The organism is Streptomyces yokosukanensis, assembly GCF_001514035.1.
GTDB classification, from domain to species: Bacteria; Actinomycetota; Actinomycetes; order Streptomycetales; family Streptomycetaceae; genus Streptomyces; species Streptomyces yokosukanensis.
This window is the reverse complement of record NZ_KQ948210.1, coordinates 518208-572687: the sequence shown is the minus strand read 5'-3', so window position 1 is coordinate 572687 and position 54480 is coordinate 518208. Positions and strand designations below refer to the sequence as shown.

Here is a 54480-nt window from a genome sequence, read left to right as displayed (position 1 = left end):
GATGTCGTGGGTGCGCGCGCTGAACTCCTGATCGTAGAAGTCCGCATCGTCGTAAACGGCCAGGTCCTCCAGTGGCTTCATCGCGCCACCGCCGGCGTCGGGCCGAAAGTGTCAGCAAGGCTGGTCAGGATGGAGCCGGACCAACTGCTCTCCCCGAACACGCTGACCGGCATGGCGAGCACGCCGCACTCACGCCGGAGCGTCTCCGCTGGGATTTCAACCGGGAAGAAATAGTTGCCGGGACACGTCCGGCTCGCCGTGGGAATCGCCCCGAGCACGTCGTCCGGCAACCGTTCGAACAGCCGCTCAGCCCGTGCGGCCAGTTCATCGACGACCTGCCGGGGCACCTCGCTGTGCTTGGTCAGCAGGCGGTCGGCGAGCCTCAGTTGAGCCGGTGTCGGCGGATCCGCCCGGAACGCTTCGGTCAATTCGGTTTGCATCGGACCCAGCAGGACCACGCCGAATGTGCGTGGCCACAGCCATCCCTTGGTGACCGAATGCAGTAGGACCGCGCAACCGGTGTCCAGCAATCGCTGTGTGCCGGCAGCGAACGGGGCTCCCAGGTCGTAGACGCTGTCGATCAGCAGGCGGCGGCGTGGTGATTCCCGCAACCACGAAATCACGGCGGCGCACTCGGTATCGGACAGGTGTCGGCCGAGCGGCTTGCTGGGGTTGGCGAGCAGCAGGTATTCGGGTCGGTGGTCCGCCGGTGATCTCGGCAGGACCGGCGCCGGTAGCGTCGGGTAGGACCCGGGCTCCAGGCCCGCAGCGCGGGCCAGCTCGAAGTAGACCGGGTACACGTCGCTGGGCAGCCACAACCGCGCTTGCACGGTGCGCAGCCAGTCGAACACCATACCGAGCCCGTGCCGGACCCCTCGACAGACCATGGCGTGGCCGGACCACTCCTCCGGCAGCTCGAAGCGCCGCAGCCAGGCACGGGCGAGATCGCACCGGTGCACCGTACTCATGTCGGTCGGCGGTTCCGGTCGCATCGGAGCAAGCGCCCGGTACACGTTGGTCTCGGCGGCGTCCAGAAGCGACGGGAAAGCACTGAGTTGCCGCTGGCGGAATTCCTGGAACTCCTCGAACCTCATGTCGCCGCACCTTCCGGCACGATCTCGCTGGCCCGGTCTTCCAGGGAGGCGTAGCAGCGCCCGTCGGCCATGACGTTCCAGCTGCGTGCGATCCCGTTGGTGCGTTCCCAGAGCAGGCTGGGCTCGGTGTAGGCGGCGATCCGCATCGGCCGTCCGTCCCAGTTGCCGTGGTAGACCGGCGCGCCCCAGGGCAGGCGGCTCGCCAGTACGAAGCCATGCTGCTCGGCGAACCGGGTGACGATGGACAGCGAAACCTGGTGCTCTCGGCTCCAGACGTTGGCGGCGCGGTCGAAGTAGAGCGACTCGGTGCTGGTGGATACATAGAGTTCTTTGAAGCAGACTTCCTCGACGCCGAGAGCCGCGGCCCACGAAAGGTAGTCGGCGACCTCGGCCGCATCGGCGACGCCGCCGTGTTGGAGCACGCAGATGAGCCTCATCCGCAGCCCCGGCCAGCGGTCACGTTCCACGCGCCAGGTGTCGATCACGGAGTTCACCGGCGTGCGCAGCATCATCAGCCGCTCGCTGACGGCGTCGTCCTGATGGTGCCGGGAGACCGCCAGCACGCTCAGGCCTGCGGTGCTCAGGGCTGCGAGGCGGCCGGCCCGGTCGGCGTGCCGGCCTTTCGCCAGGGTGTGCGCGTTGGTGATCAGGACGACCTTCGGGAAGACCGCCGAGCAGGCGGACACCAGTCGCAGCTGCTGCTCGAACGGTATGAGGGTGGGCTCCCCGCCGCCGGTGATCACTGCACGTTCGGCACCCGCCGCACGGGCGCGCTCCAGCCAGTGGGCGACCGCGTCCCACGGGACCCGTGCCGGCGCCTGGTCGCTGGAGATCGAAGCCGAGGAGAAGCAGAACGAACACCGGGCTTGGCAGGCGGAGGCGACTGGCAGAAGCGACACCGAGCGCGGTCGCGTGTCGGCGTAGCGGCCCTGTGCCGACCCATGCAGGTGCAGGGAGGCCGCCATCGCATCCTCGACGGTCGTCGGGCGCAAAGTGAACTCGTCGCCTACTTGGTCGAGCTCATGGACTGCTGACAGCCGGATGCGAGCCTCGTGCAGTTCCATGCCGAGGCCGGTCGACACGTTGGGCACCAGCTTGTCGGGGTCCACCATGGTTTCCAGCACCAACAGCCGGTCACCGGGAATGGCCAGACGGTCCAGCAAGCGTCGCGCCTTGCCGATGCCGATTCCCAACTCCGCTCGGGTCAGCAGGTGGAACCGGTCGGGATAGGTACTCTCCGGAATCCCCGCCTTACCGTAAGCGTTCGCGTACTTGTCGAAGCCCTTCGCGAAGTTCGACAGCACGATGACGTGGAAGCACTGGTCGCCATGGTTCATCCCGTCATCATGCATGAACGGGCCCAGACGACATGGGCCGAACTGCAGGCGGAGCGCGGTGCCACCGCACGCCTTCTGCCGCTCATCGCCGTCCGGCAAGGCAGCGCAGTCCCGGCGTCGCGCTGATATCGGAGTGCGAAGTGGCTCGGGAGAGTGTCACAGTCACTGTCGTGACCTTGATGGATGTACTCGTCGGCTTCTCCCGCACTGGCCGGATCGGGCCCCTGAACTGCGGAATGACCCTGGCTGAGGCTGAAATCCTTCTCGGCCCGGGGCGCCCGCACCCCGCCCACATCATGAAGGGACCCGATATCGACGGCTACCCGTACTCCTGGGACGGGCTGGGGCTCGTGGTCACTCAGCGAGCCGTCAGCGGGATCTGGATCAACCTCCGGCCCGGTTCGACCGCCGAACTTCCGCCGCTCGTCCTGCCCGATTCCGAGTCATTCGACGCCACCGTCCTCCGCGAGGAGCTGATCGCCGCCCTGGACGACGCAGGCTGCCGACATGCGGTCAACAGCACCCTCACCTTCGGCCGGCAGGCAAGCCTCATCACCCGACCCGCCGACGTCTGCGCGGTCTTCAGCCTGCCGGGACGGGACAACCACGTGCCGCACCGCGATCGGCACTACCTCAATGTGATGCACAAGCACACGGCTTGACACTGCTGATTCCACAGAATGACCCGGTTCACGTGACCCTCGACCATACCGCTGGAGTAGGGCAGGGTCAGCCTGGCGGTCACGGCGTCGAAGTCCTTGTAGAGGTCGCGGGTGAAGCAGTGCGGGGGCGGCAGGTCGCTGCTCTCGACCGCCTTGATCCAGCGCGGCAGGAGGAGGCCTTCAGAGGTTCATCCCTGCAGCCCGGCACCTCCGCATGGTGCTCCTTCGGCCTGCCCACCCAGCCCGCCTCCGACGTCTGCGAGTACGACGAAAGCGATCTCGCCTGACGGCCACCCCACTTCGCATCGTTCCCGGCACCAGCCGACCGCATGTGATCGCCTTGCGCTCACGCCCCTCCGGCCGACGACAGCACCTGTTCGCACCATAGGGTCGGAACATGTCGACCGAAGACCTCCCGGCCCCCACGGCCAAGCACTGGCAGGACTGCACGCACGTGTACGACTTCCTGGACCAGATCCGTCTCCGGCCCGGCATGTGGCTGTCCGGCGGCTCAGTCCACGATCTGCAGACGATGCTGATCGGCTACCAGGTAGCCCTTGGTGTGCACTCCATCGACGACCCCTGCGACTTCTGGCACGGCGGAGCCTTCAGCCAGTGGCTCGGGACACGCCTCGGCGGCAGCAGCCCGCTCGGCTGGGCAGCCGACATCGAACGCAACACCCCCGACGGCTCGACTCCCGTCGAGGAGTTCTTCCGCCTCCTGGACGCCTACCGGAGCGACGCGGCGCAGCATCCGGCGCCAACCGCTACGACCACCCGGCTTCCCGGCATCGAGTACATGATCAACACCTTCGTCACCCTCTTCTGGCGCAAGTGTCTCCTCACACAGGCGGCGAAACGTCTCGAAGACCGCGGCTTCCGTGTGATCCGCCTGGAAGCCGGCCAATGGAACACGGAGCGGGACATGCACCGCGCCATTGCCACGGCTCTGGACTTTCCTGACTACTACGGTCGCAACCTTGACGCGCTCAACGACTGCCTCGGGGACGTAGCCTGCTACGGCGGCTACGACGATGCTCCCGAAGGCGCCGGACTGGTCCTTGTCTTCACTGACTACGACCGGTTCGCGACAACCTGCCCCAGGTCGGCGCAAGTCGTCCTGGACATCATCGCCGACCAGGCCCGCCAAGCAGCCGTACTTCGCCGCCGTCTGATCTGCCTGGTCCAGAGCAACGACCCGCAGATCCGGTTCGAACCCGTCGGAGCCATGCCCGTCCTCTGGAACAACGACGAAGCGCTCGACGCCCGCCGCTGTTGAACAGGTGATCCTTGTCAGTGCACCCGGTCAGGGCGCCCGCCATGAAAGTGGGACAGCTGACCGAAGCGCTCTCCGGTTCCGTTGAGGGTCTCCTTCCGTCCGGTCGGGTGGTCACAACGGATGAAGGCGACGGAGGCGTACAGCCCCTGTGGCTCAGCGACGGGCCGGCCACGGCCCAGCTCTGGACGCGGATGCATGCCGAACACGCGCGCTCCGACCTGTGGCCTCTGCTGCTCGACTCGCTGGATGCGAACGACGATGAATTCCGCCCGCGGGCATCCGGGGAGGTCTTCCCCGAGCAGATGTCCTCCCCGGCACGCCACGACCCAGCCGGGAGACGGCTACGAACCCTGACCATTCGGCCGCCGAGTGCGCGCAGGCGTTCCTCGCCGACCGCCCAGAGGCACGTCTGGGGCTGGTCGCCGCAGCGTCCGGTGCCGAGGCGTTGGCGATTGCGGGATGGGCGGGACCTTGCAACGACGACAACGACACCGCGAAGTTCTCCGCGGTCGTCCGTGACTGGGAGCGCCGGTTCGGCGCCCGTGTCGTCGCGGCCGGCTTTTCCACGCTGCACCTCAGCGTCGCCGCGCCACCGGCCAACGAGCATGAGGCTCTCCTGGTTGCGGCCGAGCACTTTGCCTTCTGCCCGGACAACACCACGAGCCTGGTGGTCGGCGATGAGTCCGACAGCTACCTGGGCGAGGTGCTCACGGACCGCCCGCACCCTCTGAGCGCGTTCCAGGTCAACATCGGGTCGGCGTCGCTGCGCGGCTCTGCGCTCATGTTCGCTGCTCCCGCGGCCTCCAGTTCTGATGAGCACGCCTGGGTCCGCGACCAGGCGACCGAGTTGCCAGGCAGCCGCGACGAGCACGATGTCCACGAGGCGGCCGCTGCGCTGTGCGGGCTCCCGAACGACATCGCCGGCATCGTCGACCCCGGACTGCTCGCCACCCACGACCATTTCGGCGTCCGCCAGGCCGGTGCCGTCCTGTGCATGAGGTTCCCCGCCCGCCATCACAGGACCGCCCTGCACCTCGCCCGCGACCCCGACCTCCGCGCGCGGCGGGCCCTGGCCGAAGCCGCCGCGAACGCGGCCGTGGAAGGCCCGGAAACCGACGCGATTCGCCAGATCCTGCGCGGCGACCCGTGCCACAGCATCCGGTCCCGCGCGGGAGCACGACGGACGACTCCTCATCGGGCCGGCGCCCCGGGCCGGACACCGGCCCGATCCGGCAGCGGGGCGGAACCCGATGAGGTTGAGGTTCCGCCCCCGCAGACCGTGATGGACCCCGCTCTTCAGTCTGGCGACCCCGTTCGTCACACTGACGCCGTGCCTCGAATAGCCACCGCCGCTTCGTCCCGGCAGGTCCGCCGCCTCACCACGATGGCGCTTTTCGGTCCGCCGGTGATCGTCGGGCTGTCGTTGCTGGCCGCCAATCCGGACTGGAGCGGGCTCGGACTGGTGCTTGGGACCTTCGCGCTGATCGCGACTCTCTCGCTGATGATCACCGCAGCGCCGAACGGGTGGTTGATCGTAGGCGGGGTGATCGTGGGGATCGCCGCGCTGTCCGGGCCGGGGCCGGTGCTGCAGGCGGAGGTGATGGCGCACCAAGGGCAGCGGGTGGAGGTGCGGGTCACCTCGGTGAAGACGTACCAGGGCAAGCACGGGCCGGAGTACACCTGCCTTCTGGGGCGGGTGGACGGCAAGCCGCTCAACCACGCCGAGCTGGGCAACGACTCCTGCGACGGGCCGATGGAAGTCGGGCAGACCGAGGACGTGCTCGTCGACCCGCACGGCTGGACGGCGCCGGAGCCGGCCGAGACGGACTACAGCGGGATCGACATCGCCGCGTGGGCCCTGCCGGTGGTACTCGTGCTCTTCGAGCTGTTGGTCTGGCTGTCCCGGCGGGTCGGGCAGCGCCGGTTCGAGGGCCGCTGATGGCGCCCGGGTCCCGGAAGAACGTGGCCTGGCCCCCGCACGTGGTGCGGCGGCTCGCCCGCACAGTCGCGCTCGTCCCGCTGCTGATGGTGGGCATCGGCGTGCTCGGCACCAGCCCGGACTGGTTTCCGGCGGCGCTGATCCTCGGTGTGCTGACCGTGGCTCTCGCGATCGCGGTGCTGATGGCGACCGAGACCAAGGGGTGGGTGTTCTTCGCCGGGCTGATCATCGGACTGGCCGTCGTGCTCGGCTCCGGGCTGGTCTTCCAGGCCGCGCTGATGCAGAGCCGGGGGCAGCGTACCGAGGTGCGGATCACCTCGGTGTACACCACCAAGGGCAAGACCGGCCGGATCTACCACTGCAGGCTGAAAAGGACCGACGGCAGGCCGATGGACCACGCCGACATCGTCGGCATGGGCTGCAACGGCACGGAGGACGCGGGCACCACCGAGCACCTGCTGGTGGACCCGAGCGGCTGGCTGGACCCGCAGCCCGCCGATGCCGACTTCAGCTCCCTCCCCGTCGGCGTCGTGGGAGTCGGCGTCGCGATCGGGTTGTGGGAGCTGACTGTCTGGCAGACTCGCCGGATCGGCCTGCGCGAGGCCGCGGCGAACCCGACGGCGCCTAGCCGGCCGAGCGGCGCCAAGCCGAGCCCAGACAACCGGAGCAAGAAGAAGCGCAAGCGGCGCTAGTGTCCTGCGCCTGAAATGGCACGCTTGCCGTTCATCCAGTCCGTCGGGGCTTGGTGCCGACCTTGTGGTGGGTCGGTGGCCGGTAGGGCCGGCCGGTGGCCAGGGCCAGTCCGCCCCCGTGGTGGTCGGCTCTGTGGTGGTTCTTCGAGCCGGGTGGGCGTCCGGGGCCGGGGCTGGGAGGTTTCGGCACGTTCGGTGCAGGCCGCGATGAACGTCGCGGCCGGCCGATTTCGATGAGGCCCCGGTTGGTACAGTCCGCGCGATCCAAGCGGGTGATCTTGCTGGTTCGTCTCGGCGTCATGTGGTCACCGCACGCCGCAGGTCAACCGGATGCGGGCCGCAGGTTGTTCATGAGCTGGCCGAGGGCGAACTCGAAGCGGTCGTGTCCGGTGCCGGAGATCAGCTCGGCGGCATGGCGTCGAGTCTGCGGGAATTTCTCGGCAGGCAGTGCGGTGAAGCGGTCCAGCAACTCCTCGTGGCTGAGTACCCATTCGTGATCCTGGTGCCGGCGCCGTTGCTGGACCAGCGACTGCTCCAGTGCGTAGGCGCTGACGTAGAGGGACAGCGCGTCGCGGGCCCATCCGGCCGTCCTCGGTTCGATGCCCCCCGCGAGCAGGATCGCCAGGATTCCTTCGCCGACCCGCAGCGTTTCCAGGTTGGTCGGCACCGTGGCCAGCGCGGCGCGCGAGACTCCAGGGTATTTCAGGTACAGGTCGCGGATCTGTGTGTACACCCCGAGCAACTGCTCGCGCCAGGCAGTCGGGTCCGCTTCGGGGAGCACGACCTCGGCGTAGAGCCTGCCGATCAGCAGATCGTCGATGTCGTCCTTGTTGACGATGTGCGCGTACAGCGACGACGGACCGGTGCCGACCACGGCGGCGACCCGGCGGATGGTCAGCGCGTCATACCCCTCGGTGGCGACGACTTCCAGGGCGGCGTCGGTGATCCGTTCGACGGTGATCGGCTTCTTGCGTGGTGCCGACGCGGCGACCTCCGCTGCGGGTTGGGCGTGGCGAGCTGCGCGGCGTTGGCGGGGATCAGCGGACATGCCCACCACTATAACTTGACGCGATCTAAGTTCGACAAGTAGAACTTAGATCGGCATAACGAACTAAGTTCGTACCGATGTCTCGGAGGTGTGTGATGCGAGTTTCCGTTGTCGGAGCCGGCCTGGGAGGTCTGGCTCTCGCGCAGGGTCTGCGTGGTGCCGGGATCGAGGCCGACGTGTTCGAGCGCGACCCGGGGGTCGTCGCACGGTTCCAGGGCTACCGGCTCGTGCTGAACCTGAGCGGTTTCCAGGCGGTGCGCGACTGCCTGCCGACGCGCTGGCACCCGCTGCTGGACGAGATCGTCATGGACGCATCCGCCGAGCAGCTGATCCTGGACCCGCAGCTGAAAGAGATCGGCAAGCTCGGCGCGGGCCGGACCGGCATCGTGGTCGACCGGCAGGTGCTGCGACACCTGTTGCTGACCGGCCTCACCGTGCATACCGATGCCGCGCTGACCGGCTACGACGTGCTGGCCGACGGCAAGGTCCAAGCCCAGTTCGCCCGCCGCGACCCGGCCACCGCCGACCTGCTCGTCGGCGCGGACGGCGTCACCTCCGCGGTCCGCGGGGTGTTGTCGCCGCAGACCATCCCGACCGACACCGGCGTCCGGTTCGTCATCGGCCGCACCCCGCTGACCGACGAGTTCGCCGGCCTGTCCAAGGCCTACGGCTCGAAGATCACGGGCGGCGGCGTCAGTTTGCTGCTCGGCGCGATGCGCTTCCGTACCCCGCCGAAGCAGGCCGCCGAGCAACTCGCCCCCGACGTCACGCTGCCCGACATCGGCGACTACGTGCGCTGGGCCATGATCCTGCCGCCGAACGGCTCACCGGGGGACCTGACCGCGCAGGACGCCGTGCTGTCCAGGATGGAAGGTTGGCACCCGGAGCTGCGCGCGCTCATCGAGCAGGCCGACCCGGACAACAGCACGCTGCTGTCCATCCGGGTGGTCAAGCCCGGTGAGCGCTGGGCGTCCGGCCCGGTCACGCTGCTCGGCGACGCGATCCACGCCACCTCCCCGACCGGCGGCAACGGCGCGAACACCGCGCTGCGCGACGCCGACCTGCTGCGCCGCTGCCTGATCGAGGCCAACGAAGGCCGCCAGGATCTGCTCAGCGCGGTCGGCGACTACGAGCGGCAGATGTTCGAGTACGGCGCCGAGGCCGTGCGCAGCAGTCTCGAGAAGCTGCCCGCCTTCGCCCCCGAAGCGAAACTGTCCTGAGTCCGAAATTCACCTTGTGCGATCGACCGGACTCGTCGCTGGTGGCGGCATCGGACCGTAGCCAGTGGGAGACGTCCACGGCGAGGACCAGCCGGCCGTCGGCTGCCCGCGGCAGAGACACCCCGGCCAGGGAGCGCCGTAGTCGGCCGATTTCGATGAGGCCCCGGTCCAGAGCGCTGTACAGGGCGCCGTGCCCGCGCCGGTGCTCGGGCGTCAACGCCGACCCGACCAGCGTCTTCACCGGCCCCTCCGAGCACGGGAGCGCGTCCGTGAGCTCCGCGTCGGATCGGATTGTCGGTCAGCAGGCCGAGCCATCGCTCGACCTGGTTGATCCAGGAGGAGCCGGTCGGGGCTCCAGGTCAGGGCCCCACCCGTCGCCAGTCCGTCACAGAGCCGGGGTCTGTGTGGTCCGCAGGGGTGACCCAGAAGGCCTTGCCCAGCTCGGCGCTGAATTGGGCGCCTGTCCGGCCGTCGCCCGAGGAGCGGCCGGTCAGTCGGCGGCCTATCCAGGGCAGAAGGTACTGCCGGGCGAAGCGGGCGTCCGCGACCCGCCGGGTCAGCCAGTCCGGCGGGGCGGTGGCGGGCATCGGCAGCCGCCAGTCGCCGTCCTCCGGCTCGTACCCGAGCCGCTGCCACACCGCCTCGGCGACCCGGCGGTGCCCCTCCGCCGTCAGATGCAGCCGGTCCACGTCCCACATCCGGGGATCGCCGAGGGAGGGGGCGCCGTACAGGTCGACGACGAGGGCGCCGTGCCGGGCGGCCAGCTCGTCGACGCAGGCGAACAGCTCCTCCATGCGCGGCCGGAACCGCTCCAGCACCGGACCCTGGCGGCCAGGACTGCGCATCAGCACCAGCTGCCCGCAGGACGGCGCCAGCCGCTCCACGGCCTCGGTCAGCAGCCCCTTCACCCGGCCCATGTCGCACTTGGGCCGCAGGGTGTCGTTGAGGCCGCCGACCAGCGTGATCACGTCGGCGTCCATGGCCGCGGCCGCAGCCACCTGTTCGTCGACGATCTGGCCGATGAGCTTCCCGCGCACGGCCAGGTTGGCGTAGCGGAAGTCCGGGGTGCGGGCGGCCATCCGCGTGGCGAGCAGATCGGCCCAGCCCCGGTAGGAGCCGTCGGGCAGCAGGTCCGACATGCCCTCGGTGAAGGAGTCGCCGACCGCGACCAGGCTGCTGTACGGGGGAGGTGTGGGATTCGTCTGCATGGCGTCAGCGATGGTATCCCGGCTCCATACCCGCCGGTCGGTCGCCCCGTGAACACCTGGCGTCACCCGGGCGCAGGCTGTCCGAACAGCTCCCGCAGCACGTCCTCCATGGTCACCAGGCCGGACAGCCGGCCGTCGTCACCGAGCACCGCCGCGAGATGCGTACGGCTGCCCCGCATCGCGGTGAGCACGTCGTCCAGCGGGGTCCCCTCCCGTACCCGCGCGATGGACCGCATGTCCCGGAGCCGGAACGGCATGTCCCGCGGCGAGGCGTCCAGCGCGTCCTTGACGTGCAGATACCCCACGATCCGACGGCCCACGTCGACCACCGGGAACCGAGAGAAGCCCGACTCGGCCGACAGCCGCTCCAGCTGCTCGGGGGTGACGCCCACATGCGCGTACACCACCCGCTCCAGCGGCACCACGACATCGCGCACCGGTCGGCTGCCCAGCTCCAGGGCGTCGTGCAGCCGCTCCTGCGCCCGGCCGTCGATCAGCCCCGCCTCGCCGGCGTCCTTGACGATCTCGGCCAGCTCGGCGTCCGTGAAGGTCGCCGCGACCTCGTCCTTCACCTCCACCCTGAGCAGCTTCAGCAGCCCGTTCGCGAAGGCGTTGATCGTGAAGATCACCGGGCGCAGTGCCCGGGACAGCGCGACCAGCGGCGGGCCGAGCACCAGCGCGCTGCGCACCGGTTCCGCGAGCGCGATGTTCTTCGGGACCATCTCGCCCAGCAGCATGTGCAGATAGGTGGCGAGGGCCAGCGCGATCACGAAGGACACGGCGTGCCCGGCGCTCTTCGGCACGCCGATCGCGTGGAACACGGGCTCCAGCAGATGCGCGATCGCGGGCTCGGCGACCACGCCCAGGACCAGCGTGCACAGAGTGATGCCGAGCTGGGCGGCGGCCAGCAGCGCGGAGACGTGCTCCAGGCCCCACAGCACGGCTTTCGCCCGCCGGTCGCCCTCCTGGGCCAGCGGCTCGATCTGCGAGCGGCGCACGGAGATCAGCGCGAACTCGGCGCCGACGAAGAAGGCGTTGACGACCAGCGTCGCCAGACCGATCAGCAGCTGTACGGCGGTCATCGCGCCCCCTCCGTCCTCTCGTGGGCCTGTTCGTCGTCCAGCGGCGCGTGCAGCAGCACCCGCGCCGCCCGCCGCCCCGCGGCGTCCACCACGTCCAGCCGCCAGCCGGCGACCTCGACCGTGTCGCCGGTGCGCGGTATCCGGCCCAGCAGGGTCGCGACCAGCCCGGCCAAGGTCTCGTACGGCCCCTCGGGCACCCGTAGACCCACGCGCGCGAGCTGGTCGGTGCGGGCGGCGCCGTCGGCCGAGTACAGGGCCCGGCCGTCCTCGTCCGTGCCGGCGGGAGCCAGGTCGGGCGTCTCGTGCGGGTCGTGCTCGTCGCGCACCTCGCCGACGACCTCCTCGACGATGTCCTCCAGGGTCGCCACGCCGGCCGTGCCGCCGTACTCGTCGATGACGACGGCCATGGTGCGTCTGCCGCCGAGCCGGTCCAGCAGCCGGTCGACGGTGAGGGACTCGGGCACCAGCAGCGGCTCGCGCATCACCTGGGAGACGCGGCGGTGGCGGCGCTGCTCGGCCGGCACCGCCAGGACGTCCTTGATGTGGGCGACACCGACGACCGAGTCCAGGCTGCCCCGGTAGACCGGGAACCGGGACAGACCGGTGGCCCGCGTCGCGTTCGCCACGTCCTCGCAGCTCGCCTGGGTGTCGAGGGCGACGACCTGGACGCGCGGGGTCATGACGTTCTCCGCCGTGAGGTCGGCCAGGTTCAGCGTGCGCACGAACAGCTCGGCGGTGTCCGCCTCGAGCGCGCCCTGCTTGGCGGAGTGCCGGGCGAGGGCGGCCAGCTCCTGCGGACCGCGCGCGGAGGCCAGCTCCTCGGCGGGTTCGATGCCCAACCGGCGCACGACCCGGTTGGCCGTGTTGTTCAGATGCGTGATGAAGGGCCGGAAGACCCCGCTGAACCAGCGCTGCGGGTTGCCGACCCGCTTGGCCACGGCCAGCGGCGAGGAGATCGCCCAGTTCTTCGGCACCAGCTCGCCGACGACCATCAGGAACACCGTCGACAGGGCCGTACCGAGCACCAGGGCGACCGAGGCGGCCGTGCCGCTCGACAGGCCCATCGCCCGGAACGGACCGGCGAGCAGCTTGGCGATCGACGGCTCGGCGAGCATGCCGACCACCAGGTTGGTCACGGTGATGCCGAGCTGGGCGCCGGAGAGCTGGAAGGTCAGGTTCCGTACGGCCTTCAGGGCACCCGGGGCACCGCGCTCACCGCGCTCGACGGCTCGCTCCAGCTCACCGCGCTCCACCGTGGTCAGCGAGAACTCCGCCGCCACGAAGGCGCCGCAGGCGAGCGACAGCAGGATCGCCACCAGGAGGAGGAGCACTTCGGTCATCGGGTCACCCCCGTCCCATGATCGGACGGGGCGGGGCGGGACGCGCGGTGGCGCGGACTGGGAGGCTCGCCCATGGGCGGACGCTCACAACCTTTCATCGGGGGCCGAGTACTCCCTCAAGAGTAAAGGACGAGCAAAGGGAACTCGCCGCCTCGCTCCGTGAGCGGCTTCACCCAGCGCCGCCAGTGCTCCTCCGGGCCGTACCCGGCCGCGCTCCAGGTGTGGTGCGCCCTCTCGTTGCGGACCAGTACCATCGCGTCCGCGCGCCGCCCCCCGAGCCGTACGAAGCGCTCCTCGGCGGCGGCCAGCAGGGCCGATCCGATGCCCTGCCGACGCCGCTGCGGGTGCACCGCGAGCCGGTACAGATGGCAGCGCCACCCGTCGAAGCCCGCGATCACCGTGCCGACCAGCTCGCCGTCCCTCCCCACGGCGAGGATCAGCGCCCCGGGATCGCGGGCGATCAGCCGGTCGACGCCGTCCGGGTCGTCGCTGATGCTGGTGCCCTCGGCGGCCGTCCTCCAGAAGGCAAGCACCGCGTCGAGGTCGGTGCGGGCAGCGGGGCGTATGTGCGGATCAGTCATGTGATCACCGCAGCACGCGGCGCGTGCCCCGTGCCGGGAATTCCGTCATGCGGACTCCTCGCGCAGCCGCTCCATCACCGGCGCGAACGCCTCCATGGACGGTTCCACGACGGTCAGATACGAGAAGCCGAACCGCTCGCGCAGCGCCCGCACCCGCGCGACCACGTCCTCCAGCCGGCCGACCAGCACGATGGGCAGCTCCAGCGCCGTCTCCGTCGTCAGCTGCGGCTGCCGTTCCAGCAGCGGCTTCAGCACGGGCTCCGGGTCGTCGGTGATCGTCACCAGCTGGATCAGCAGATTCAGCTCGGCCGCTTCGGCCCGGCCCGCCGCCAGACCTCGGTAGCGCGCCACCCGCTCGTCCAGCTCGTTCGCGGTGAGCGGCTCCAGAGCCCCCGGGGCCGACCCCGGCCGGGCTCCGGGGAAGGCCGCGATGTCCGCGTGCTCGGCGGCCAGCCGGAGCATCCGGTCGCCGTTGGCACCGATCAGCAGCGGCACCCGGGGCTGGAGCGGCCGGGGCTCGTGCTCCTGCGACCCCAGCAGCCGGTCCAGTTCGCGCACCGTGCGGCTCAGATGGTCCACCCGCTCGCGCGGCGAGCCGTACGGCAGCCCTGCCGTCTCGTGCTCGGCCGGCACGTATCCGGTGCCCAGCCCGAGTTCGAGGCGTCCGCCGGTGAGCGCGTCCGTGGTCGCGACCTCGCGTGCGAGCAGCGTCGGGTTCCAGAAACCCGCGTTGAGCACGAACGTGCCGAGCCGCGGTCGCTCGGTGGCCTCGGCCGCCGCGACGAGTGCCGGGAACGGCGCGACCATCCCGAGGTGGTCCGGGACGAGGATCACGTCGTAGCCCAGTTCCTCGGCGCGCCGGCACTTCGCGCGCCACTCGGCGGCGGGCGCGGCGTCGAGCAGATTGACCCCGAAGCGGAACGGACGCGTCATGAATACTCCTCCACGGATGAGGACTTGATCCCGGACCTTCGATTCCATCATGGAGCCGGGCACGCGTCGCACGGGCCGCGTCACTCGTGGGCGATCGCCGCCAGCACGTTCATCCGCGAGGCCCGCAGCGCCGGCAGCAGGGCCGCGACGACACCGACCACCACCGAGCCGAGCACGACGGCGACCATCGTGGTCCAGGGGATCGCCAGCGCCGTCAGCCCGCGCAGGGCCAGCACCTGCTGCATGCACACGCCCCACACCAGCCCCAGCGCCAGCCCGAGGACCGCGCCGAACACCGCGATCACCACCGACTCCAGCCGGATCATCCGGCGCAACTGCCGCCGCCCCAGCCCGATCGCGCGCAGCAGCCCGATCTCGCGGGTGCGTTCCACCACCGACAGCGCGAGGGTGTTGACCACGCCGAGCACGGCGATGACGATCGCCAGCCCGAGCAGCGCGTACACCAGATACAGCAGGACGGCGATCTGGTCGTGGACCAGCTGCTTGTAGTCGCCCTGGTTGCGCACCTGGACCTGGGGGAACGGCCCGAGCGCCCGCTCCAGGCGAGGGCGCAGGTCCTGCGTCCTGGTGCCGGGGGACGCGTTGACGTAGAGCACCGAGTCCTGGGCGTCCGGCACGTACTTCGCCAGGGTCGCGAGCCCGAGGAAGAGACCACCCTGCGCGCCGAACCCCTGTGTGGTGTCCTGATCGGTGAGTGCCGCGACGGTCAGTTCGGTGCGCCGCCTGCCCGGGAACTCGACCGGCAGGACGCTGCCGACGCGCACGCCGTGGTTCCTGGCGAAGCCGGCGTCCATGGCCAGGCGGCCGTCCGCCAGCGCGGCGCCCGAACCGCCCTGCGCGTAGCTGATGTGCACGACGTCGTCGAGCCCCCGGCCGTACCCGGTGGCCGTCGTGCGGACCTGGCTCCCGTTCGGCAGCCGTACGGCGATCTGGGTGAGCCGCTGCGGTACGACGCGCCCCACACCGTGCGTGGCCAGCACCGCGTCGCGCACCTTCGCGGTGAACGGGACGAAGTTGGTGTTCTGGACGATGAAGTCGGCGCCGAGGTTCTTGTCGATCTGCTGGTCGAACGACGCGGACATCGAGGCGCTCGCCACCGACATCCCGCCCACCAGGGCCAGGCCCACCATCAGCGCGGCGGCCGTGGCGCCGGTACGACGCGGATTGCGCAGGGCGTTGCGCTGGCTCATCCGGCCGACCGGACCGAACACCGTGGGGAGGGCCGCGCCCAGCACCCGGATCACCGGCCGCACCAGCAGCGGGCCGGCGACGACCGTCGCGATCAGCGTCAGGGCCACGCCGAGCCCGAGCAGCGAGGCCGCCTGCGCGGTCCTCGTGGCCGCCGCGCATCCGGCCAGCGCGGCGGCGCCGACCGCCCCGACCACCCCGCCGACGACCGCACGCACCTTCAACGGCCTGCTCCCGCCGGTGACTTCGGCCACCCCGTCGCTCGCGAGCGCCGCCATCGGCGACACGGCCGCCGCACGCCGTGCGGGAAGATAGGCGGCCACGAAGGTGACGCCGAGACCGACGACGTAGGCCGCGACCGGTGTGCGCCAGCCGATGACCATCTCCGTGGCCTTCAGGTTCATCCCGAACGCGGTCATCAGCCGGATCAGCGCCAGCGCCAGCCCGATCCCGGCCGCGAGGCCGAGCGTCGAACCGACCAGCCCGAGCAGCAGCGCCTCCGTGAGCACCGAGCGCCGCACCTGCCGCCGGTCCGCGCCGAGCGCCCGCAGCAGGCCCAGTTCCCGGGTGCGCTGGGCGATCAGCATGGAGAAGGTGTTGACGATGAGGAACACGCCGACGAGGAGCGCGACACCGGCGAAGCCCAGCATCACGTACTTGATCACGTCCAGGAAGGCGCCGAGGCTGGCCGCCGCCGACGTGGCCTGCTCGTTCGCGGTCTTCAGGTCGTAGGCACCGGTGCCGATCGCCGCGCCGATCCGGCGCTTCAGCTCCGCGTCGGAGACCCCCTTCACCGCGTCCGCCGTGACGCTGGTCGCCTTCGCGGCCGACCCGAGCAGCTCACGGCCCGCGACCGCCGGGTCCAGGAAGAGCAGGGCCGCGCCGGGGTTGGTGGTGGTGAACGTGGCGATGCCGACGACCCGCACCCGGAAGGTGCCCGGCTGCGCCTGCACGGTCAGCGGGTCGCCGACGCGTACGTGCTTCTTGCCGGCCGTGTCGGCGTCGAGCAGCGCCTCGCCCGCACCGCGCGGCGCATGCCCCGAGGTGAGCTTCACCGGGCTGCGGTCGGTGACGTGCCAGGCCAAGGTGATGGTCGGGGCACCGGTGGTCGGGCCGACGGACTTGTCGCGGCGGTCGACCACGACGGCGTTCTGCACCGACACCTCGGCGCGGGCCGCCGCGACGCCGTCGACCTTCGCCACCCGGTCGCGCAGCGCGGCGGGCACGGTCTGCACCGAACCGCTCACCCGGGCCGCCCTCAGATCCTGCTGCTTCGGCTGGACCGTCACATCCGCGGCCGTGGAGGCGAACAGCCGGTCGAAGGTGTGCGTGACCGTGTCGGAGAAGATCAGGCTGCCCGCGACGAAGGCCACGGAAAGGATCACGGCCAGTGCGGACAGCGCGAGCCGCCCCCTGTGCGCGAGGAAGCTCCTCAGGGTCGCCTTCAGCACGGTGTCAGTCCTCCACGGCGGTGTCGTCGACGCCGAGCCGGCCCCGCGCCACGTCGCGTCCGGGGGTCTGGCGGGCACTCCGGGTGAAGAGGTGCATGCGCTCCAGCACGTTCTCGGCCGTCGGCCGCTCCATCGCGTCCACGATCCGCCCGTCGGCCAGGAAGACCACGAGGTCGGAATGGGCGGCGGCGCCGGGGTCGTGGGTGACCATGACGACCGTCTGCCCGAGATCGTCCACGGCGCCGCGCAGGATGGCCAGCACCTCGAGCCCGGCCCGCGAGTCGAGGTTGCCGGTCGGCTCGTCGGCGAAGATCAGCTCCGGCCGGGAGGCCAGTGCCCGCGCGCACGCGACCCGCTGCTGCTGACCGCCGGAGAGCTGGGCGGGCCGGTGCTTGAGCCGGTCGCGCAGCCCGAGCGTGTCGATGACCTGCTCCAGCCACCGCTCGTCGGGCCTGCGGCCCGCGATGTCCATGGGCAGCGTGATGTTCTCGGCAGCCGTCAGCGTCGGGATGAGGTTGAACGACTGGAACATGAACCCGACCCGGTCGCGTCTGAGCCGGGTCAGTTCCCGTTCCCTCAGCCCGGTGATCTCGGTGTCGCCCAGCCACACCTGGCCGGCCGACACCGTGTCGAGCCCGGCCAGACAGTGCATCAGCGTGGACTTCCCGGACCCCGAGGGCCCCATCACGGCGGTGAAACGGCCGCGCGCGACGTCCACGTCCACCGAGTCCAGGGCCATGACGGCCGTCTCACCGGAGCCGTAGGCCTTGGTGAGCCCGCGGGCGCGGGCCGCGACGGCGCCGTACGGAGCGTGTTGCGCAGCAGTGGTGGACAAGACCGCCTCCCGGTCGCCTGAACCGCCCGTCCCGGGCGAGCGTAGGGGACACCCCGGCCCGGCGCAGCCATTCCGCGCCCTTGCCTTGCTAGCAGACCGGCGCTAGCGTCGAAGCATGGCGAAGACCCAGCTGAACGTACGCGTGGACGAAGGCACCGCCCGCGCGGCCCGTGAACGCGCCCTGGCTCGCGGCATCAGCGTCAACCGCTATATAGAAGAGCTGGTCAGACAGGACACCGGGGAGGCCGGCCGGACGTTCGTCGACGCCGCCGCCGACTTCATGAAGCAGTACGAGTCCGTGTTCGCCGAGGAGTTCACCGAGCCCCGCGGCACCCGCACCGGGGACGGCCGCTGATCCCTTGAACGAGCTCAGCATCGACCTCGCCTGGCTCCTGATGCTCGCCGAACAGAAGACACCCGGAGATCCCCAGGTCACCGACTGGGGTGCCCTGGTCGCCGCCGTCGCCCGGCACCGCGCCGAGATCTTCGGCGTGCCCGTCTACGACGACCCGTACGCCCGTGCCGCCGCCCTGCTCCAACTGCTGATCCACCTGCCGGCGCTGGAGCGGTCCAACGCGCTGTTCGCCTCGGCGGTCGCCTACGCCTACCTGGTCGCCAGCGGCGTGAAGGTGATCACCACAGCCGAGCAGGTGCGCGACCTCGCCCGGCTGGTGAAGCAGGGCGAGACCGACGTGGACGACATCGCGCGCGAGTTGCGCCGCTGGAGCCTGTGATCAGCGTGCGGCCGGCTCGTCCGGCCGCCAGGCGACCCCGAGCACGCAGTACGAGGTCGGAAGCCTGGGCCCCCTCTCCGGCAGCAGCACCGGCCGCTGGGGGCCGAGCGTGAACCCGGCCGCGCGCAGCGCGGCCACCGGCTGCCGGGCCAGATGACAGCCGCCGGCCAGCGCCGGCCAGAGCGTCCGGTCCAGCGTGTGCTGGGTCAGTGTCATCAAGCGGCCGCCGCCTCGGCCGTGCTCGAAGAACCGCAGCTGGCCGCCGGGCCTGAGCACGCGCCGCACCTCGCCCAGCGCCCGAGGCACGTCCCGCACACTGCACAGCACCAGGGACAGCACCGCCGCGTCGAACGCCTCGCTCTTGACCGGCAGCGCCTCCGCCGCGCCCGGCACGACGTCGACCGGCACCTGGGCGCGCCGCGCCGACTCCAGCGCCAACTGCCGCAGCAGCGGCTCCGGTTCGATCGCCACGACCTCCGCGACGGTCCCCGGATAGTGCGAGAAGTTCAGTCCGTTGCCCGCGCCGATCTCGATCACCCGCCCCGACAGCCCGGCGAGCAGCCGGTCACGCAGCCCGGCCACACCCAGCCGGGTCTCGGCCTGCCGGCTGTACCGCGCGTAGCACCGGGCGAAGAGGGGGTGGTGGACGGGGTCCCGCGCCACCTTCCGGGAACCGGAGGACAGCAGCCGCATGGCGAACCTCCCGGTACGTACGACCTGGAAACAGTCTCCCCCGCACGAGGCGCCCCCACCCTCCACCCGACTCGGTCGGCCGAAAGGCGGACGATCCGGGCAGCCGGAGCCCGCGGCTTCGGATCCGGTCCTGGCTTCAGAACGAGCCTGCTCCCCGAGCCCCTTCTACGCCGGAGTCTCCCGGAGCCGGAAGGTCTCCGCGTCCCAGGTTCCGTGCAGGGCGGGGGCCAGCCAGGCGGGGGATGCCGTACGGAAGGCGGGGGGCGGCAGGACGGCCGCCCCGGAGGGGATCGCGCCGAGGAGGGGGGCTCCCGTGACCTCGGGGAAGTCGGTGACGTTGCAGCGGGAGGCGAGGTCCGGGGCGTCGGGCCAGCTGCCGATCACCACACCGGCCAACTCCAGCTCCCGGCGCCGCAGTTCACGTGCCGTCAGCTCCGCGATGTTCAGCGTGCCGAGCCCGGCCGAGGCCACGACCAGCACCGGCGCGCCCAGCAGCTGCGCCGCGTCGGCGAGGGTGCCGCCGGCCGCGTCGAAGCGTACGAGCAGCCCGCCCGCCCCCTCGACCAGCACCAGATCGTGCTCGGCGGCCAGCTTCGCCGCCCGGTCGGCCACCTCGTGCGGACGGACCGGGGCCATGCCGGCCCGCCGGGCCGCCGTACCGGGCGCCAACGGCTCCGGATAGCGGGCGAGTTCGGCGGTCGTGACCGCACCCGCGAGCCGTACGACCTCGTCGGCGTCCCCGCGCTCGTGCGGTCCGACCCCCGTCTGGGCGGCCTTCAGCACGGCCACCGAGCGCCCCGCCGCGAGCGCGGCGGCGGCGACGGCGGCCGTGGTGACGGTCTTGCCGACCTCCGTGCCCGTCCCCGTGATCATCAGTACCGGCATGTCATCCCTCCCGCGCCGCGGCGCACACCGCGCGCGCGATCCGTGCCACGTCCTCGTCCGAGGTGATGTACGGCGGCATCGTGTAGACCAGATCGCGGAACGGGCGCAGCCAGACACCCTCCCGTACGGCCGCCGCGGTGGCCGCGGCCATGTCCACCTCGTGGTCGAGCTGGACGACGCCGATCGCCCCGAGGACGCGGACGTCCCGCACACCGGGCAGCTCACGGGCCGGCGCCAGCCCTTCCCCCAGGCCCGCCTCGATCCGCTTGACCTCCGCCCGCCAGTCCTGCCCGAGGAGCAGGTCCAGGGAGGCGCCTGCCACGGCGGCCGCCAGCGGGTTGCCCATGAACGTGGGCCCGTGCGCGAGCACCGGCACCTCGCCCCGGGAGATGCCGTCGGCGATCCGCGCGGTGCACAGCGTGGCCGCCAGCGTCAGATAGCCGCCGGTCAGTGCCTTGCCCACACACATCACATCCGGGCTGACGCCCGCGTGCTCCGCCGCGAACAGCGCGCCGGTGCGGCCGAAGCCGGTGGCGATCTCGTCGAACACCAGCAGCACGTCGTGCGCGTCGCACGCCTCGCGCAGCACCCGCAGATACGCGGGGGAGTGGAAGCGCATCCCGCCCGCGCCCTGCACGACCGGCTCCACGATCACGGCAGCCAGCTCGTGCGCGTGGCGCCCGATCAGCTCACGCAGATGCTCCGCGTACGACTCCTCGTACTCCGGGGGCGGCGCGTCGGCGAACACCTGTTGCGGCAGCACGCCGGACCACAGCCCGTGCATCCCGCCGTCCGGGTCGCACACCGACATCGGATTCCAGGTGTCGCCGTGGTAGCCGCCCCGCCAGGTGAGCAGGCGCCGCTTCTCGCTGCGGCCGAGCGAGCGCCAGTACTGCAGGCACATCTTCACCGCGACCTCGACCGACACCGAACCGGAGTCGGCGAGGAAGACGTGCTCCAGGCCTTCGGGTGACATGTCGACAAGACGCTTCGCGAGCCGTACGGCGGGCTCGTGCGTGAGCCCGCCGAACATCACATGGCTCATCCGCCCGAGCTGCTCGTGCGCCGCCTCGTTGAGGACCGGGTGGTTGTAGCCGTGGATCGCCGACCACCACGAGGACATGCCGTCCACCAACTCGCCCGAGCCGTCGGCCAGTTTCAGCCGGACCCCGCTCGCCGACTCCACGACGAGCGGTCGGGCGCGTCCGGGCATCGGGCCGTAGGGGTGCCACACGTGCCGACGGTCCAGTTCCAGCAGTTCGGGCACGCTCGGGCCGGGCAGGTCAGGCATTGGGCGCGAGGTCCGTTCCGGCGCCACGGCGGCGGACGGCGACGAGGTCGGTGCGCGCCTCCTGCGCGGGCGAGGCGGCCGGAGCGGCCTGCGCGGCCGACGTGCCGCACGTGTCCGCCGTGCCGCACACCTGCGCGCCCTCGTGCGCACCGCAACCCTCGTGCGAGCCACAGCCCTCGTGCGTACCGCAGACGGACCCGCGGCCGCCCGCGGCCCGGACCCGGTGCTCCGGCAGCGTCACCTCGCCGGCGCCCTCCACCTCGAACCCGGCGTCGGCGACCATCTCCAGGTCGGCCTTGCCCGCCTGGCCCTCACTGGTCAGGTAGTCGCCGAGGAAGATCGAGTTGGCGAGGTGCAGTGCGAGCGGCTGCATCGTGCGCAGATGGACCTCACGGCCGCCCGCGATGCGGACCTCCGCGTCCGGGCAGACGAACCGGACCATCGCGAGGATCCGCAGGCAGCGCTGCGGGGTGAGGTTCCACTCCTTGGCCAGCGGGGTGCCCTCGAACGGAATGAGGAAGTTCACCGGCACCGAGTCCGGGTCCAGCTCGCGCAGCGAGAAGACCACGTCGACCAGGTCCTCGTCGCTCTCGCCCATGCCCGCGATCAGGCCCGAGCAGGCGGACAGGCCGGCCGCGTGCGCCTTGTTCACCGTGTCCACCCGATCGGCGTACGTGTGGGTGGTGGTGATGTCCCCGTACGTGGACTCCGAGGTGTTGAGGTTGTGGTTGTAGGCGTCGGCGCCCGCCTCGCGCAGCCGCTCGGCCTGGCCGTCGGAGAGCAGGCCGAGACAGGCGCACACCTCGACGTGCTCGTTCTGCTCCTTGATCGTCTTGATGGTCTCGGAGACCCGCTCCACGTCCCGGTCCGTCGGACCGCGTCCGCTGGCCACCAGACAGACCCGCTTGGCGCCGCCCGCGAGACCGGCGGCGGCCGCGTCGGAGGCCTCGTCGGGCTTGAGCCAGGTGTACTTCAGGATGCCGGCCTTCGAGCCGAGCCGCTGGGAACAGTACGAGCAGTCCTCCGGGCACAGGCCCGACTTGAGGTTGACCAGATAGTTGAGTTTCACCCGTCGCCCGAACCAGTGACGGCGCACCTTTCCGGCCGCGGCCACCACATCGAGCACGTCGTCGTCGGAGGTGGCCAGCACCGCGAGCGCTTCCTCGCGGGTCGGCAGCTCACACCGAAGCCCCTTGTCCACCAGCGTCTTCAGGAGGTCCATGAGCCCTGATCCTGTCCTACGGGACCGTCCGGGGCCAAGGAGAGTTTGCACAACGGAGACGGTTCACCGTGTGGGTATTGCCACACCCTGGGTGGCTGATCCTGCCGCTAGGGTCTGTCCGCTACCTACAAAAGCCCCGGAGGACCCATGGCGTTCGGCTGGATCGACGAGCAGGCCGAGGCGCGCCGCCGCGCCGGACTCGTCCGCACTCTGCGCCCCCGCCCCGCCGGCTCGGCCCTGCTGGACATGGCGAGCAACGACTACCTGGGCCTCGCCCACCACCCCGAGGTCACCGAGGGGGCCGCCCGGGCCGCCCGGCTCTGGGGCGCCGGCGCCACCGGATCCCGGCTGGTCACCGGCACCACCGAGCTGCACACCGAGCTGGAGCGCGAACTGGCCGACTTCTGCGGTTTCGAGGCCGCGCTGGTCTTCTCCTCCGGGTACGCGGCCAATCTGGCCGCGGTCACCGCGCTCGCTCCGCACGGCTCACTGATCGTCTCCGACGCCGGCAACCACGCCTCCCTCATCGACGGCTGCCGGCTCGCCCGGGGCGACAAGCAGGTCGTCGGGCACGCCGACCCGCAGGCGGTCCGCAAGGCCCTGGCCACCCACCAGGGTCCGGCGATCGTCGTCTCCGACACCGTGTTCTCGGTCGACGGCGACCGGGCACCGCTGGCCGCGCTGGCCGAGGCGTGCCGGGAGCACGGCGCGGGGCTGGTCGTCGACGACGCGCACGGGCTCGGGGTGCTGGGCGACGGCGGCCGGGGCACGCCGCAGGCGGCCGGGCTCGCCGGTGCCGCGGACGTGGTGGTCACGGCGACCCTGTCCAAGTCGCTGGGCAGTCAGGGCGGAGTGGTGCTCGGCCCGACGCGGGTGATCGACCATCTGGTCAACGCGGCCCGGACCTTCATCTTCGACACGGGCCTGGCCCCGGCGGCGGCCGGCGCCGCGCTCGCGGCACTGCGGCTGCTCGCGCGCGAACCGGAGCGCGCGGCGCGCGCCCGTGCGGTGGCCACGGAGCTGCACGCACGGCTGACCGCCGCGGGTCTGGAGGCGGTGCGTCCGGACGCCGCGGTGGTCTCCGTACGGGCTCCGTCCCCGGAACAGGCGGTGCGCTGGGCGGCCGACTGCCGTACCGCGGGGCTGGCCGTGGGCTGCTTCCGTCCTCCTTCCGTGCCCGACGGCATCTCACGGCTGCGACTGACCGCCCGGGCGGACCTGTCCGGGGCGGAGATCGAACGCGCTGTACGGGTGATCGGCGAAACGCGACCATGAGTCGGCGTGACACGGCCGTGCTCCGCGCACACGTGATGCTGACTGATCGGTTCTGATCGGCGGGCGTTCCGACGGGAGCGCCTTCCGGTCGGCGCGCGGTTCAGAGTGCGGTGAGGAACCGCCCCCAGCTCGGGGCGGAGAAGAGCACCGCGGGTCCGGCGGGGTTCTTGGAGTCGCGCACGGCGAGCAGTCCGACCCAGGGGCCGGAGAGCGGCCGGGCCGTCTCCACGCAGTTGTTGGCTCCCGTGCTGAAGCTGCTGCGCAGCCAGTGCACGTCTGGCAGATCGGTACTGGCAGGGACGTTCCGAGGCAGTGCTGACATGGTGCCTCCTTACGCGCCGTCACCTATCCCGGCGATGTATTCCAGCGAGTCCTCGGGTGAAAGGGCGTGCATCCGAAGGGTGTCGAAGGCCTCCGAGTAGGCCATGAGGTCTTCTTTCCGCTCCAGATAGAGGCTACTCGTCAACTGGTCGAGAACAACCACGTCCAGATCAGAAGTGCTCGGAAATGAGAAGATAACGAAAGGTCCAGTGAGGCCGATATGCGCCCCGGCGCCGAACGGCAGTACCTGGAGCCGGACTTGGGGAAGCCGGGCCGCCTCCGTCAGCCGCTCCAGCTGGCGGGCCATCACCTCCGCGCCGCCCACCTCGCGCCGCAGCACCGCCTCGTCCAGCACTGCGCTCAGCCTCAGCGGCCGTCGGGTGCGGAGCACGTCCTGCCGGGCCAGCCGCACCTCGACCAGGGTGTCCAGGCTGTCGTCGTCCAGGTCCTTGACGGCCGCCCGGGTCACCGCGCGCGCGTACTCGGGTGTCTGCAGCAGGCCGGGCACGACGGTGGTCTCCAGGGTGCGCATCGCGCTCGCCTGCGACTCCAGGCTGATGAAATCCCGGTAGGTGGGCGGCAGTACCCCGCGGTAGGCGTGCCACCAGCGATTGCGTTCGCCCATGTCCTCGGAGCCCGCGAGCATCAGCAGCAACTCGCGCAGCTGTGCGTCCCGCACCCCGTAGACGTCCAGCAGTAACCGTACGTCACCCGGTTTCACGCCGCTGGCGCCCGTCTCGATACGGCTCACCTTCGACTGGTGCCAGCCCACCAGCCGGGCCGCCTCACCGCTCGTGAGCCCAGCACCGGTACGCAGCGTGCGCAGTTCGGCGCCCAGTTTGCGGCGTCGCACTGCCGGCCCGTTCTGCATGGGCTCCTCCTTACTCCTTCCGGGCCGCCCAAATACGGTCTCGCGTCGTAGAGTTCACCGCTTCGGGCGACAGATATATGCATATCTTGGTGGATCGCTCCCCGTGACCGGCCCGGTGATGGCAGGCTGACGAGCGAGCAAGCACCAGTCCGGGACCGTACTCGAACCATCCGCTCCGTGTCGGACTGCGGGCCCCTGGGAAAGGGACGACGTCGCCATGGCAGACCATCTGGAAGCATCCGTCACTCTGCCGAGCGATCCCGCCTCGGTCTCCGCCGCCCGCTCGTATGTCGTGGGCACGCTCGCGGAGTGGGGCCTCCCGTCGGACACCGACGCGGCCGACACCGTGCGGCTCATCGTCTCCGAACTCGCCACGAACGCCGTACAGCACACCTTCGGGCAGTCACCCACCTTCACGGTCGACATCGCGCTGGACCGTGACGAACATCTGCGCATCGGCGTCACGGACAGTCATCCGCGCTTTCCGAAGAGACTGCCCGCCGCCGTCCAGCAGGACAATGGCCGCGGCATGGTCATCATTCGCTGGCTGACCGCCGAGTGCGGCGGCAAACTCCGCGTCCGCCCCACCCGCGAGGGCGGCAAGACGGTCTCCATCGAACTCCCTTGGGCGGTCCCGGCCCAGCCGGTCCCTGTGGCGGGCCCCCAGCAGCCGTAGCCCAGCAGCGCCCGGAAGGCGTCCGCGGCCGGGCTCGTCCCGTCCCGCGCCACCTGCGCGGCAGGCCACCCCGGAGCCGCCCGTGGGCTCCAGGCGGGCACCGAGGCGGCGCCGACGGCGCTCGGAGCGGCCCCGCTGCCGGAGCCGCTCCTGATCTGACGACGGGTCAGTTGACCCGGCCGTACCAGACGCTCCTGGTCCAGATCTTCTGGAGCCTCACCACGTCCCCGGTCCTCGGCGCGTGCCAGATCTTGCCGTGGCCGGCGTAGATGCCGACGTGGTAGACGCTGGAACCCGAGTGGAAGAACACCAGGTCACCGGCCTGACGGCTGCCGGCGGAGATGTGGTGCGTCTTGTTGTACTGCTGGGCTGCGGTGCGCGGCAGGCTCTTGCCCGCCTTCTTGAACGAGTAGAGCGTCAGCCCCGAGCAGTCGAACCTGCGCGGCCCGGTGGCCCCGTACTGGTACGGGGACCCCTTCTTGGAGGCCGCGACCTGCAGTGCTTTTGTCGCGAGCGCCGCGGCCGAGGCATCGCCCGAGAGGCCTGGGACCGCGATCGAGCCGCCGACGGCGGCGAGGGTGAGGGCCGAGGCCGTACCGGCCCTGGCCATGAGCGACGGGACACGATTGAGCGCAGTCATGCGCAACCCTTCGTCAGCCGCCTGTGAAGGATGACCTGTCGGATTCGGGCTGGCGAAGTTGCCCGGCCGCGTTGCCGCGGCTTCACCCCAAGGATCGCTCGAAGCCTCCGACCGTCTGCGACATACAGACGAACGTCCGCTGCGGCGACCCGTCTTGCTCGGGTCCTCCACTCCTGCCGATCCACTTCTGTCGACCGGTCATCCAGGCGGCGGCAGGACTCGGCGTCCGCCCGGACCGCCCCGCCGCGGTGGCGGGGGCCTCTCGTCAGACAGGGATCTTCACCCACAGCTGTCTGAAAATCCCAACGGAATCGGGGATTTGTGGTGTTACTCACCACTCACCCGTTCGGGTGGACAGCGGTCTGTTCGAGGCATCGTCATATCCCGGTCGTAGCCCCCGACCTGGGGCGGAGCGTTTCGTTCCGCGCCGGAGATCCACACGGTGCGCAAGTCGGGAGGTCGGGAAAACGGCCTGGATGTACGTCCTTCGGCGGTACGCCGTTCGGGGCGTTTCGCGCCCGGGTCGAACGGATCGTGTCGACATTCGGGGCCGTCGGGCTGGTCGGGTGTCCGGATCAGTCGACCCCGTAGGGCGGGAGCGTGACGCGCGCGGTCCGACGCTCACCGTCCAGGACCCGCAAGGCCCGTGCCAGCGTGTCTCCGTGCAGCTCCGTCTCGCCCCGCTGGTGCATCAACGCGAGGGCGTCACGCAGTTCTGCCGCCTTGCGCACCAGAGCCTGCGCCGCGCGCAGCCCACGATAGGTGTCCCCGCCGTGCGCGGGATTGACCCGGCCCAGCAGATCGCTCGCCTCCAGGTAACGGTCGATCAGATCGCCCTCGGCGCACGTCAGTGCGGGCAGCGGCGGCAGGTCCGGCAGCATCCGCGGCTCACCTCGCGCCCGATGCGCCGGGCGTGCTCCGCCGGCTGGGCACGACACCGTCCACCAGGCCGTAGGCCACCGCCGCGGGGGCGTCCAGGATCAAGTCCCGTTCCAGGTCACGGTGTACCTGCGCCGCGGTGCGCCCGGTGTGCCGCATGAGCATCTCCTCGGTCAGTGCCCGGACCCGTGCCAACTCCTCGGCCTGGATGAGCAGGTCGCTGGGCTGGCCCCGCACCGGCTCGGGAAGCCGGGGCTGAGTGATCGTGATGCGTGCGCCGGGCAGGGTGAACCGCTTGCCCGGTGCGCCGGCCGCGACCAGCAGCGCGGCGTGGGACGCGGCCTGGCCCAGGCAGTAGGTCGCCACGTCGCAACTGACGTAGCGCATCGTGTCGTAGACGGCCGTCAGCGCGCTGAACGAGCCGCCCGGGGAGTTCACGTACAGCGTGATGTCCCGCTCCGGGGCCGCGTGTTCGAGGTACATGAACTGTGCCATCACGTCGTTCGCGGCCGCTTCGTCGAGCGCGGTCCCGAGGAAGACGATCCGGTCCTCGAAGAGCTTGCCGTAGGGGTCGAGGGTGCGCACGCCGCCGCCGGTGCGCTCGGTGAACTCGGGCAGGACATGACGGGCGAAAGCTCGGGACATGGGCACACCCCTTCTCGTCGCACGGCCTCCGGTGGGCTCGGCGTCTGTAAAAAATGTACAGGACGTACGTGCCGTTAAGATGGGGACATGGCCTACGAGATTCCGGTGACCCAAGCCAGGGCTGAGCTCGCCGACCTGATCAACCGGGTGGTGTACGGCGGAGAGCGCGTCGTCGTGACACGGCATGGAAAACCACTGGTCGCGCTGGTCTCGGCGGCTGATCTGGAGCGGTTGGACGCGCTGGCCGAGCCGACCGGGGAGCAGATCGTCAGCTCGGTCTCGGGTGTTCGCGAGGCCGGTTCCGCCCCGCGCGAACAGCAGCGGTTCGGGATCGCCGCCGAGCATCACGGTCCCGGCGCGCCCTGACCCGGTCGGGTATCGCCCTTCCCATAACGCGGTCATCGCCGGATCAAGGGCTGGTTTAACGTCGTTGAAACTCCGGCGAACTAGTCTGCCGACCCACGCCATCAGGGGTTTTTCCACCCGGATTGAGGACAATCCAGGGATTTGTCTGTGTGTTACACCTATCCCCGTCGTGATGGCAGCGGCAATCCGGACCCCGCACGGTCCGGAGCAAGGACTGTGAGGTGGGACGTGCAACTGACCCCGCACGAGCAAGAGAGGCTGCTCATCCACGTGGCGGCCGACGTCGCCGAGAAGCGGCGGGCCCGTGGACTGAGGCTCAACCACCCGGAAGCGGTCGCCCTCATCACGTCGCACATCCTCGAAGGAGCCCGTGACGGCCGTACGGTCGCCGAGCTGATGTCCTCCGGTCGCAAGATTCTCAGCCGGGAGGACGTCATGGACGGGGTCTCGGAGATGATCCACGACGTCCAGGTGGAGGCCACCTTCCCGGACGGCACCAAGCTCGTCACCGTCCACGAACCGATCATCTGAGGGGGCCGCGATGATTCCCGGAGAGATCCTGTTCGCCGACGACCCCGTCAGCTTCAACGACGGCCGCGAGGTCATCCGTCTGACCGTCCTGAACGCCGCCGACCGGCCGGTCCAGATCGGCTCCCACTACCACTTCGCCGAAGCCAACCCCGGCCTGGAGTTCGACCGCGCCGCCGCCCGCGGCAAGCGGCTGAACGTCGCCGCCGGCACCGCCGTCCGCTTCGAGCCCGGCATCCCCGTCGACGTCGCACTGGTGCCCCTCGCCGGCGCCCGGATCGTGCCCGGGCTGCGTGGCGAGACCGGAGGTGCCCTCGATGCCTGAGATCTCCCGCGGCGCCTACGCCGACCTGTTCGGGCCCACCACCGGCGACCGCATCCGGCTCGCCGACACGGATCTGCTCATCGAGATCGAGGAGGACCGCTCCGGCGGTCCCGGCGCCTCCGGCGACGAGGCGGTCTTCGGCGGCGGCAAGGTCATCCGCGAGTCCATGGGCCAGTCCCGTGCCACCCGGGCCGACGGCACCCCCGACACCGTGATCACCGGTGCCGTCGTCGTCGACCACTGGGGTGTCGTCAAGGCCGACATCGGCATCCGTGACGGCCGGATCACCGCCCTCGGCAAGGCCGGCAACCCCGACACCATGGACGGTGTCCACCCCGACCTGGTCATCGGCCCCGAGACCGAGATCATCGCGGGCAACGGGCGGATCCTCACCGCCGGCGCCATCGACGCGCATGTCCACTTCATCTGCCCGCAAATCGCCGACGAGGCGCTGGCCTCCGGCATCACCACCCTGGTCGGCGGCGGCACCGGCCCCGCCGAGGGCTCCAAGGCGACCACCGTCACGCCCGGCCCCTGGCATCTGGCCCGGATGTTCGAGGCGATGGAGGCCTACCCGGTCAACGTCGGCTTCCTCGGCAAGGGCAACACCGTCTCCCACGAGGCGATGCTGTCCCAGATCCGGGGCGGCGCCGCCGGCCTGAAGCTGCACGAGGACTGGGGCTCCACCCCGGCCGTCATCGACGCCGCGCTCACCGTCGCCGACCGCACCGGCATCCAGGTCGCCATCCACACGGACACCCTGAACGAGGCCGGCTTCGTCGGGGACACCCTCGCCGCGATCGCGGGCCGGGGCATCCACTCGTACCACACCGAAGGCGCCGGCGGCGGGCACGCGCCGGACATCATGACCGTGGTCGCGCAGCCCAACGTGCTGCCCAGTTCCACCAACCCGACCCGGCCGTTCACCGTCAACACCGCCGAGGAACACCTCGACATGCTGATGGTGTGCCACCACCTCAACCCGACGGTCCCGGAGGACCTGGCGTTCGCCGAGTCCCGGATCCGGCCCTCCACCATCGGTGCGGAGGACATCCTCCACGACCTCGGCGCGATCTCGATCATCTCCTCCGACTCCCAGGCCATGGGCCGGGTCGGCGAGGTGATCCTGCGCACCTGGCAGACGGCGCACGTCATGAAGCGCAGGCGCGGGGCGCTGCCCGGTGACGGACGCGCGGACAACCGTCGCGTACGTCGCTATGTCGCCAAGTACACCATCAACCCGGCGCTCGCCCAGGGCCTCTTCGCCGAGATCGGCTCCGTCGAGACCGGCAAGCTCGCGGACCTGGTGCTGTGGGAGCCCGCGTTCTTCGGCGTCAAGCCGCTCCTCGTGCTCAAGGGCGGGCAGATCGCATACGCGCAGATGGGCGACGCCAACGCCTCCATCCCCACCCCGCAGCCGATCCTGCCCCGCCCGATGTACGGCGCGATCGGCCGCGCCCCGGCCGCCAACTCGGTCAACTTCGTGGCCGGGGCGGCGATCGAGGACGGGCTGCCGGAGCGGCTGCGGCTCGGCAAGCGGTTCGTGGCGATCGAGTCCACGCGTGCCGTCACCAAGGCCGACATGCGCGAGAACGACGCCCGGCCCGATGTCCGCATCGACCCCGACAGCTTCGCCGTGCACATCGACGGCGAGCTGGTCGAGGCGGCACCGGCCGTCGAACTGCCCATGGCCCAGCGCTACTTCCTCTTCTGACGGAGTCGCGATGTCACGGGCAGCACTACTCGTCCTGGCCGACGGCCGCTTCCCCGCCGGAGGGCACGCGCACTCCGGTGGGGCGGAGGCCGCCGTCAAGGCGGGGCGCATCACCTCCGCGGCGAGCCTGGAGGACTTCTGCCGGGGCCGGCTGCACACCGCGGGGCTGGTCGCGGGCGCCCTGGCGGCCGCCGCCGTACTCGGCGTGGATCCGGGCGAGCTGGACGCGGCGGCGGACGCCCGCACGCCGTCCCCCGCGCTCAGGGCCGCGGCGCGCCGGCTCGGGCGGCAGTTGCTGCGGGCCGCGCGGGCGAGCTGGCCCTCACCCGAACTGGACGCGCTGGCCCGGCAGTTCCCCAAGGGCGCCCATCAGCCGGTCGTGCTCGGCACGGCCGCGCGGGCGGCCGGACTCGCCCCGCAGGACGCGGCCTACTGCGCGCTCTACGAGAGCGTGAGCGGCCCGGCCACGGCCACGGTCAGGCTGCTGAGCCTGGACCCGTTCGACGCGACGGGGGTGATGGCCCGGCTCGCGCCGGAGCTGGACCGCGTCGCCGATCTGGCGGTGGAGGCGGCGAGGAGAGCCGTGACGCAGGGTCCGGACGCACTGCCCGCCGCCTCGGCACCGCTGCTGGAGGTGGCGGCGCAGTGGCACGCCGACTGGCCCGTCCGCCTCTTCGCCTCCTGACGTTCCCACCCCGCCCGTCCCACCCCGCCCGTCCCCCTCGCGGGCCGAGCGGTGGCCGCCCCACCGCCCCACCGCACGGTCCACGGACCGGCACCACCAGGCCCACGAAACAACGGAGCCGCACATGCACCTCGACCACGTCCACACCGGCCCGGCCGCCGTGAGCGCGGACGCGCACCGCCCCGACGGAGCCCGCCGCGCCCTGCGCATCGGCCTCGGCGGACCCGTCGGGTCCGGGAAGACCGCGACCGTCGCCGCGCTCTGCCGGGCCCTGCGCGACGAGCTGTCCCTCGCCGTCGTCACCAACGACATCTACACCCGTGAGGACGCCGAGTTCCTGCTCCGGGAGGCCGTGCTGCCACCCGAGCGGATCACCGCCGTGGAGACGGGCGCCTGTCCGCACACCGCGATCCGCGACGACATCTCCGCCAACCTCGAAGCCGTGGAGGACCTGGAGGACGCGGTCGGCCCGCTGGATCTGATCCTCGTCGAGTCCGGCGGCGACAACCTCACCGCGACCTTCTCCAAGGGCCTCGTGGACGCGCAGATCTTCGTGATCGACGTGGCCGGCGGCGACGACATCCCGCGCAAGGGCGGACCCGGCGTCACCACGGCCGACCTGCTCGTCGTCAACAAGACCGACCTCGCGCCGTACGTCGGCTCCGACCTCACCCGGATGGCCGCCGACGCCAAGGCCCAGCGGGCCGAACTCCCCGTGGTCTTCCAGTCGTTGCGCACACGGAGCGGTGTCGCCGACGTGGCCGCGTGGACGCGGGGGCGGCTCGCCGCGTGGACGTCGTGACCGCGCTGACCGGGGTGCGGGCGAACGCGCGGATCGTCGCCCGCGCGGACGGCCGGGGCGGCACGGTGCTGCCCGTGCTCGACTCCGACGGCCCGCTGGCCCTGCGCCGCACCCGGGCCGTCGGCGCCGAGGCGAAGGTGATGCTGGTCGGCGCGATGAGCGGCCCGCTCGGCGGCGACCGCTTCTCGCTCACGGCGAGCGCGGCACAGGGCGCCCGACTGCACGTCGGTTCGGCCGCCGCCACGCTCGCCCTGCCGGGCCAGGCCGCAGGCGAGGCCCGCTACGACGTACGGCTCGATGTGGCCGACGGCGCCGAACTGCACTGGCTGCCCGAGCAGTTGATCTCGGCCCGGGGCAGCGACCTGCACGTCACCACGCGGGCCGAACTCGCCACCGGTGCCCGGCTCGTGCTGCGCGAGGAGCAGGTGCTCGGGCGGGCCGGAGAGGAACCCGGGCGGCTCACCAGCCGGCTGACGGTGCGGGTCGCGGGCCGGACGCTGCTCGACCAGGAGTTGGCCTCCGGCCCCGGCGCGCCGGGCGGCTGGGACGGACCCGCGGTGCTCGCCGGACACCGGTCGGTCGGTCAACTCCTCGTGGTGCGACCCGAGTTCGCGCGACATCCCATGGAGGCGCGAGTGCTCGGGGAGTGCGCCGCACTCATACCGCTGGCCGGCCCGGCGGTCCTGGTCAGCGCCGTCGCCCCGGATGCCCTGCGCCTGCGCAGGCTCCTGGACGAGGTGCTCGCCGAGTTCGGCTGAGCGGGCGCGGCGGGCGGCGCCGCGGAGGGGGCGGGGGGACCGCGCGCCACGCCACGGCGTGGCCGCAGACGGCCGACGGCATCGCGCGACACTCCCTCTCCTGGCCCAACGCCGCGGAGCGCCCCGCTCAACGGGACATGATCATCCGGTTATCGGATTGGTAAAGATGGGTGGCTACCCCTGTTCTCAGGTGGTTCACAGCCGAGAGGATCCCCGCCTGACCACTCGCAGCGATCCTGATGTAGGGGGAGGGGCCCACTTGAGGGACAACAGACCGAAGAGCCGCCTGCTGGCGCTCGGTTCGGCCGGAGCACTCGTCACCGCCACTCTCGTCGCCGGCGCCGTCACGGCGCCCGCGGCCAGCGCCGCCGGGCGGCCCGGCCAGGACCGGGAGGCCAAGGGCGCCGCGGTCGCCGCCGCCCGCGCCGCCAAGGCCGGCATCGACTGGCAGGACTGCCCGGCCGACTGGGGGCTGGCCAAGCCCATCCAGTGCGGTTGGGTCAGCGTGCCCGTCGACTACGCGCACCCGTACGGCAAGCAGATCAAGCTCGCCGTCGACCGTATCGGCAACACGGGCACCCCGCAGGAGCGGCAGGGCTCGCTCGTCTACAACCCGGGCGGCCCCGGCGGTTCCGGGCTGCGCTTCCCGACCCGGGTCACCAACAAGAACCCCGTCTGGGCGAACGTCGCCAAGGCCTACGACTTCGTGGGCTTCGACCCGCGCGGCGTCGGCCACTCCGCCCCGATCTCCTGCATCGACCCGCAGGAGTTCGTCAAGGCGCCCAAGATGGACCCGGTGCCGGACACCGAGGCGGACAAGCGCGCACAGCGCAAGCTGGCCCGCGAGTACGCCGAGGGCTGCGCCGAGCGCAGCGGCGCGATGCTGCCGTTCATGACCACGCCGAACACCGCCCGCGACCTGGACGTCATCCGTGCGGCCCTGGGCGAGAAGAAGCTCAACTACCTCGGCGTCTCCTACGGCACCTACCTGGGCGCCGTCTACGGCACCCTGTTCCCGGGCCATCTGCGCCGCATGATCGTGGACAGCGTGGTCGACCCGGCCCGCGAGAACATCTGGTACGAGGCCAACCTCAACCAGGACATCGCCTTCGAGGGCCGCTGGAAGGACTGGGAGGACTGGGTCGCCGCGAACGACGCCGCCTTCCACCTCGGCACCACCCGCGCCGCCGTCCAGGCCAAGTGGCTCCAGCTGCGCGCCACCGCCAAGAAGAACCCCCTCGGCGGGGTCGTCGGCCCGGCCGAGCTGATCTCCTTCTTCCAGAACGCGCCGTACTACGACTCCTCGTGGGTGCCGGTCGCCACGGCGTTCAGCAAGTACGTCGCCGGCGACACCAAGGCGCTCGTCGACGCGGCCGCCCCCGACATGTCGGACACCGCGGGCAACATCACCGCGGAGAACGGCAACGCCGTCTACACGGCCGTCGAGTGCACCGACGCCAAGTGGCCGACCAGCTGGAAGAAGTGGGACCGGGACAACACCCGGCTCAACAAGGACTACCCGTTCATGACCTGGGCCAACGCCTGGATGAACCTGCCCTGCGCCACCTGGCCGGCCAAGCAGCGGACCCCGGTCGAGGTGACGACCCACAAGGGTCTGCCGCAGGTGCTGATCGTGCAGTCCACCCGGGACGCCGCCACGCCGTACGAGGGCGCCGTCGACCTGCACAAGCGTTTCCAGGGTTCCCGTCTGATCACCGAGAAGGACGCGGGATCCCACGGTGTGACCGGCCTGGTCAACCCCTGCATCAACCAGCGCGTCGACTCCTACCTGATCGACGGCAAGCTGGACGGTGCGGACGTGACCTGCGGGCCCCACGCCACGCCCAAGCCGTAACCGGGCCCGTACGGTGACGAGGGGCGGCCGGACTCTCCGGCCGCCCCTCGCTCAGCGCCTCGGGGACACCGGCCCTCGGCGGCCGTCCCGCGCGGTCAGCTGAGCGGCGCGCGCGGGAACCTGCGCTCCTTCGCGCCCTTCGCCGCGGCCTGCCGCTCCTTGGCGACGGCCGCGTACTCGTCGACGTACTCCTGCTCGGACAGCGTCAGGATCGCGTACATGATCTCGTCCGTGATGGCCCGCAGGATCGCCTTCTCCTCCTCCATGCCCGCGTAGCGGGAGAAGTCCAGGGGCTTGCCGAACCGGATGGTGACGGGGTGGAGGTTCGGGACGACCTTCCCGGGCGGCTGGGCCTCGAACGTGCCGATCATCGCGCACGGCACGACCGGCACCCCGGCCTTCAGCGCCATCACGGCGACGCCGACCTTGCCCTTGTAGAGCCTGCCGTCGTGCGAACGGGTGCCCTCCGGATAGATGCCGAGCAGCTCGTTTCGGCCCAGCACCTTCAGCCCCTCGCGGATCGCGGCCTGCCCCGCCTCCTTGCCCGAGCGGTCCACCGGGATCTGCCCGGCACTGCGGAAGAAGAACGCGGTGAGCCGGCCCTTGAGCCCCGGGCCGGTGAAGTACTCGGCCTTCGCGAGGAAGGTGATCCGGCGCCTGAGCATGGCAGGCATCAGGAAGTGGTCGGAGAACGACAGATGGTTGCCGGCGACGATGGCGGGGCCGGAGGCCGGCACGTTCTCCAGGCCCTCGATGCGAGGCCGGAAGACCAGTCTCAACAAGGGGCCCAGCAACACGTACTTGAGCAGGTAATAGAACACGGCTCGCCCCTCACGTCGTCCAGGCCACGCCGGCGTGTGCCTGTCGTCATCTGTAACCGCAACCGGCCATGCTCATGCTGTCTTCACCGAACCCCCGGCATCGCGGTGCCATGGCCGACGTCGGCCCGACGGTAGTGCGCACGGGCGGCGACGTCATCATGGCGGCAGCTGCGCCCGTGTCCGGCACCCGGTCGGCGCAGGGGCGAGGCCGGTGCCCCGGCCCTCGTACGATGGCAGGGATGCACAGCACCGGACCGCGCACCCCGAGCAGCCCGCCCCAGCGGCGGCGGCGCGGGCTGCTCGTGCTGGCGCTGCTGCTCGGGCTGTTGGGCATGCACGCGCTGGGGCCCGGCGGGGGCACGACGCACGCGGGGCACAGCCGGCCGGAGCATCACTCCACCCTGTCCACCGTCGCCGCCGCCGGGCAGGACGACTGTGCGGACGCCGACGGCCACTGCGGCGGCGGTCGGCTGCACCACGCCGACCCCACCTGCGCCTCGGGCGCGGTGAACGGCGGCCCGCAGCCGACCGCCCTGGTCCCCGACCCCGTGGCCGTCCCCGGGCCGGACCATCACCCGCGCTCCCGAGCCGCCACCGGCCCGGACGGCGCCCGCGACCCGCCCTCCCTGGCCGAACTCCAACTCCTGCGGATCTAGAGCCCCGACGGCCGCAGCGCCCGCCTCTCGACGGCGGAGCCCGCGGTCGCGCTCAGGCCCACCCGAAATCCCCTGAGAACCACAGCAGTTCCAGCATGACCACCCGTACTCCGATGCGCCGTGCCGCCCTGGCCACGGTCGCCGCGACCGCCGCCCTCGTCCTCGCCGCCTGCGGCGGCGACGGCAGCGGCCACGCCGTGCACGGCGCCTCCGCCGCCCCGAGCGCATCGGGCAGCACCGCGCACAACGCACAGGACGTCGCCTTCGCGCAGGGCATGATCCCGCACCACCAGCAGGCCCTGGAGATGGCGCGACTCGCCGCCGACCGGGCCTCCTCGGCACAGGTGAAGGACCTCGCCACCCGCATCGAGAAGGAGCAGGACCCCGAGATCCGCACCATGACCGGCTGGCTCACGGCCTGGGGCGAGCAGGTGCCCATGGCCGGCATGGACCACTCGGGCCACTCCGGCATGCCCGGGATGATGAGCGACGCCGACATGGCCAAGCTGAAGAAGGCCGAGGGCAAGGACTTCGACACGATGTTCCTGTCCCTGATGGTCGAACACCACCAGGGCGCCGTCGAGATGGCCGGCACGGAGAAGACCAAGGGCGCGTACGGACCCGCCAGGACCCTGGCGGACGCCGTCGTCACCGCGCAGAACGCCGAGATCAAGGAGATGAAGAAGCTCCTCGGCACGGGCTGAGGGGCAAACGAGCCCGTGAGCTGACGCGGAGCGGGCGGGGGCCCGTGCCCTCGGCACCGGCCTTCGCCCCGCGCCGTTCACTCCGGCGGGTCCGTCAGGGACTGCTCGGCCCAGATGACCTTCCCCTTGGGCACGAAACGGGTGCCCCACCGCTGGGTGAACTGGGAGACCAGCAGCAGTCCGCGCCCGCCCTCGTCCATGGCGCGCGGATGGCGCAGATGCGGCGCGGTGGCGCCGCCGTCGGACACCTCGACGATCAGCGCCCGCTCCCTGATCAGCCGGAGCCTGATGGAGCCCTCCGCATGCCGGATGGCGTTGGTGACCAGCTCGCTGACGACCAGTTCGGTGGTGAACACCAGGTCCGCGAGGCCCCACTCGGCCAGCTGCCGCGAGGCGGCCTTGCGGGCGTCGGCGACCAGGGCCGGATCGGCCGGCAGGTCCCAGTCCGCGACCTGCCCCGCGTCGAGCAGCCTGGTCCGGGCCATCAGCAGGGCCACGTCGTCGTGCGGCCGGGCCGGGACCAGGGTGTCGATCACGGACCGGCAGCTCAGGTCGAGCGAGGGGGCGGGCCGCTCCAGGGCGCGGCGCAGCCGGTCGCGGTCCGCCTCGACGGTCCCGTCCGGCCCGTGGACCAGCAGTCCGTCGGTGTGGAGGGCGAGCGTGCTGCCCTCGCCGAGGGCCAGCTCGACCGCCTCGAAGGGCGGACCGCCCGCGCCGAGCGGCGGCCCCTGCGGGAGGTCGACGAAGCTGACGACGCCGTCGGGCAGGACGACGGCGGGCGCGGGATGGCCCGCGGCGGCCATCGTGCACCGGCCGTCGACCGGGTCGTAGACGACGTACACACACCCCGAACCCAGCGCCTGGGCGTCGGCGGCCTGCGGGATCTCGGGGACGCCCTCCTCGGCGGCCATCCGCGCCACCAGGTCGTCGAGGTGCGCGAGGATCTCCTCGGGCGGCAGATCGAGCGCCGCGAGGGTGCGTACGGCGGTGCGCAGCCGCCCCATGGCCGCGGCGGCGTCGATGCCGTGGCCCGGTACCTCGCCCACGACCAGGGCCACCCGTGCCCCGGACAGCGGGATGAGGTCGTACCAGTCGCCGCCGAGGCCGGTCAGCTCGTCGGCCGGACGGTAGCAGGCGGCCACCTCCACCGCGTTCTGCTCGGGCAGCCGGTGCGGCAGCAGGCTGCGCTGCAGGACCAGGGCCGCGTCCCGCTCACGGGTGTAGCGACGGGCGTTGTCCACGCAGACCGCCGCCCGGGACACCAGGTCCTCGGCGAGATTCAGGTCGTCCTCGTCGAAGGGGTCCTGACGGCGGCGCCGGAAGAACGTGGTCACGCCCAGCGTGACGCCCCGCGCGCGGATGGGCACGATCAGCACGCTGTGCAGGCCCAGGTCCACGAAGGTCGCCGCCCGGCCGTCCGGGACGCCCGCGGCCCAGTCCTCGGCCAGCGGGTCGAGTCGCTCCTCGCGCCAGGACCGGCCCGTGCTCAGACAGCGGATCGGAGGCGATCCGGCGAGATAGGTGACGACCTCGCCGATCTCGACGACGGCCTCCGGGATCCCGGGGTTCACCGACTGGTGCCCGGCACGCCGCAGGGGTACGTGATCGGTGTCGCGCAGCGGTTCGGGCTCGGCACCGCGCAGCACGGACTCCAGCAGGTCCACCCCGACGAAGTCGGCGAAGCCGCGCACGGCCACGTCGGCCAGTTCCTGCGCGGTCCGCCGGATGTCCAGGGTGCGCCCGATCTGCTCGCCGGCCCGGTCGAGCAGGGCCAGCCGCTGCCGGGCGCGATGCCGCTCGGTGACGTCGACGACGGTGTAGTACACGCCCATCGGCCGGCCCGCGGCGTCGTCGAGACGGGTGAACGACATCATGTGCGCCGTCTCCCGGTGCGGTGCGGACCGGATCTGGCCCACGTGCTCGTACCCGACCACCGGCCGGCCGGTCTCCAGCACGGCCCGCATCTGCGTCTCGATGTCCGCGGAGTCGATGCCCGGCTGGATCTCCGCCAGCCGTCGCCCCAGCCTCCTGTCCGGGGAGCCGCCGCCGTACCGCTCCAGGGCCTCGTTCGACCAGACGCACCGCAGATCGGTGTCCACGATCGCGATGCCGACGGGGGAGTCGGTCACCATCTGCTCCAGCACCGCACGGCTCATGTCCCAGCCGCGCGCCCCGGAGGTCTCGGAGAGCAGAACCAGCCACCGTGCCGTGCCGTCCGGTTCCCGCGTCGGAGTGATCCGCACCATCAGCCGGACGAGCTGCCCGTCCTTGCGCTGCGCGGTCAGCAGCCCCGCCCAGCCGCCGTTGCTGCGGCACCGCCTCGCCAGCTCGGGCACCCGCGCGGCGTCCGGGGCGGACAGCAGGCCGGCCGCCCCGGTGCCCACCACCTCGGCGGCCGGGTACGCCAGCAGCCGCTGCGCGTCGGGCGTCCAGGCCGTCACCATGCCCCGGGCGTCGAGCAGCAGGGGCGCGGCATCGGCCACGTCGAAACGCTGCCGGGCAACGTCCCGCTCCTCGTGAGTGCCCACGGTCGACCTCTCTGTAGCTGAGAGTGGTCTACCCCCTCTTGGCTGAATCGTCACCCTTCGGACATCGGGTGGCGGTGTACGAACGGGGGGAGCGGCGTGCGCCGCTCCCCCCGATGTCTCAGCCCGGCGGCCGCGCCGAGGTCATGAACCGAGCACCCGCTCCAGCGCGGCCAGCGCGGAGCGCAGTTCCTCCGCCGTGACGGTCAGCGGGGGCGCCAGCCGGATCGTGGACCCGTGGGTGTCCTTCACCAGGACCCCCTCCCGCATCAGCCGCTCGCTGACCTCGCGGCCCGTGCCGATCGCCGGGTCGATGTCGACGCCCGCCCACAGCCCGCGCGCCCGGAACCCGAGCACGCCCCTGCCGACCAGCTCGCCCAGCCCGTCCCGCAGGACCACGCCCAGCTCGGCCGCCCGCTGCTGGAACTCACCGGTCTCCAGCAGCTCGATCACGGCCGTGCCGACCGCCGCGGCCAGCGGGTTGCCGCCGAACGTCGAGCCGTGCTCGCCCGGGTGCAGCACACCCAGCACCTCGCGCCGGGCCACCACCGCCGACACCGGCACGATGCCGCCGCCGAGCGCCTTGCCGAGCAGCAGCATGTCCGGCACGACGTCCTCGTGCTCGACGGCGAGGGTGCGGCCGGTGCGGCCGAGGCCCGACTGGATCTCGTCGGCGATGAACAGACAGCCCTTGCGGCGGGTCAGCTCCCGCACCGCGGTGAGATAGCCGTCGTTCGGGATGATCACGCCGGCCTCGCCCTGGATGGGCTCGATCAGCACGGCCGCCGTGGTCTCGTCGACGGCCTCCTCCAGAGCGGCCAGGTCGTCGTACGGCACGATCCTGAAGCCGGGCGCGAAGGGGCCGAAGCCCGACCGGGCGGTCTCGTCCGTGGAGAAGCTGACGATCGTCGTCGTACGGCCGTGGAAGTTCTCGGCCGCCACCACGATCGTCGCCCGGTCGGCGGGGACGCCCTTCACGTCGTAGGCCCACTTGCGGGCCACCTTGATGCCGCTCTCCACCGCCTCGGCGCCGGTGTTCATCGGCAGCACCATGTCCAGGCCGGTCAGCGCCGCGAGCCGCCCGGCGAACCCGGCGAGCTGGTCGTTGTGGAAGGCGCGGGAGGTCAGGGTGAGCCGGTCGAGCTGGCGGTGCGCGGCCTCGACGAGTGCCGGGTGCCGGTGGCCGAAGTTCAGGGCCGAGTAGCCGGCCAGCATGTCGAGATAGCGACGGCCCTCGACGTCCTCCACCCAGGTGCCCTCGGCTCGGGCGACGACCACGGGGAGCGGGTGGTAGTTGTGCGCGAGGACCGGCTCCTCCGCCTTGATCAGGTCGTCGGACGTGCGCGCGAGCGCGGGTGCGGTCATCAGCGGATCTCCTGGGTGCAGCACTTGATGCCACCGCCGGCCTTGTGGAACTCGGACAGGTCGACGGGGACGGGGATGAAACCGTGGTCGGCGAGGCGTTCGGCGAGCGCCTCGGCCCGGGGGGCGATGAAGACGTTGCGGCCGTCGGACACGGAGTTCAGGCCGAAGGCCATCGCGTCCTCGCGGGTGGCGAGCACCGCGTCCGGGTACAGCCGGCGCAGCACTTCCCGGCTGCCCGCCGAGAACGCCTCCGGGTGGTAGCAGATGTTGTCGTCGTCGAGGACGAACAGCGCCGTGTCGAGGTGGTAGAAGTGCGGATCCACCAGGGTCAGGCCGATCACCGGATGGCCGAGGAACTCCTGGGCCTCGCGGTGCGCCTCCCGGGTGGTGCGGAACCCGGTGCCGGCGAGCACGTACCGGCCCGTCCACACCAGGTCGCCCTCGCCCTCGGTCACCGACTCGGGGCGGTACACGTCGTAGCCGGCCGCCTTGAACCAGGTGTCGTAGTGCACCGACTCCGGGCGTCGCTGCGCCGCGTGGAACAGCGAGCCGAAGACGCGGCCGCCGACCACGAGCGCGGCGTTGGCGGCGAAGACCATGTCGGGCAGGCCGGGGACCGGCTCGACCGACTCGACCGTGTGCCCATGGGCGCGGTAGGCGCGGATCAGCGCCTGCCACTGCTCCTGGGCGAGGTCCACGTCGACGGGCTGGTCGGGCTGCATCCAAGGGTTGATCGCGTACTGCACCGCGAAGTGTCTGGGTTCACAGACGAGAAAGCGCCGGGGGCGCTGCACACGGCTTTCGGACACAGTCGGTTCCCTCCGCTTTGCTGAGTGTCACAAGGGGTGAGCACAACGGTAGAAAGGGAGGAGGACGCCCGACAAGAATGAAAAGCTGCTTAGATGCGCAGGATTGCTGCGTGATTCAGGGGGAAGGCGCAGCAGTCGTGCGCATGGCTCGCGTCATTCGGGCGCCACCTGGGTCGCGCCCGCTTCGGGGCTTTCCGGGAGGAGGTGGGAGAGCACCATGACGCTGATCGTCTTCCGGATGAACGGCTCGGTGCGGATCCGCTCCAGCACCTCCTCGAAGTGCTCCACGTCCCGCGCCCGCACATGCAGCAGCGCGTCCGCGCCGCCGGTCACCGTCATGGCCGCCGTGATCTCCGGATGGTTCTGGACGACCTCCGCCAGCCGCCGGGGCGGGGCCGCGCCCTCGCAGTACACCTCGACGTAGGCCTCCGTGCGCCAGCCGAGCGCCGAGGGCTGCACCGTCGCCGTGAACCCGGTGATCACCCCGGTCTCGCGCAGCCGGTCCACCCTCCGCTTGACCGCCGTCGCGGACAGCCCGACCTCCGCGCCGATCTCGGCGAAGCTGGTCCGGGCGTTCGTCATCAGCGCGGTGATGATCTTGCGGTCGAGATCGTCGAAGGACGTGGTCCTGCTGTTCATGCGGGCACTGTAATCAGCCACGCCCGCCGCGAGGGAACCCGGGACCGGGGGTGACGAGGAAACCTAGGACTGGGTGACCACCATGGCGAGGGTCAGCAGCCCCAGCACGACCCATCCGAACCAGAGCCAGCCGTTGCTGCCGAGCGCGACCGTGTAGGCGGTCACGACGACGAGCCCGCCGACCGTGAGCGCCCCCATCGCCTTGGTGGAGCCATTCGTGGAGCCGTTCGTGGAACCGCGCATCGCGACACCCTCCTCATGGTCCGTCCATGACCATGGTGCCCCGAATCCCTCGCGGAGGGGATGGCTCCGCCTATCCTTCGCGAGTGTTCAGCGAGGCCAGGTAGGCGTTGTACGCCTCCAGTTCCTTGTCGCCGTCCCGGTCGGCGGCCCGGTCCTTGCGCTTGGCCTGCCGCTGTTCCGAGCCGTACCACTGGAACAGCAGCGCGATCAGCACCAGCACGGACGGGATCTCGCTGAACGCCCAGGCGATGCCGCCCGCCGCGTTCTGGTCGGACAGGGCGTCGATGCCGAGCGAGGCCGGCGGATGCTTGAAGGTGTCCACCATCGGTGTCGACGCCATCATCAGCGCGATGCCGAAGAACGCGTGGAACGGCATGCCCGCGAACAGCTCCAGCATCCGCATCAGATACCCCGGCCGGTGCGGGCCCGGGTCGATGCCGATGATGGGCCAGAAGAAGACCACGCCGACCGCGAGGAAGTGCACCATCATCGCGATGTGCCCGGCCCTGGACCCCATCAGGAAGTCGAACAGCGGGGTGAAGTACAGCGCGTACAGGCTCGCGATGAACAGCGGGATCGTGAACGCCGGGTGGGTGATGATCCGCATGTAGCGGCTGTGCAGCAGCATCAGCAGCAGCTCGCGGGGGCCCTTGCGCCCCCGGCCCGCGGTCGGCAGCGCCCGCAGCGCCAGCGTGACCGGCGCGCCCAGCAGGATCAGGATCGGCGACAGCATGCTGATGATCATGTGCTGGACCATGTGCACGCTGAACATGACCATGCCGTAGTCGTTCAGCTTGGTGCACATCACCAGGGCGATGGTCAGCACACCGACGACGTACGACACCGTACGGGACACCGGCCAGGTGTCCCCGCGTCGGCGCAGTCGTACGACACCCCAGCCGTACAGGGCGAGCCCGGCCACGCAGGCGATGAGGAAGAAGGGGTCCGTCGACCACTGGAGCCCCCGTGCCAGCGTGAACGGCGGCAGATCCATCATCATGCCGTGCCCGCTGTGATCCATCCGGCGGCTCCTGATTCGTGGGGGTTGTACGCGTCTGTCCGCCCCCAAGAGTAGAACCGCCCCTGGTCACGACCGTGACCGGGGGCGGGTTGTTCTCAGGTGAACTAAAGGACGCACTCGGCCTCGTCGTACCGCTCCACCGGAACGGTCTTCAGGGTCTCGACCGCCTCGGCGAGCGACACCATCACGATGTCCGTCCCGCGCAGCGCCGTCATCATCCCGAACTCGCCCCGGTGCACGGCCTCCACCGCGTGCCAGCCGAAGCGCGTGGCGAGCACCCGGTCGTACGCCGTCGGCGTGCCGCCCCGCTGCACATGCCCGAGGATCACCGGCCGCGCCTCCTTGCCCAGCCGGTGCTCCAGCTCGACCGACAGCTGGCGGGCGATCCCGGCGAAGCGCTCGTGGCCGTAGATGTCCTTGCCGCCCTCGTCGAAGTCCATGGTGCCGGGCGCGGGCTTGGCGCCCTCCGCCGCGACCACGATCGCGAAGCGCTTGCCGGCCTCGAACCGCTCGCCGACCCTCGCGGTCAACTCCTCGATGTCGAAGGGCCGTTCCGGGACGACGACGGCGTGGGCGCCGGCCGCCATGCCGGAGTGCAGCGCGATCCAGCCGGTGTGCCGGCCCATGACCTCCACGATCAGCACGCGCTGATGCGACTCGGCGGTGGTCTTCAGCCGGTCCAGCGCCTCCGTCGCCACGGTGACGGCCGTGTCGAAGCCGAAGGTGACGTCCGTGACAGCGATGTCGTTGTCGATGGTCTTGGGCACGCCCACGATCGGCAGCCCGCTGTCCGACAGCAGCCGGGCCGCCTTCAGCGTGCCTTCACCGCCGATCGGGATGATCGCGTCCAGACCGAGTTCCGCGACATGGCCCTTGGCCCGCTCCACACCGTCGCGCAGGTGTTCCGGGCGGACCCGGGAGGAGCCGAGGATGGTGCCGCCGCGGGCCAGGATGCCGCCCACGGCGTCCAGGTCGAGCTTGAGGTAGTCGCACTCCAGGAGACCCTTCCAGCCGTCCCGGAAACCGATGACCTCGTCGCCGTGGTCGGCGACGGCACGGTGCACGACGGACCGGATGACCGCGTTCAGACCGGGGCAGTCGCCACCGGAGGTGAGGACACCAATGCGCATAGCCCGAAATACCTTCTCAACGTGGGCCGGGTAACCGGACCACGTTGTCCGGCGGATTCCCGGCCACCCTACCGGCGTGAGGGGGCCGCTCCGTAGCGGGCGTCCGCCTGCTGGACGCGCCCGCACATGTGAGCGGACGGCCCGTCAGGAGGGCTCGCGACGAACCTGCCCCAGCACGCTGGAGTACCGCTGGAACGGTGCTTTACGCGGGCTGCTGGGCAGCGGTGATGCGCTCGTTGCGGAGCGCCTCGTACCAGCGGTCGTCGACCGGCGGCAGCGCGTTGACGTCGAGCGCCAGCTTCAGCAGCAGGTCGGCGATCAGCGGATTGCGGGCGAGGACCGGGCCGTGCATGTACGTGCCGAAGACGGTCCCGTTGTACGCGCCCTCCGTGCCGTCCCCGGTGCCGTTGCCCTTGCCGATCTGCACCCGGGCGAACGGGCGCGCCGTCGGGCCGAGGTGGGTGACGCCCTGGTGGTTCTCGAAGCCGGTCAGCTGGGGCATCCCGAGCGGCGGGTCGATGTCGGCGAGCACGTCACCGACGCACCGCTCGCCCTCGCCGCGCACCGAGACCACGTCCAGCAGGCCGAGACCCGGCTCGCGCTGGCCGAGGTCGTTGATGAACTCGTGGCCGAGGATCTGGTAGCCGGCGCACACGGAGAACACGATCGCGCCGTTCTGCACCGCGCGGGACAGATGGCCGTCCCGGCGCAGCCGCTCGGCCGCGAGCCGCTGCGGACGGTCCTCGCCGCCGCCGATGAGATAGATGTCGCCGGAGGTCGGGATCGGCTGGTCGCTGCGCACGTCGAGCCGGGCCACGTCCAGGCCGCGCTGCCGGGCCCGCCGTTCCACGACGAGGGCGTTGCCCTGGTCGCCGTAGGTGCTCAGCAGGTCCGGGTAGATCCACACCAGCCGCAGTTGGTTGTCGCTCATGAGGTGATCGCCCTTCGAAGATCAGTTGCCGACGCGGCGGCGCAGGTCCTGGAACGCGGTGTAGTTCGCGATGACCTCGATCCGGCCGGGCGGGCACATCTGCACGGCCTGGTCGAGGTTCTCGCAGACCTGGAAGTGCTGGTTCGCGACCTCCAGACGGACGGCGAGGTCCAGCTTGCGGTCGCCGATCACGAAGATCGGGTGGCCGGTCAGCCGGGTGTAGTCGACGTCCCACAGCCAGGAGGTGTCGGTGCCGTCGGCGCCGCGGGCGTTCACGGAGAGGATCACCGGAGCGGGCGGCGGGTCGATCAGGGAGAAGGTCTCCAGCCAGCCGGCCGGGTTCTTGGCCAGCAGCAGCCGCAGATCGCGGTTCTGGAACTGCACGACGTCGTACCGGCCGGCCACCGCCTGCACCTGGTACATCCGTTCCAGGGCGACCTGCGGCGGCACCCCGAAGACGGCGGCGACGGCGGCGGAGGAGGCGGCGTTCGCCTTGTTGGCGCGGCCCGGCAGCTGGAGGTGGATCGGCCAGGCGGACCCGTGCGGGTCGAGCACATGGTCCCCGGACAGCGCCCAGGTCGGCTGCGGCCGCCGGAACCCGCACTCACCGCAGAACCAGTCGTCCCCGGGCCGCTGCATCACGCCACCGCAGGACGGGCAGGACCAGGCGTCGTCCTTCCACATCTGCCCGGCTGCGACCCAGATCACATTCGGGGAGGAGGAGGCGGCCCACACCACCAGCGGGTCGTCGCAGTTGGCGACGATGAAGGCCTTGGAGCCGGAGAGGCCCTCGCGCCAGTTCTCGGCGAGCATCCGGGTCTCGGCGGCGCGGTCGAGCTGGTCGCGGGAGAGGTTGAGCAGGGCGATGCACTTCGGGGCGGTGTCCCGGGCCACACCGGCCAGGTACTTCTCGTCGACCTCGATGACGCCGAACTTCGCGTCCGAGCCGCCCGCGAGCGCTGAGGTGATACCCGCCGGCATGTTGGCGCCGAGCGCGTTCGACACGACCGGGCCGGCGGCGCGCAGCGCCTCGGCGATCAGCCGGGTGGTCGTCGTCTTGCCGTTGGTCGCGGACACCAGGACGACGTCCAGGTTCTGCGCGAGCCGGGCGAGCAGGTCGGGGTCGAGTCTCAGCGCGACCCGGCCACCGATCACCGACCCGCTGCCGCGCCCCGCGGCGCGCGATGCCGCAGCGACCGCCTTGCCGGCGGTCACGGCCAGCTTGGCCCGCGGCGTGAGCGGGTCCGAGTTGCCTGCCATCAGTTCTCGATCCTCCTTGCGTACGCGCCGCGCCCTGGGCCATCCGGCAACGTGGTGTGGACCTCAGCCTATCGAGATCCGTTCGCACACCCGAATCCCGGCCCATGGAAGCGCGGCGGGCATGAGCTGAAGAAACCGTACCCTTGCCGCTATGCGACACGGCACGATCCCGGGCGCCCGCGGGCGCGTCCGGCCACTTTCCCTGCTCGGAGACGGCGTCCTGCACGAGCCCTGCCGGGAGGTCACCGACTTCGGGGCCGAATTGGCCGACCTCGTGGAGGACTTGTTCGCCACCATGTACGCGGCACAGGGGGTGGGACTGGCGGCGAATCAGATCGGGGTCCCGCTGCGCGTCTTCGTCTACGACTGTCCGGATGACGACGATGTGCGTCATCTCGGCCATGTGGTGAACCCCCGTCTCGTCCAGGCGGACGGCGTGGTGGTCCGGGGCCCGGAGGGCTGCCTGTCCCTGCCGGGCCTGGAGGCGGGGACCGAGCGCCACGACCACGCGGTGGTCGAGGGGCGCACGGTGACGGGGGAGCCGGTCACCGTGCACGGCACGGGGTTCTTCGCCAGGTGTCTGCAGCACGAGTGCGACCACCTGGAGGGCCGGGTGTACGCGGATCACCTCACGGGGTGGCGCAAGCGCAGACTGGACCGGCAGATCTCCCGGGCTTCGTGGCGAAGGGGCGCTGTCTAGGGGGCGCTGTCCAGGGTCGCGGGGAACCGTGCGCCCGGTCCCCGTGCACCCGCACCCGGGAGAGGGCCGTCAGAAACCCGGACCCCCCATCCTGTCCCCGGCGGCCGCGAGGCGGCCCCAGAGCAGATCGGCGAGGGAGCGCACCAACTCGGCCCGGGAGCAAGGGCGCTCGCCCAGCCACCAGTCACCGGCCGCGTGCATCATCCCGACGATCCCGTGCCCCCACACCCGCGCGAGCTGCTGGCTCCCCGGCCCGAGGTCCACTCGCTCCTCGATGACCTGGGCCAGCTCCTCGCCCATCCTGCGCAGCAGGGGCGCGCTGTGCTTGCCGACGTCGAACCCCTGGTCGCCGCCCTGGCCCCCCTCCGCCGGATGCATCAGGAACCGGTACACCTGAGGACGCGCCTCGATCGCGGCGAGATACGTGTCCAGGGTCGACTCCACCCGCTCCCGCCGCTCCGCGGGCGCGTCCAGCGCAGCCCGCAGCGAAGCGAGCAGCGCGTCGGTGTGCCGCTTGGCGAGGGCGGCGTAGAGTCCGCCCTTGTCGCCGAAGTGGCGGTACAGGATGGGCTTGGTGATCCCGGCCTCCGCCGCGATCGCGTTCATCGACGCCTGCGGGCCGTCGCGCAGCACCACCCGGTCGGCGGCCTCCAGCAGCTCGCGCCGTCGGCGGTCGGCGGATCGCTGCTGATCGGTCCGCTGCGTGGTGTCCATGTGCTCTCCCCACCCGTGCTGATTCGGTGACGCCTGCGCAAACTAGCACTGACTGCGCCTCTGACATCGAACGGGATGCCGAGGCGTCATCGGCGGTTGACTTTTCCTACCCGTCGGTAACAGACTCTTGTTACCGCTAGTAACACCGTACCGCCGCCGCTGGAGGGGACATGGCCGAGTTCACCATGGAGCTGAACGACGAACAGAGGGAGGTCCGGGACTGGCTCCATGGCTTCGCCGCGGACGTGATCCGCCCCGCGGCCGCCGAGTGGGACGAGCGCGAGGAGACTCCCTGGCCGGTCATCCAGGAGGCCGCGAAGGTCGGCATCTACTCCCTCGACTTCTACGCGCAGCAGTACTTCGACGCCACTGGTCTCGGCATCCCGATGGCCATGGAGGAGCTGTTCTGGGGCGACGCGGGCATCGCCCTGTCCATCGTGGGCACCGGCCTGGCCGCCGTGGGCGTTCTCGCCAACGGCACCGAGGAGCAGATCGGCACCTGGATCCCGCAGATGTACGGCGACCCGACCGACGTCAAGGTCGCCGCGTTCTGCTCCTCCGAGCCCGACGCCGGCTCCGACGTCGCCTCCCTGCGCACCCGTGCCGTGTACGACGAGGCGAAGGACGAGTGGGTGATCAACGGCACGAAGACCTGGGCGACCAACGGCGGCATCGCCAACGTCCATGTCGTCGTCGCCAGCGTCGACCCGGAGCTTGGCTCCAAGGGCCACGCGTCCTTCATCGTCCCGCCGGGCACGCCGGGCCTCTCCCAGGGCCAGAAGTTCAAGAAGCACGGCATCCGCGCCTCGCACACCGCCGAGGTCGTCCTCGACCACGTCCGTGTCCCCGGCTCCTGCCTCCTCGGCGGCAAGGAGAAGCTGGACGAGCGGCTGGCCCGGGCCCGGGAGAAGGCCAAGGCCGCCGGTGGGGAGCGTGTGAAGAACGCGGCGATGGCCACCTTCGAGGCTTCGCGGCCGGCCGTCGGTGCCATGGCCGTCGGCACCGCCCGGGCCGCCTACGAGGTTGCCCTCGACTACGCCAGGACCCGGGAGCAGTTCGGGCGTGCGATCATCGACAACCAGGGCGTCGCCTTCCAGCTCGCGGACATGCGGACGCAGATCGACGCGGCCCGGCTGCTGGTGTGGCGGGCGTCCTGGATGGCGGTCAACGGCAAGCCGTTCACCGCCGCCGAGGGATCGATGTCCAAGCTCTTCGCCAGTGAGACCGCGAAGAAGGTGACGGCGCAGGCCATTCAGATCCTGGGCGGCAACGGGTACACGCGTGAGTACCCGGTCGAGCGGATGCACCGGGACAGCGCCATCTACACGATCTTCGAGGGGACGAGCGAGATCCAGCGGCTGGTCATCGCCCGGACGCTGGCCGGGATGCCGATCCGGTAGTGCCGCGGGGGTCGCTGCGCGATCCGGTCACACACCGACGTGTGTGGCCGGTCGCGCAGTTCCCCGCGCCCCTTCAGGCCGGCGCGCTCACCGGTGCCTCAACGGTGTCAGTTGTTCGATGTCGTACTTCGCCCTCAGGGCTTCGATGGCCTGCTGGTCCGGCGGGCCCCCGTTGCCCAGGATCTCCAGCAGCTCGTCGAAGTAGCGCTCGTGGTCGGGTGGGGGAGCGGCCTGGAAGAACATCTTCGCCGGTGTGCCCGTCGGGTTGGCGAAGGCGTGCGGGCACCCCGGCGGTACGACGATGACCGTGCCCGCGGTCGCCCGCACCACCCTGTTGCCCGAACTCGACTCCCATTTCTGCCAGTTGTCGGGGGTGCGGATGCGTGGCTCGAAGGCGAGGACGTCCAGTTCACCCTCCAGGACGTAGAACAACTCCTCGCTGCGGGAGTGCACATGGGCGCCCACGTCGAAGCCCGGCGGGACCTCCACCTCGAAGGTGGAGGCCATCCGTGAATGCATGCCGGTCACCTTGAACGTCACCCGCTGGGCCGGTGTCTCCACGACACGGCCGTGGCCCGGCGGCACGTACAGTCCCTCGGTCCATGTCATGGGCCGCTCACCAGGTCACCGGCAGGGCCTCGGGACCCCGGATCAGCGCGCCCTTCTTGAAGGGCACCTTCTCCGGCGGTACGGCCAGGCGCAGGCCCGGCACGCGGTCCAGCAGGGCGTCCACCATGAGTTCCTCCTCCAGCCGGGCCAGCATGTTGCCGGGGCAGAAGTGCGGGCCGAAACCGAAGGACACATGGGGGTTCGGGCTGCGGGAGAAGTCGATGGTCTCCGGGTCGGGGAAGACCTCCGGGTCGCGGTTGGCGGCCAGGTAGGAGTTGTACACCGCGTCTCCCGCGCGGATCCGCACGCCCCGGATCTCCACGTCCTCCAGGGCGATCCGGGACAGGCCGACCGCGCTGCGGTGCGGGATGTAGCGCAGGAGTTCGTCGATCGCCCTCGGGCGGATCTCCGGCTCCGCGCGCAGACGCTCCACCAGGTCGGGGCGGGTCAGCAGCAGATAGACCATCTGCCCGCTGTTGTTGGTGACCGCCTCGCCGCCGATCTGGAGGAGACCGGCCAGTCCGACGGCCTCCTCCAGGGTGACCTCGCCCCGGCCCACCGCGGCGCCGAGCAGGGAGGTGACGTCCTCGGCCGTGCTGTTCTCGCGCAGCCCGATCAGATCCGAGAAGTAGGCGGCCATCTCCCGCTTGGCCTTCTCGCTGACCTCCTTGCCGTTCGAGGAGGACAGGATGAGCTGGGTCCAGGTGTGCATGATGTGCCGGTCGGCGGCCGGGACGCCCATCATCTCGCAGATCACCGCGATCGGGAACGGGCTGAGGATCGTGGCCGTGAGATCGGCGGGCGGGCCGTCCTGGAGGAGTTCGTCGACCAGTTCGTCCAGCATGGCGCGCGCCTTCTCGCGCACCCGCTCCACACCCTTCGCGGTGAACGCGGTGGCCACCGAGCGGCGCAGCCGGGTGTGGTCGGGCGGGTCGAGGAAGCCGACCGCGCCCGGGTCCGGGATGAAGTGCGGGGCCAGCCGGGTGACCGGCTTCTTCATCACCTCCTCACGGCTGAAGCGGGGGTCGTTGGTGACCATGCGCACGTCGTCCATCCGGGTCACCAGCCATGCCCAGCCCTCGCCGTTGGGCAGCTGGATGCGGGTGACCGGTCCCTCGCGCATCAGCTCTGTGAGCACCGGGTCGAAGTCCGTCCCGGTCAGGTCGAGCGCCGGCCAGTGTCGGATAGGGGGCAGGGTCTCGGTGAGCGTCTCTTCCGTCATGCCGTATTCATGCCGTTTCTCGGTCAGAGCTGCGCCAGCGGCCCAGCGCCATTTCCGCGGTGATGCCGGGTCCGAACCCGGCGAGGAGCCCGCGCGCCCGGTGCTCGGCGCCGCCCTCGTCGAAGAGCCGGCGCAGCGCGTCCAGCACGACGCCGGAGGCGATGTTGCCGTACTCCGTGAGGGTGGCCCGGCTGAACCGGAACGCGTGCGGGTCGACCTGGAGGAACTTGCTGAGGTCGTCGAGGATGCGGGGTCCGCCGGCGTGGACGATGTAGAAGTCCAGGTCGGACGCGTCCCAGCCGTGCGTGCCCGCGAGATCCTGCAGCGCCGGGGCCAGCGGCTCCATGGTGGCCGGCACCCGCTTGTCGAGCAGGAAGTGGAACCCTGTCGCCCGGACGTCGTACATGATCCACTCTTCGGTCTTCGGGATCAGGTACGAGCCGTTGCGCTCCAGCTCGATGCCGGTGCCGCCCTTGCCGCGGACCACGGCGGCGGCTATGCCGTCACCGAACAGGCCGTTGGAGAGCAGCGAGCCGACGCCCAGGTCGGTGGGCTGGTAGCACAGCGAGCAGAACTCGCAGGCCACGATCAGTGCGTTCGCCTCGGGGTAGGCCGTGCAGAAGTCGTGCGCGCGGTTGATCGCCGCGCCGCCGGCCGCACAGCCCAGCTGGGCTATGGGGAACTGTCGGGTCGTGGGATCGAAGTCCATCTCGTTGATCAGCCACGCCGTGAGCGAGGGCATCATGAAGCCCGTGCACGAGACGTAGATGATCACGTCGATGTCGGTGGTCAGGAGTTCCGCGTCGTCGAGCGCCCGCTGTATCACCGCGGGGACCCGGGCCTTGGCCTCGGCCTCGTAGAGCTTGTTGCGGTCTTCGAAGCCGGGGTGTTTGAGGGTCTCCTCGATGGGCTGCACGATGTGCCGGGTCTTGACGCCCGTGTTCTCGATCAGCCGCAGGGCGAGCGGCAGTTGCGGGTGATCCGCGTGGCGGGAGCGCGCCAGTTCCAGCGTCTCCTCCATCGTGATCACGTGCTCCGGAACCGACACCGATGGTCTGCACAAAGTCGCCATGAACCGTGCCTGCTTTCAGCCTTCCGGAAGGCTTTTGCCCACCGGTCAGAAGGTCGTTCACCGTGGGAGGTGGTTCACCCACGATCACTCGGACCGGCGACGTTCTCTCGCCGAACTACTCCAGATCGGGGACACCGTGTCAGCCTCGAATGCGAAGCCGCACGTCCGCGCGAGGGAGAACACCATGACGGCAACGGCCGGTGACCTGCTGCAGAGGACCACCGGGGCGCTCGCCCCGGACCCGACGGCCAACCCGGTCGTCCCGCTGGTGGAACGGGGTGAGGCACCCACGCGGACGCTCGCGACGCTCGCCCTGGAACAGCAATGGGTGATCCCGGCCGACCGCCGCTCCTTCGAGCATCTGGCCCAGCGCGCCGACCCCGCCTCCGCGGCCTTCTTCACCTCGCTCGCGACCGGCGAGGAACTGGCGTCGGCACACCTGGAGGCCTTCGCACGGGCCTGCGGCGTGAGGGAGGACCACTCCCGCGCCTACGTCCCCCTGGCCGGCTGCCAGGCCTACCCCGCCTACGTCTCCTGGCTGGCCCTCAACGCCTCCCCGGCGGACGTCGTGCTCGCCCTCACGGCGAACTTCTCCGCCTGGGGCGGCTACTGCGCCCGCATCGCGACAGGCCTGCGCACGCACTACGGCTTCGGGGACGACGCCTGCGCCTTCTTCGACTTCTTCGCCGCGCCGGCCCCGGAACTCGAGCGGCAGGCGACGGAGGCGGTGCAGGCGGGCCTCGACGACGGCAGCTTGGACACGGCGGGCGCGCACACCTACGGCGTCCTGCTCCAGACGTACGAGAGCATGTTCTGGCAAACGGTGTGGCAGCCCGCCTGAGGGCCGCGGGACGGCATCGGTGTGCGGCTGCGCCGCGCGGACGCGATCACCCCCGGCGCACCCGTACCCGCACCCGAAACGCGGCCGGAACCGCTACGGCGCCCCGCTGCTGTGCGCGATGCACGCCACGTCGATACGATCCGCCAGCTTGGCCAGCTCGATCGTCAAAGCCGCCACCGTGTCCTCGTCCAGCCCCTGCTCCCCGGCCTCGACAAGCCGCAGCCACCGAGCCCCGACGGTCCGCAGCAACCTACTCACATCGGCCGCGGCCACCTGCAAGGTCCCACGGTCGTCCACGATCAGAGGCAGAGTCACTTCGCCGTTCACAAACCGGATGCTAGCCGCGCAGCGCTCACGCACCCTGCCAAACCGTGGTGATGTTGCAGAACTCGCGGATTCCGTGCCCGGACAGCTCACGCCCGTACCCGGACCGCTTGACCCCGCCGAACGGGAACGCCGGATGGGAGGCCGTCATCCCGTTGACGTACACGGATCCGGCTTCCAGATCGCGGGTGCACCGTTCCACCTCCCCGTCGTCCCGCGTCCACACGTTGGAACTGAGGCCGAACGGCGAGTCGTTGGCGATCAGGACGGCCTCGTCCAGGTCGCCGGCCCGGTACAACGTGGCCACCGGGCCGAAGGCCTCCTCCCGGTGCACGCGCATCTCCCGGGTGATCCCGGCGAGCACGGTCGGCGGGTAGTACCAGCCCGGCCCGTCCGGCCGCGCGCCGCCGCACAGCACC

At 71.1% G+C, this 54480-nt stretch carries 58 protein-coding genes, 1 pseudogene and 1 riboswitch (2 of these 60 running past the window's edge); of the genes and pseudogenes, 22 read left to right on the top strand and 37 right to left on the bottom strand.

The window, feature by feature from the left end; genetic code table 11:
* The 3 genes in view from AQI95_RS15355 to AQI95_RS15345 are tightly spaced (each overlapping or abutting the next) and all read right to left on the bottom strand, a layout consistent with a single transcriptional unit that may run on beyond the window.
* Positions 1-81 carry the 5' end (the start) of a class I SAM-dependent methyltransferase gene (locus tag AQI95_RS15355; RefSeq protein ID WP_067122913.1) on the bottom strand. The gene continues 729 nt to the left of window position 1, outside the view, so only the first 81 of its 810 coding nucleotides appear in the window; it begins with the start codon at positions 79-81; its stop codon lies off the left edge, out of view.
* Positions 78-1094 carry an aminotransferase class I/II-fold pyridoxal phosphate-dependent enzyme gene (locus AQI95_RS15350; protein WP_067122910.1) on the bottom strand — a complete coding sequence of 339 codons (1017 nt, stop codon included), beginning with the start codon at positions 1092-1094 and terminating at the stop codon, positions 78-80. The genes AQI95_RS15355 and AQI95_RS15350 overlap by 4 nt, the downstream gene beginning before the upstream one ends.
* Positions 1091-2431 (bottom strand): radical SAM family protein, encoded by a 1341-nt coding sequence (locus AQI95_RS15345; RefSeq protein ID WP_244188749.1) that lies wholly within the window; start codon positions 2429-2431, stop codon positions 1091-1093. Before AQI95_RS15345 ends, AQI95_RS15350 begins: the two co-directional genes overlap by 4 nt.
* A 170-nt stretch (positions 2432-2601) precedes the next feature.
* Between AQI95_RS15345 and AQI95_RS15340 the strand changes: the two genes are divergently transcribed.
* The 4 genes from AQI95_RS15340 (at position 2602) to AQI95_RS15325 (ending at position 7003) form a co-directional block, all read left to right on the top strand.
* On the top strand, positions 2602-3093 hold the full coding sequence (locus AQI95_RS15340) for a hypothetical protein (protein WP_067122907.1): 492 nt from the start codon (positions 2602-2604) through the stop codon (positions 3091-3093).
* Between the two features lie 397 nt (positions 3094-3490).
* A complete protein-coding gene (locus AQI95_RS44835) occupies positions 3491-4372 on the top strand; it encodes a barstar family protein (protein WP_244188748.1) in 882 nt (293 codons plus the stop codon).
* A 445-nt stretch (positions 4373-4817) separates the two neighbouring features.
* Positions 4818-6311 carry a DUF4253 domain-containing protein gene (locus tag AQI95_RS47325; protein ID WP_067122904.1) on the top strand — a complete coding sequence of 498 codons (1494 nt, stop codon included), beginning with the start codon at positions 4818-4820 and terminating at the stop codon, positions 6309-6311.
* A complete protein-coding gene (locus AQI95_RS15325) occupies positions 6311-7003 on the top strand; it encodes a hypothetical protein (RefSeq protein WP_067122901.1) in 693 nt (230 codons plus the stop codon). The genes AQI95_RS47325 and AQI95_RS15325 overlap by 1 nt, the downstream gene beginning before the upstream one ends.
* A 322-nt stretch (positions 7004-7325) precedes the next feature.
* Here AQI95_RS15325 and AQI95_RS15320 read toward each other — a convergent pair whose 3' ends face one another.
* A complete protein-coding gene (locus AQI95_RS15320; RefSeq protein WP_067122897.1) occupies positions 7326-8051 on the bottom strand; it encodes a TetR/AcrR family transcriptional regulator in 726 nt (241 codons plus the stop codon).
* Positions 8052-8146: 95 nt separating this feature from the next.
* On the opposite strand from AQI95_RS15320, the gene AQI95_RS15315 reads away from it, so the two are divergent.
* On the top strand, positions 8147-9271 hold the full coding sequence (locus AQI95_RS15315; RefSeq protein ID WP_067122894.1) for an FAD-dependent oxidoreductase: 1125 nt from the start codon (positions 8147-8149) through the stop codon (positions 9269-9271).
* A gap of 31 nt (positions 9272-9302) precedes the next feature.
* On the opposite strand, the pseudogene AQI95_RS44830 reads toward AQI95_RS15315, so the two are convergent.
* From AQI95_RS44830 to AQI95_RS15280, 8 genes and pseudogenes are all read right to left on the bottom strand, one after another.
* Positions 9303-9563: pseudogene (locus AQI95_RS44830) on the bottom strand (transposase); the annotation flags it as partial.
* A 67-nt stretch (positions 9564-9630) separates the two neighbouring features.
* Entirely contained in the window at positions 9631-10479 is an 849-nt protein-coding gene (locus AQI95_RS15310) for an SGNH/GDSL hydrolase family protein (protein WP_067122891.1), read from the bottom strand.
* A gap of 62 nt (positions 10480-10541) precedes the next feature.
* Complete coding sequence (locus AQI95_RS15305) at positions 10542-11561, bottom strand: hemolysin family protein (RefSeq protein WP_067122888.1); 1020 nt, start codon at positions 11559-11561, stop codon at positions 10542-10544.
* The gene (locus tag AQI95_RS15300; RefSeq protein ID WP_067122885.1) at positions 11558-12901 is read right to left on the bottom strand and encodes a hemolysin family protein; all 1344 of its coding nucleotides are present in this window, start codon (positions 12899-12901) and stop codon (positions 11558-11560) included. Before AQI95_RS15300 ends, AQI95_RS15305 begins: the two co-directional genes overlap by 4 nt.
* A 116-nt stretch (positions 12902-13017) precedes the next feature.
* Positions 13018-13482: a GNAT family N-acetyltransferase gene (locus tag AQI95_RS15295; protein ID WP_067122883.1), complete on the bottom strand. Its 465-nt coding sequence runs from the start codon at positions 13480-13482 to the stop codon at positions 13018-13020.
* Positions 13483-13527: 45 nt separating this feature from the next.
* A complete protein-coding gene (locus tag AQI95_RS15290; protein WP_067122880.1) occupies positions 13528-14415 on the bottom strand; it encodes an LLM class F420-dependent oxidoreductase in 888 nt (295 codons plus the stop codon).
* An 80-nt stretch (positions 14416-14495) separates the two neighbouring features.
* Positions 14496-17075 carry an ABC transporter permease gene (locus AQI95_RS15285; RefSeq protein ID WP_067122877.1) on the bottom strand — a complete coding sequence of 860 codons (2580 nt, stop codon included), beginning with the start codon at positions 17073-17075 and terminating at the stop codon, positions 14496-14498.
* Positions 17076-17079: 4 nt separating this feature from the next.
* Positions 17080-17910, bottom strand: a complete 831-nt coding sequence (locus AQI95_RS15280; RefSeq protein WP_067122874.1) for an ABC transporter ATP-binding protein — start codon at positions 17908-17910, stop codon at positions 17080-17082.
* 115 nt (positions 17911-18025) lie between these two features.
* Between AQI95_RS15280 and AQI95_RS15275 the strand changes: the two genes are divergently transcribed.
* Positions 18026-18265 (top strand): toxin-antitoxin system, antitoxin component, encoded by a 240-nt coding sequence (locus tag AQI95_RS15275; protein ID WP_067122872.1) that lies wholly within the window; start codon positions 18026-18028, stop codon positions 18263-18265.
* Positions 18266-18269: 4 nt separating this feature from the next.
* Positions 18270-18644 (top strand): fic family toxin-antitoxin system, toxin component, encoded by a 375-nt coding sequence (locus tag AQI95_RS15270; protein ID WP_067122869.1) that lies wholly within the window; start codon positions 18270-18272, stop codon positions 18642-18644.
* On the opposite strand, the gene AQI95_RS15265 is transcribed toward AQI95_RS15270, so the two are convergent.
* The 4 genes from AQI95_RS15265 to bioB all read right to left on the bottom strand — a co-directional run bounded on the left by AQI95_RS15265 (position 18645) and on the right by bioB (position 22735).
* On the bottom strand, positions 18645-19337 hold the full coding sequence (locus AQI95_RS15265) for a class I SAM-dependent methyltransferase (RefSeq protein WP_067122866.1): 693 nt from the start codon (positions 19335-19337) through the stop codon (positions 18645-18647). It abuts the gene before it with no gap.
* Between the two features lie 165 nt (positions 19338-19502).
* The gene (bioD, locus tag AQI95_RS15260) at positions 19503-20222 is read right to left on the bottom strand and encodes a dethiobiotin synthase (protein ID WP_067122863.1); all 720 of its coding nucleotides are present in this window, start codon (positions 20220-20222) and stop codon (positions 19503-19505) included.
* A gap of 1 nt (position 20223) precedes the next feature.
* Complete coding sequence (locus AQI95_RS15255; RefSeq protein WP_067122860.1) at positions 20224-21513, bottom strand: adenosylmethionine--8-amino-7-oxononanoate transaminase; 1290 nt, start codon at positions 21511-21513, stop codon at positions 20224-20226.
* On the bottom strand, positions 21506-22735 hold the full coding sequence (bioB, locus tag AQI95_RS15250; protein ID WP_067122857.1) for a biotin synthase BioB: 1230 nt from the start codon (positions 22733-22735) through the stop codon (positions 21506-21508). The genes AQI95_RS15255 and bioB overlap by 8 nt, the downstream gene beginning before the upstream one ends.
* Positions 22736-22882: 147 nt before the next feature.
* Between bioB and AQI95_RS15245 the strand changes: the two genes are divergently transcribed.
* Positions 22883-24010, top strand: coding sequence for an 8-amino-7-oxononanoate synthase (locus AQI95_RS15245; RefSeq protein WP_067122854.1), 1128 nt, complete (start codon positions 22883-22885; stop codon positions 24008-24010).
* A gap of 100 nt (positions 24011-24110) precedes the next feature.
* On the opposite strand, the gene AQI95_RS44825 is transcribed toward AQI95_RS15245, so the two are convergent.
* Both AQI95_RS44825 and AQI95_RS15240 read right to left on the bottom strand, forming a co-directional pair.
* Positions 24111-24332, bottom strand: a complete 222-nt coding sequence (locus tag AQI95_RS44825) for a DUF397 domain-containing protein (RefSeq protein ID WP_079071263.1) — start codon at positions 24330-24332, stop codon at positions 24111-24113.
* A 9-nt stretch (positions 24333-24341) separates the two neighbouring features.
* Positions 24342-25202, bottom strand: a complete 861-nt coding sequence (locus tag AQI95_RS15240; protein ID WP_067122850.1) for a helix-turn-helix domain-containing protein — start codon at positions 25200-25202, stop codon at positions 24342-24344.
* 217 nt (positions 25203-25419) lie between these two features.
* Here AQI95_RS15240 and AQI95_RS15235 point away from each other — a divergent pair, with 217 nt between their 5' ends.
* Entirely contained in the window at positions 25420-25878 is a 459-nt protein-coding gene (locus AQI95_RS15235) for an ATP-binding protein (RefSeq protein ID WP_067122848.1), read from the top strand.
* A 166-nt stretch (positions 25879-26044) separates the two neighbouring features.
* On the opposite strand, the gene AQI95_RS15230 is transcribed toward AQI95_RS15235, so the two are convergent.
* The 3 genes from AQI95_RS15230 to AQI95_RS15220 form a co-directional block, all read right to left on the bottom strand.
* Complete coding sequence (locus tag AQI95_RS15230; protein WP_067122845.1) at positions 26045-26518, bottom strand: C40 family peptidase; 474 nt, start codon at positions 26516-26518, stop codon at positions 26045-26047.
* A gap of 3 nt (positions 26519-26521) precedes the next feature.
* A riboswitch (cyclic di-AMP (ydaO/yuaA leader) is annotated at positions 26522-26675 on the bottom strand.
* A 418-nt stretch (positions 26676-27093) separates the two neighbouring features.
* The gene (locus AQI95_RS15225; protein ID WP_067122842.1) at positions 27094-27399 is read right to left on the bottom strand and encodes a hypothetical protein; all 306 of its coding nucleotides are present in this window, start codon (positions 27397-27399) and stop codon (positions 27094-27096) included.
* Between the two features lie 7 nt (positions 27400-27406).
* Positions 27407-28042 carry an ATP-dependent Clp protease proteolytic subunit gene (locus AQI95_RS15220; RefSeq protein ID WP_067122839.1) on the bottom strand — a complete coding sequence of 212 codons (636 nt, stop codon included), beginning with the start codon at positions 28040-28042 and terminating at the stop codon, positions 27407-27409.
* 87 nt (positions 28043-28129) lie between these two features.
* Here AQI95_RS15220 and AQI95_RS15215 point away from each other — a divergent pair, with 87 nt between their 5' ends.
* The 8 genes from AQI95_RS15215 (at position 28130) to AQI95_RS15180 (ending at position 35075) form a co-directional block, all read left to right on the top strand.
* Positions 28130-28408, top strand: a complete 279-nt coding sequence (locus AQI95_RS15215) for a type II toxin-antitoxin system Phd/YefM family antitoxin (protein WP_067122836.1) — start codon at positions 28130-28132, stop codon at positions 28406-28408.
* A 228-nt stretch (positions 28409-28636) separates the two neighbouring features.
* Positions 28637-28939: an urease subunit gamma gene (locus AQI95_RS15210; protein ID WP_067122832.1), complete on the top strand. Its 303-nt coding sequence runs from the start codon at positions 28637-28639 to the stop codon at positions 28937-28939.
* 10 nt (positions 28940-28949) lie between these two features.
* Positions 28950-29261 (top strand): urease subunit beta, encoded by a 312-nt coding sequence (locus AQI95_RS15205; protein WP_067122829.1) that lies wholly within the window; start codon positions 28950-28952, stop codon positions 29259-29261.
* Complete coding sequence (locus AQI95_RS15200; protein ID WP_067122826.1) at positions 29254-30975, top strand: urease subunit alpha; 1722 nt, start codon at positions 29254-29256, stop codon at positions 30973-30975. The genes AQI95_RS15205 and AQI95_RS15200 overlap by 8 nt, the downstream gene beginning before the upstream one ends.
* 10 nt (positions 30976-30985) lie before the next feature.
* Positions 30986-31660 (top strand): urease accessory protein UreF, encoded by a 675-nt coding sequence (locus AQI95_RS15195; RefSeq protein ID WP_067122822.1) that lies wholly within the window; start codon positions 30986-30988, stop codon positions 31658-31660.
* 124 nt (positions 31661-31784) lie between these two features.
* Positions 31785-32462 (top strand): urease accessory protein UreG, encoded by a 678-nt coding sequence (gene ureG / locus AQI95_RS15190; protein WP_067122819.1) that lies wholly within the window; start codon positions 31785-31787, stop codon positions 32460-32462.
* Positions 32450-33220, top strand: a complete 771-nt coding sequence (locus tag AQI95_RS15185) for an urease accessory protein UreD (protein ID WP_067123179.1) — start codon at positions 32450-32452, stop codon at positions 33218-33220. Before ureG ends, AQI95_RS15185 begins: the two co-directional genes overlap by 13 nt.
* A gap of 259 nt (positions 33221-33479) precedes the next feature.
* Positions 33480-35075: an alpha/beta hydrolase gene (locus AQI95_RS15180; RefSeq protein WP_244188747.1), complete on the top strand. Its 1596-nt coding sequence runs from the start codon at positions 33480-33482 to the stop codon at positions 35073-35075.
* A 95-nt stretch (positions 35076-35170) separates the two neighbouring features.
* On the opposite strand, the gene AQI95_RS15175 is transcribed toward AQI95_RS15180, so the two are convergent.
* Positions 35171-35896: a lysophospholipid acyltransferase family protein gene (locus tag AQI95_RS15175; protein WP_067122816.1), complete on the bottom strand. Its 726-nt coding sequence runs from the start codon at positions 35894-35896 to the stop codon at positions 35171-35173.
* Between the two features lie 239 nt (positions 35897-36135).
* On the opposite strand from AQI95_RS15175, the gene AQI95_RS47320 reads away from it, so the two are divergent.
* Both AQI95_RS47320 and AQI95_RS15165 read left to right on the top strand, forming a co-directional pair.
* Positions 36136-36552 carry a DUF6153 family protein gene (locus AQI95_RS47320; RefSeq protein ID WP_159056524.1) on the top strand — a complete coding sequence of 139 codons (417 nt, stop codon included), beginning with the start codon at positions 36136-36138 and terminating at the stop codon, positions 36550-36552.
* Positions 36553-36647: 95 nt separating this feature from the next.
* On the top strand, positions 36648-37256 hold the full coding sequence (locus AQI95_RS15165; protein WP_067122812.1) for a DUF305 domain-containing protein: 609 nt from the start codon (positions 36648-36650) through the stop codon (positions 37254-37256).
* 77 nt (positions 37257-37333) lie between these two features.
* On the opposite strand, the gene AQI95_RS15160 is transcribed toward AQI95_RS15165, so the two are convergent.
* From AQI95_RS15160 to AQI95_RS15120, 9 genes are all read right to left on the bottom strand, one after another.
* On the bottom strand, positions 37334-39784 hold the full coding sequence (locus tag AQI95_RS15160) for a SpoIIE family protein phosphatase (protein WP_067122809.1): 2451 nt from the start codon (positions 39782-39784) through the stop codon (positions 37334-37336).
* A 141-nt stretch (positions 39785-39925) separates the two neighbouring features.
* Positions 39926-41146 (bottom strand): ornithine--oxo-acid transaminase, encoded by a 1221-nt coding sequence (gene rocD / locus AQI95_RS15155; protein WP_067122806.1) that lies wholly within the window; start codon positions 41144-41146, stop codon positions 39926-39928.
* Positions 41146-41955 carry a dimethylargininase gene (ddaH, locus tag AQI95_RS15150; RefSeq protein ID WP_079071261.1) on the bottom strand — a complete coding sequence of 270 codons (810 nt, stop codon included), beginning with the start codon at positions 41953-41955 and terminating at the stop codon, positions 41146-41148. Before ddaH ends, rocD begins: the two co-directional genes overlap by 1 nt.
* Positions 41956-42108: 153 nt before the next feature.
* Entirely contained in the window at positions 42109-42594 is a 486-nt protein-coding gene (locus AQI95_RS15145; protein WP_067122800.1) for an Lrp/AsnC family transcriptional regulator, read from the bottom strand.
* Positions 42595-42657: 63 nt separating this feature from the next.
* Complete coding sequence (locus AQI95_RS15140; RefSeq protein WP_067122797.1) at positions 42658-42837, bottom strand: hypothetical protein; 180 nt, start codon at positions 42835-42837, stop codon at positions 42658-42660.
* A gap of 70 nt (positions 42838-42907) precedes the next feature.
* Entirely contained in the window at positions 42908-43858 is a 951-nt protein-coding gene (locus AQI95_RS15135) for a cytochrome c oxidase assembly protein (RefSeq protein ID WP_067122794.1), read from the bottom strand.
* Between the two features lie 104 nt (positions 43859-43962).
* Positions 43963-44988: a 6-phosphofructokinase gene (locus tag AQI95_RS15130; RefSeq protein WP_067122791.1), complete on the bottom strand. Its 1026-nt coding sequence runs from the start codon at positions 44986-44988 to the stop codon at positions 43963-43965.
* A gap of 202 nt (positions 44989-45190) precedes the next feature.
* Positions 45191-45919: a type 1 glutamine amidotransferase gene (locus tag AQI95_RS15125; protein ID WP_067122788.1), complete on the bottom strand. Its 729-nt coding sequence runs from the start codon at positions 45917-45919 to the stop codon at positions 45191-45193.
* 21 nt (positions 45920-45940) lie between these two features.
* The gene (locus AQI95_RS15120; RefSeq protein WP_067122785.1) at positions 45941-47179 is read right to left on the bottom strand and encodes a MurT ligase domain-containing protein; all 1239 of its coding nucleotides are present in this window, start codon (positions 47177-47179) and stop codon (positions 45941-45943) included.
* 151 nt (positions 47180-47330) lie between these two features.
* Here AQI95_RS15120 and def point away from each other — a divergent pair, with 151 nt between their 5' ends.
* Positions 47331-47879, top strand: a complete 549-nt coding sequence (def, locus tag AQI95_RS15115; RefSeq protein WP_067122783.1) for a peptide deformylase — start codon at positions 47331-47333, stop codon at positions 47877-47879.
* Positions 47880-47948: 69 nt separating this feature from the next.
* Here the strand turns inward: def and AQI95_RS15110 are convergent, their stop codons facing one another.
* On the bottom strand, positions 47949-48593 hold the full coding sequence (locus AQI95_RS15110) for a TetR/AcrR family transcriptional regulator (RefSeq protein ID WP_067122780.1): 645 nt from the start codon (positions 48591-48593) through the stop codon (positions 47949-47951).
* Between the two features lie 170 nt (positions 48594-48763).
* Between AQI95_RS15110 and AQI95_RS15105 the strand changes: the two genes are divergently transcribed.
* Positions 48764-49993, top strand: a complete 1230-nt coding sequence (locus AQI95_RS15105; protein WP_067122777.1) for an acyl-CoA dehydrogenase family protein — start codon at positions 48764-48766, stop codon at positions 49991-49993.
* An 87-nt stretch (positions 49994-50080) separates the two neighbouring features.
* Here AQI95_RS15105 and AQI95_RS15100 read toward each other — a convergent pair whose 3' ends face one another.
* Genes AQI95_RS15100 through AQI95_RS15090 form a run of 3 tightly spaced genes read right to left on the bottom strand, consistent with a single transcriptional unit; the run spans position 50081 to position 52896 of the window.
* Positions 50081-50602 carry a cupin domain-containing protein gene (locus AQI95_RS15100; RefSeq protein ID WP_067122774.1) on the bottom strand — a complete coding sequence of 174 codons (522 nt, stop codon included), beginning with the start codon at positions 50600-50602 and terminating at the stop codon, positions 50081-50083.
* A gap of 7 nt (positions 50603-50609) precedes the next feature.
* Positions 50610-51824, bottom strand: coding sequence for a cytochrome P450 (locus tag AQI95_RS15095; RefSeq protein WP_067122771.1), 1215 nt, complete (start codon positions 51822-51824; stop codon positions 50610-50612).
* A gap of 7 nt (positions 51825-51831) precedes the next feature.
* Positions 51832-52896 (bottom strand): type III polyketide synthase, encoded by a 1065-nt coding sequence (locus AQI95_RS15090; protein ID WP_067122768.1) that lies wholly within the window; start codon positions 52894-52896, stop codon positions 51832-51834.
* A gap of 184 nt (positions 52897-53080) precedes the next feature.
* On the opposite strand from AQI95_RS15090, the gene AQI95_RS15085 reads away from it, so the two are divergent.
* Positions 53081-53737 carry a transcriptional regulator gene (locus AQI95_RS15085; RefSeq protein ID WP_067122765.1) on the top strand — a complete coding sequence of 219 codons (657 nt, stop codon included), beginning with the start codon at positions 53081-53083 and terminating at the stop codon, positions 53735-53737.
* Between the two features lie 93 nt (positions 53738-53830).
* Here the strand turns inward: AQI95_RS15085 and AQI95_RS15080 are convergent, their stop codons facing one another.
* Both AQI95_RS15080 and AQI95_RS15075 read right to left on the bottom strand, forming a co-directional pair.
* Positions 53831-54064, bottom strand: coding sequence for a DUF6213 family protein (locus AQI95_RS15080; RefSeq protein ID WP_208614177.1), 234 nt, complete (start codon positions 54062-54064; stop codon positions 53831-53833).
* 25 nt (positions 54065-54089) lie between these two features.
* Positions 54090-54480, bottom strand: partial view of an NADP-dependent succinic semialdehyde dehydrogenase gene (locus tag AQI95_RS15075; protein ID WP_067122762.1) — the end only. The gene runs 995 nt beyond the window's last position; 391 of the gene's 1386 nt are visible here — the last part of the coding sequence; the start codon falls outside the window, past its right edge — the gene reads right to left on this strand; the stop codon is at positions 54090-54092.

Excerpts from the sequence above, each read along its gene's own strand:
- AQI95_RS15120 (WP_067122785.1), bottom strand. The coding sequence starts at position 47,179 with ATGGCAGGCAACTCGGACCCGCTCACGCCGCGGGCCAAGCTGGCCGTG.
- AQI95_RS15135 (WP_067122794.1), bottom strand. The coding sequence starts at position 43,858 with ATGGATCACAGCGGGCACGGCATGATGATGGATCTGCCGCCGTTCACG.
- AQI95_RS15100 (WP_067122774.1), bottom strand. The coding sequence starts at position 50,602 with ATGACATGGACCGAGGGACTGTACGTGCCGCCGGGCCACGGCCGTGTC.
- AQI95_RS15225 (WP_067122842.1), bottom strand. The coding sequence starts at position 27,399 with ATGCTGCCGGACCTGCCGCCGCTGCCCGCACTGACGTGCGCCGAGGGC.
- AQI95_RS15305 (WP_067122888.1), bottom strand. The coding sequence starts at position 11,561 with ATGACCGCCGTACAGCTGCTGATCGGTCTGGCGACGCTGGTCGTCAAC.
- AQI95_RS15200 (WP_067122826.1), top strand. The coding sequence starts at position 29,254 with ATGCCTGAGATCTCCCGCGGCGCCTACGCCGACCTGTTCGGGCCCACC.
- AQI95_RS44825 (WP_079071263.1), bottom strand. The coding sequence starts at position 24,332 with ATGTCAGCACTGCCTCGGAACGTCCCTGCCAGTACCGATCTGCCAGAC.
- AQI95_RS15220 (WP_067122839.1), bottom strand. The coding sequence starts at position 28,042 with ATGTCCCGAGCTTTCGCCCGTCATGTCCTGCCCGAGTTCACCGAGCGC.
- rocD (WP_067122806.1), bottom strand. The coding sequence starts at position 41,146 with ATGACCGCACCCGCGCTCGCGCGCACGTCCGACGACCTGATCAAGGCG.
- AQI95_RS15145 (WP_067122800.1), bottom strand. The coding sequence starts at position 42,594 with ATGAACAGCAGGACCACGTCCTTCGACGATCTCGACCGCAAGATCATC.
- AQI95_RS15090 (WP_067122768.1), bottom strand. The coding sequence starts at position 52,896 with ATGGCGACTTTGTGCAGACCATCGGTGTCGGTTCCGGAGCACGTGATC.
- AQI95_RS15240 (WP_067122850.1), bottom strand. The coding sequence starts at position 25,202 with ATGCAGAACGGGCCGGCAGTGCGACGCCGCAAACTGGGCGCCGAACTG.
- AQI95_RS47320 (WP_159056524.1), top strand. The coding sequence starts at position 36,136 with ATGCACAGCACCGGACCGCGCACCCCGAGCAGCCCGCCCCAGCGGCGG.
- AQI95_RS15165 (WP_067122812.1), top strand. The coding sequence starts at position 36,648 with ATGACCACCCGTACTCCGATGCGCCGTGCCGCCCTGGCCACGGTCGCC.
- AQI95_RS15310 (WP_067122891.1), bottom strand. The coding sequence starts at position 10,479 with ATGCAGACGAATCCCACACCTCCCCCGTACAGCAGCCTGGTCGCGGTC.
- AQI95_RS15290 (WP_067122880.1), bottom strand. The coding sequence starts at position 14,415 with ATGACGCGTCCGTTCCGCTTCGGGGTCAATCTGCTCGACGCCGCGCCC.
- AQI95_RS15275 (WP_067122872.1), top strand. The coding sequence starts at position 18,026 with ATGGCGAAGACCCAGCTGAACGTACGCGTGGACGAAGGCACCGCCCGC.
- AQI95_RS15140 (WP_067122797.1), bottom strand. The coding sequence starts at position 42,837 with ATGCGCGGTTCCACGAACGGCTCCACGAATGGCTCCACCAAGGCGATG.
- AQI95_RS15195 (WP_067122822.1), top strand. The coding sequence starts at position 30,986 with ATGTCACGGGCAGCACTACTCGTCCTGGCCGACGGCCGCTTCCCCGCC.
- AQI95_RS15245 (WP_067122854.1), top strand. The coding sequence starts at position 22,883 with ATGGCGTTCGGCTGGATCGACGAGCAGGCCGAGGCGCGCCGCCGCGCC.
- AQI95_RS44835 (WP_244188748.1), top strand. The coding sequence starts at position 3,491 with ATGTCGACCGAAGACCTCCCGGCCCCCACGGCCAAGCACTGGCAGGAC.
- AQI95_RS15095 (WP_067122771.1), bottom strand. The coding sequence starts at position 51,824 with ATGACGGAAGAGACGCTCACCGAGACCCTGCCCCCTATCCGACACTGG.
- AQI95_RS15230 (WP_067122845.1), bottom strand. The coding sequence starts at position 26,518 with ATGACTGCGCTCAATCGTGTCCCGTCGCTCATGGCCAGGGCCGGTACG.
- AQI95_RS15125 (WP_067122788.1), bottom strand. The coding sequence starts at position 45,919 with ATGAGCGACAACCAACTGCGGCTGGTGTGGATCTACCCGGACCTGCTG.
- AQI95_RS15350 (WP_067122910.1), bottom strand. The coding sequence starts at position 1,094 with ATGAGGTTCGAGGAGTTCCAGGAATTCCGCCAGCGGCAACTCAGTGCT.
- ureG (WP_067122819.1), top strand. The coding sequence starts at position 31,785 with ATGCACCTCGACCACGTCCACACCGGCCCGGCCGCCGTGAGCGCGGAC.
- AQI95_RS15295 (WP_067122883.1), bottom strand. The coding sequence starts at position 13,482 with ATGACTGATCCGCACATACGCCCCGCTGCCCGCACCGACCTCGACGCG.
- AQI95_RS15320 (WP_067122897.1), bottom strand. The coding sequence starts at position 8,051 with ATGTCCGCTGATCCCCGCCAACGCCGCGCAGCTCGCCACGCCCAACCC.
- AQI95_RS15255 (WP_067122860.1), bottom strand. The coding sequence starts at position 21,513 with ATGCCTGACCTGCCCGGCCCGAGCGTGCCCGAACTGCTGGAACTGGAC.
- bioD (WP_067122863.1), bottom strand. The coding sequence starts at position 20,222 with ATGCCGGTACTGATGATCACGGGGACGGGCACGGAGGTCGGCAAGACC.
- AQI95_RS15205 (WP_067122829.1), top strand. The coding sequence starts at position 28,950 with ATGATTCCCGGAGAGATCCTGTTCGCCGACGACCCCGTCAGCTTCAAC.
- AQI95_RS15315 (WP_067122894.1), top strand. The coding sequence starts at position 8,147 with ATGCGAGTTTCCGTTGTCGGAGCCGGCCTGGGAGGTCTGGCTCTCGCG.
- AQI95_RS15325 (WP_067122901.1), top strand. The coding sequence starts at position 6,311 with ATGGCGCCCGGGTCCCGGAAGAACGTGGCCTGGCCCCCGCACGTGGTG.
- AQI95_RS15130 (WP_067122791.1), bottom strand. The coding sequence starts at position 44,988 with ATGCGCATTGGTGTCCTCACCTCCGGTGGCGACTGCCCCGGTCTGAAC.
- def (WP_067122783.1), top strand. The coding sequence starts at position 47,331 with ATGCGACACGGCACGATCCCGGGCGCCCGCGGGCGCGTCCGGCCACTT.
- AQI95_RS15215 (WP_067122836.1), top strand. The coding sequence starts at position 28,130 with ATGGCCTACGAGATTCCGGTGACCCAAGCCAGGGCTGAGCTCGCCGAC.
- AQI95_RS15300 (WP_067122885.1), bottom strand. The coding sequence starts at position 12,901 with ATGACCGAAGTGCTCCTCCTCCTGGTGGCGATCCTGCTGTCGCTCGCC.
- AQI95_RS15265 (WP_067122866.1), bottom strand. The coding sequence starts at position 19,337 with ATGCGGCTGCTGTCCTCCGGTTCCCGGAAGGTGGCGCGGGACCCCGTC.
- AQI95_RS15110 (WP_067122780.1), bottom strand. The coding sequence starts at position 48,593 with ATGGACACCACGCAGCGGACCGATCAGCAGCGATCCGCCGACCGCCGA.
- AQI95_RS15085 (WP_067122765.1), top strand. The coding sequence starts at position 53,081 with ATGACGGCAACGGCCGGTGACCTGCTGCAGAGGACCACCGGGGCGCTC.
- AQI95_RS15345 (WP_244188749.1), bottom strand. The coding sequence starts at position 2,431 with ATGAACCATGGCGACCAGTGCTTCCACGTCATCGTGCTGTCGAACTTC.
- bioB (WP_067122857.1), bottom strand. The coding sequence starts at position 22,735 with ATGGACCTCCTGAAGACGCTGGTGGACAAGGGGCTTCGGTGTGAGCTG.
- AQI95_RS15235 (WP_067122848.1), top strand. The coding sequence starts at position 25,420 with ATGGCAGACCATCTGGAAGCATCCGTCACTCTGCCGAGCGATCCCGCC.
- AQI95_RS15105 (WP_067122777.1), top strand. The coding sequence starts at position 48,764 with ATGGCCGAGTTCACCATGGAGCTGAACGACGAACAGAGGGAGGTCCGG.